This is a genomic window from Micromonospora sp. CNZ285, from assembly GCF_004637285.1.
The window spans coordinates 4,883,672-4,938,451 of sequence record NZ_SPQD01000001.1; the positions used below are offsets into that span (position 1 = coordinate 4,883,672).

Annotated in this window: 57 protein-coding genes (2 of these 57 only partly in view); 18 read left to right on the forward strand and 39 right to left on the reverse strand. The window is 73.7% G+C overall.

Going from position 1 to position 54,780, the window contains the following annotated elements; genetic code table 11:
• On the forward strand, positions 1 to 947 hold the 3' portion of the coding sequence (gene hisC / locus CLT75_RS22265) for a histidinol-phosphate transaminase (protein WP_135242305.1). It extends 157 nt beyond the left edge of the window; 947 of the gene's 1,104 nt are visible here — the last part of the coding sequence; its start codon lies beyond the left edge, outside the window; its stop codon occupies positions 945 to 947.
• 121 nt (positions 948 to 1,068) lie between these two features.
• Here hisC and CLT75_RS22270 read toward each other — a convergent pair whose 3' ends face one another.
• The 5 genes from CLT75_RS22270 to CLT75_RS22290 form a co-directional block, all read right to left on the reverse strand.
• Complete coding sequence (locus CLT75_RS22270; protein ID WP_135242306.1) at positions 1,069 to 2,322, reverse strand: outer membrane protein assembly factor BamB family protein; 1,254 nt, start codon at positions 2,320 to 2,322, stop codon at positions 1,069 to 1,071.
• A gap of 67 nt (positions 2,323 to 2,389) precedes the next feature.
• Positions 2,390 to 2,872, reverse strand: coding sequence for an SRPBCC family protein (locus tag CLT75_RS22275; protein WP_135242307.1), 483 nt, complete (start codon positions 2,870 to 2,872; stop codon positions 2,390 to 2,392).
• A gap of 111 nt (positions 2,873 to 2,983) precedes the next feature.
• Positions 2,984 to 3,193 (reverse strand): DUF397 domain-containing protein, encoded by a 210-nt coding sequence (locus CLT75_RS22280; protein WP_135242308.1) that lies wholly within the window; start codon positions 3,191 to 3,193, stop codon positions 2,984 to 2,986.
• Between the two features lie 175 nt (positions 3,194 to 3,368).
• Entirely contained in the window at positions 3,369 to 4,568 is a 1,200-nt protein-coding gene (fahA, locus tag CLT75_RS22285; protein ID WP_135244094.1) for a fumarylacetoacetase, read from the reverse strand.
• Positions 4,569 to 4,621: 53 nt separating this feature from the next.
• On the reverse strand, positions 4,622 to 5,488 hold the full coding sequence (locus CLT75_RS22290) for a hypothetical protein (RefSeq protein WP_167796942.1): 867 nt from the start codon (positions 5,486 to 5,488) through the stop codon (positions 4,622 to 4,624).
• 94 nt (positions 5,489 to 5,582) lie between these two features.
• Here CLT75_RS22290 and CLT75_RS22295 point away from each other — a divergent pair, with 94 nt between their 5' ends.
• Positions 5,583 to 6,749 (forward strand): homogentisate 1,2-dioxygenase domain-containing protein, encoded by a 1,167-nt coding sequence (locus tag CLT75_RS22295; protein WP_135242309.1) that lies wholly within the window; start codon positions 5,583 to 5,585, stop codon positions 6,747 to 6,749.
• Positions 6,750 to 6,803: 54 nt separating this feature from the next.
• Here the strand turns inward: CLT75_RS22295 and CLT75_RS22300 are convergent, their stop codons facing one another.
• Genes CLT75_RS22300 through CLT75_RS22310 form a run of 3 tightly spaced genes read right to left on the reverse strand, consistent with a single transcriptional unit; the run spans position 6,804 to position 10,384 of the window.
• A complete protein-coding gene (locus CLT75_RS22300; protein ID WP_135242310.1) occupies positions 6,804 to 7,844 on the reverse strand; it encodes an NAD(P)-dependent alcohol dehydrogenase in 1,041 nt (346 codons plus the stop codon).
• Positions 7,845 to 7,889: 45 nt separating this feature from the next.
• Positions 7,890 to 8,981 carry a tetratricopeptide repeat protein gene (locus CLT75_RS22305; protein ID WP_135242311.1) on the reverse strand — a complete coding sequence of 364 codons (1,092 nt, stop codon included), beginning with the start codon at positions 8,979 to 8,981 and terminating at the stop codon, positions 7,890 to 7,892.
• 50 nt (positions 8,982 to 9,031) lie between these two features.
• Positions 9,032 to 10,384 (reverse strand): BTAD domain-containing putative transcriptional regulator, encoded by a 1,353-nt coding sequence (locus tag CLT75_RS22310; protein WP_135242312.1) that lies wholly within the window; start codon positions 10,382 to 10,384, stop codon positions 9,032 to 9,034.
• 174 nt (positions 10,385 to 10,558) lie between these two features.
• Between CLT75_RS22310 and CLT75_RS22315 the strand changes: the two genes are divergently transcribed.
• Positions 10,559 to 11,089, forward strand: coding sequence for a hypothetical protein (locus CLT75_RS22315; RefSeq protein ID WP_135242313.1), 531 nt, complete (start codon positions 10,559 to 10,561; stop codon positions 11,087 to 11,089).
• Positions 11,090 to 11,126: 37 nt separating this feature from the next.
• On the opposite strand, the gene ispF is transcribed toward CLT75_RS22315, so the two are convergent.
• Positions 11,127 to 11,609 carry a 2-C-methyl-D-erythritol 2,4-cyclodiphosphate synthase gene (gene ispF / locus CLT75_RS22320; RefSeq protein WP_135242314.1) on the reverse strand — a complete coding sequence of 161 codons (483 nt, stop codon included), beginning with the start codon at positions 11,607 to 11,609 and terminating at the stop codon, positions 11,127 to 11,129.
• 165 nt (positions 11,610 to 11,774) lie between these two features.
• Here ispF and CLT75_RS22325 point away from each other — a divergent pair, with 165 nt between their 5' ends.
• Complete coding sequence (locus CLT75_RS22325; RefSeq protein ID WP_135242315.1) at positions 11,775 to 12,140, forward strand: hypothetical protein; 366 nt, start codon at positions 11,775 to 11,777, stop codon at positions 12,138 to 12,140.
• On the forward strand, positions 12,137 to 12,880 hold the full coding sequence (locus CLT75_RS22330; protein ID WP_135242316.1) for a hypothetical protein: 744 nt from the start codon (positions 12,137 to 12,139) through the stop codon (positions 12,878 to 12,880). Before CLT75_RS22325 ends, CLT75_RS22330 begins: the two co-directional genes overlap by 4 nt.
• 9 nt (positions 12,881 to 12,889) lie before the next feature.
• On the opposite strand, the gene ispD is transcribed toward CLT75_RS22330, so the two are convergent.
• Both ispD and CLT75_RS22340 read right to left on the reverse strand, forming a co-directional pair.
• Complete coding sequence (gene ispD, locus CLT75_RS22335; protein ID WP_135242317.1) at positions 12,890 to 13,585, reverse strand: 2-C-methyl-D-erythritol 4-phosphate cytidylyltransferase; 696 nt, start codon at positions 13,583 to 13,585, stop codon at positions 12,890 to 12,892.
• 53 nt (positions 13,586 to 13,638) lie between these two features.
• Positions 13,639 to 14,124 (reverse strand): CarD family transcriptional regulator, encoded by a 486-nt coding sequence (locus CLT75_RS22340; RefSeq protein WP_013288937.1) that lies wholly within the window; start codon positions 14,122 to 14,124, stop codon positions 13,639 to 13,641.
• A 328-nt stretch (positions 14,125 to 14,452) separates the two neighbouring features.
• On the opposite strand from CLT75_RS22340, the gene CLT75_RS22345 reads away from it, so the two are divergent.
• Complete coding sequence (locus CLT75_RS22345) at positions 14,453 to 15,148, forward strand: hypothetical protein (RefSeq protein ID WP_135242318.1); 696 nt, start codon at positions 14,453 to 14,455, stop codon at positions 15,146 to 15,148.
• 84 nt (positions 15,149 to 15,232) lie between these two features.
• Here the strand turns inward: CLT75_RS22345 and CLT75_RS22350 are convergent, their stop codons facing one another.
• From CLT75_RS22350 to CLT75_RS22365, 4 genes are read right to left on the reverse strand one after another with little or no spacing between them, the layout of a single operon-like run.
• Entirely contained in the window at positions 15,233 to 15,835 is a 603-nt protein-coding gene (locus tag CLT75_RS22350) for a hypothetical protein (protein WP_135242319.1), read from the reverse strand.
• 40 nt (positions 15,836 to 15,875) lie between these two features.
• A complete protein-coding gene (locus tag CLT75_RS22355) occupies positions 15,876 to 16,928 on the reverse strand; it encodes a type III polyketide synthase (protein WP_041799370.1) in 1,053 nt (350 codons plus the stop codon).
• Between the two features lie 45 nt (positions 16,929 to 16,973).
• Positions 16,974 to 18,140, reverse strand: coding sequence for an acyl-CoA dehydrogenase family protein (locus tag CLT75_RS22360; RefSeq protein ID WP_135242320.1), 1,167 nt, complete (start codon positions 18,138 to 18,140; stop codon positions 16,974 to 16,976).
• Between the two features lie 41 nt (positions 18,141 to 18,181).
• On the reverse strand, positions 18,182 to 18,940 hold the full coding sequence (locus CLT75_RS22365) for a methyltransferase domain-containing protein (RefSeq protein ID WP_135242321.1): 759 nt from the start codon (positions 18,938 to 18,940) through the stop codon (positions 18,182 to 18,184).
• A 45-nt stretch (positions 18,941 to 18,985) separates the two neighbouring features.
• Here CLT75_RS22365 and CLT75_RS22370 point away from each other — a divergent pair, with 45 nt between their 5' ends.
• The 4 genes from CLT75_RS22370 to disA all read left to right on the forward strand — a co-directional run bounded on the left by CLT75_RS22370 (position 18,986) and on the right by disA (position 23,579).
• Entirely contained in the window at positions 18,986 to 19,816 is an 831-nt protein-coding gene (locus tag CLT75_RS22370) for a UbiA family prenyltransferase (protein ID WP_135242322.1), read from the forward strand.
• Positions 19,817 to 19,957: 141 nt separating this feature from the next.
• Positions 19,958 to 20,707, forward strand: coding sequence for a hypothetical protein (locus CLT75_RS22375; protein WP_135242323.1), 750 nt, complete (start codon positions 19,958 to 19,960; stop codon positions 20,705 to 20,707).
• Positions 20,708 to 20,807: 100 nt separating this feature from the next.
• Entirely contained in the window at positions 20,808 to 22,259 is a 1,452-nt protein-coding gene (gene radA / locus CLT75_RS22380) for a DNA repair protein RadA (RefSeq protein WP_486485246.1), read from the forward strand.
• Positions 22,260 to 22,388: 129 nt separating this feature from the next.
• The gene (gene disA, locus CLT75_RS22385) at positions 22,389 to 23,579 is read left to right on the forward strand and encodes a DNA integrity scanning diadenylate cyclase DisA (protein WP_135242325.1); all 1,191 of its coding nucleotides are present in this window, start codon (positions 22,389 to 22,391) and stop codon (positions 23,577 to 23,579) included.
• Between the two features lie 8 nt (positions 23,580 to 23,587).
• Here disA and CLT75_RS22390 read toward each other — a convergent pair whose 3' ends face one another.
• From CLT75_RS22390 to CLT75_RS22400, 3 genes are all read right to left on the reverse strand, one after another.
• Positions 23,588 to 24,361 carry a hypothetical protein gene (locus CLT75_RS22390; RefSeq protein WP_135242326.1) on the reverse strand — a complete coding sequence of 258 codons (774 nt, stop codon included), beginning with the start codon at positions 24,359 to 24,361 and terminating at the stop codon, positions 23,588 to 23,590.
• A gap of 105 nt (positions 24,362 to 24,466) precedes the next feature.
• Complete coding sequence (locus CLT75_RS22395; RefSeq protein WP_091047297.1) at positions 24,467 to 25,030, reverse strand: peptide deformylase; 564 nt, start codon at positions 25,028 to 25,030, stop codon at positions 24,467 to 24,469.
• Positions 25,027 to 25,539 carry a glycine cleavage system transcriptional repressor gene (locus CLT75_RS22400; protein WP_135242327.1) on the reverse strand — a complete coding sequence of 171 codons (513 nt, stop codon included), beginning with the start codon at positions 25,537 to 25,539 and terminating at the stop codon, positions 25,027 to 25,029. The genes CLT75_RS22395 and CLT75_RS22400 overlap by 4 nt, the downstream gene beginning before the upstream one ends.
• Positions 25,540 to 25,635: 96 nt before the next feature.
• On the opposite strand from CLT75_RS22400, the gene CLT75_RS22405 reads away from it, so the two are divergent.
• Entirely contained in the window at positions 25,636 to 26,535 is a 900-nt protein-coding gene (locus CLT75_RS22405; RefSeq protein ID WP_135242328.1) for an HhH-GPD family protein, read from the forward strand.
• Between the two features lie 297 nt (positions 26,536 to 26,832).
• On the opposite strand, the gene CLT75_RS22410 is transcribed toward CLT75_RS22405, so the two are convergent.
• The 3 genes from CLT75_RS22410 to lysS all read right to left on the reverse strand — a co-directional run bounded on the left by CLT75_RS22410 (position 26,833) and on the right by lysS (position 31,867).
• On the reverse strand, positions 26,833 to 29,370 hold the full coding sequence (locus CLT75_RS22410) for an ATP-dependent Clp protease ATP-binding subunit (protein ID WP_013288951.1): 2,538 nt from the start codon (positions 29,368 to 29,370) through the stop codon (positions 26,833 to 26,835).
• A gap of 516 nt (positions 29,371 to 29,886) precedes the next feature.
• On the reverse strand, positions 29,887 to 30,237 hold the full coding sequence (locus CLT75_RS22415) for a histone-like nucleoid-structuring protein Lsr2 (protein ID WP_013288952.1): 351 nt from the start codon (positions 30,235 to 30,237) through the stop codon (positions 29,887 to 29,889).
• Positions 30,238 to 30,358: 121 nt separating this feature from the next.
• Positions 30,359 to 31,867 carry a lysine--tRNA ligase gene (lysS, locus tag CLT75_RS22420; RefSeq protein ID WP_135242329.1) on the reverse strand — a complete coding sequence of 503 codons (1,509 nt, stop codon included), beginning with the start codon at positions 31,865 to 31,867 and terminating at the stop codon, positions 30,359 to 30,361.
• Positions 31,868 to 31,960: 93 nt separating this feature from the next.
• Here lysS and CLT75_RS22425 point away from each other — a divergent pair, with 93 nt between their 5' ends.
• On the forward strand, positions 31,961 to 32,707 hold the full coding sequence (locus tag CLT75_RS22425) for a class I SAM-dependent methyltransferase (protein WP_135242330.1): 747 nt from the start codon (positions 31,961 to 31,963) through the stop codon (positions 32,705 to 32,707).
• A 2-nt stretch (positions 32,708 to 32,709) separates the two neighbouring features.
• Here the strand turns inward: CLT75_RS22425 and CLT75_RS22430 are convergent, their stop codons facing one another.
• From CLT75_RS22430 to CLT75_RS22460, 7 genes are all read right to left on the reverse strand, one after another.
• The gene (locus CLT75_RS22430; RefSeq protein ID WP_013288955.1) at positions 32,710 to 33,468 is read right to left on the reverse strand and encodes a type III pantothenate kinase; all 759 of its coding nucleotides are present in this window, start codon (positions 33,466 to 33,468) and stop codon (positions 32,710 to 32,712) included.
• 9 nt (positions 33,469 to 33,477) lie between these two features.
• Positions 33,478 to 34,374, reverse strand: coding sequence for a carboxylating nicotinate-nucleotide diphosphorylase (gene nadC, locus CLT75_RS22435; RefSeq protein ID WP_135242331.1), 897 nt, complete (start codon positions 34,372 to 34,374; stop codon positions 33,478 to 33,480).
• Positions 34,371 to 36,059, reverse strand: coding sequence for an L-aspartate oxidase (locus CLT75_RS22440; protein ID WP_135242332.1), 1,689 nt, complete (start codon positions 36,057 to 36,059; stop codon positions 34,371 to 34,373). The genes nadC and CLT75_RS22440 overlap by 4 nt, the downstream gene beginning before the upstream one ends.
• Positions 36,060 to 36,120: 61 nt before the next feature.
• Complete coding sequence (locus CLT75_RS22445; protein WP_135242333.1) at positions 36,121 to 37,014, reverse strand: septum formation family protein; 894 nt, start codon at positions 37,012 to 37,014, stop codon at positions 36,121 to 36,123.
• Positions 37,015 to 37,184: 170 nt separating this feature from the next.
• Positions 37,185 to 37,613 carry an aspartate 1-decarboxylase gene (panD, locus tag CLT75_RS22450; RefSeq protein WP_135242334.1) on the reverse strand — a complete coding sequence of 143 codons (429 nt, stop codon included), beginning with the start codon at positions 37,611 to 37,613 and terminating at the stop codon, positions 37,185 to 37,187.
• Between the two features lie 30 nt (positions 37,614 to 37,643).
• Positions 37,644 to 38,486, reverse strand: coding sequence for a pantoate--beta-alanine ligase (gene panC / locus CLT75_RS22455; protein ID WP_135242335.1), 843 nt, complete (start codon positions 38,484 to 38,486; stop codon positions 37,644 to 37,646).
• Positions 38,486 to 39,415, reverse strand: coding sequence for a Rossmann-like and DUF2520 domain-containing protein (locus CLT75_RS22460; RefSeq protein ID WP_135242336.1), 930 nt, complete (start codon positions 39,413 to 39,415; stop codon positions 38,486 to 38,488). Before CLT75_RS22460 ends, panC begins: the two co-directional genes overlap by 1 nt.
• A gap of 192 nt (positions 39,416 to 39,607) precedes the next feature.
• Between CLT75_RS22460 and CLT75_RS22465 the strand changes: the two genes are divergently transcribed.
• Both CLT75_RS22465 and CLT75_RS22470 read left to right on the forward strand, forming a co-directional pair.
• The gene (locus tag CLT75_RS22465; protein ID WP_209310478.1) at positions 39,608 to 40,687 is read left to right on the forward strand and encodes an SAM-dependent methyltransferase; all 1,080 of its coding nucleotides are present in this window, start codon (positions 39,608 to 39,610) and stop codon (positions 40,685 to 40,687) included.
• A complete protein-coding gene (locus tag CLT75_RS22470; protein ID WP_205775963.1) occupies positions 40,684 to 41,853 on the forward strand; it encodes an NADH-quinone oxidoreductase subunit D in 1,170 nt (389 codons plus the stop codon). The genes CLT75_RS22465 and CLT75_RS22470 overlap by 4 nt, the downstream gene beginning before the upstream one ends.
• 31 nt (positions 41,854 to 41,884) lie before the next feature.
• Here CLT75_RS22470 and CLT75_RS22475 read toward each other — a convergent pair whose 3' ends face one another.
• The 4 genes from CLT75_RS22475 to CLT75_RS22490 form a co-directional block, all read right to left on the reverse strand.
• Complete coding sequence (locus CLT75_RS22475) at positions 41,885 to 43,855, reverse strand: hypothetical protein (RefSeq protein WP_135242338.1); 1,971 nt, start codon at positions 43,853 to 43,855, stop codon at positions 41,885 to 41,887.
• A gap of 124 nt (positions 43,856 to 43,979) precedes the next feature.
• Positions 43,980 to 44,984: a glycine betaine ABC transporter substrate-binding protein gene (locus tag CLT75_RS22480; RefSeq protein WP_135242339.1), complete on the reverse strand. Its 1,005-nt coding sequence runs from the start codon at positions 44,982 to 44,984 to the stop codon at positions 43,980 to 43,982.
• A 153-nt stretch (positions 44,985 to 45,137) separates the two neighbouring features.
• On the reverse strand, positions 45,138 to 45,860 hold the full coding sequence (locus CLT75_RS22485; protein ID WP_135242340.1) for an ABC transporter permease: 723 nt from the start codon (positions 45,858 to 45,860) through the stop codon (positions 45,138 to 45,140).
• Positions 45,857 to 46,546, reverse strand: coding sequence for an ABC transporter permease (locus CLT75_RS22490; RefSeq protein ID WP_135242341.1), 690 nt, complete (start codon positions 46,544 to 46,546; stop codon positions 45,857 to 45,859). Before CLT75_RS22490 ends, CLT75_RS22485 begins: the two co-directional genes overlap by 4 nt.
• A gap of 2 nt (positions 46,547 to 46,548) precedes the next feature.
• On the opposite strand from CLT75_RS22490, the gene CLT75_RS22495 reads away from it, so the two are divergent.
• A complete protein-coding gene (locus CLT75_RS22495) occupies positions 46,549 to 47,541 on the forward strand; it encodes an ATP-binding cassette domain-containing protein (RefSeq protein ID WP_135242342.1) in 993 nt (330 codons plus the stop codon).
• Positions 47,542 to 47,543: 2 nt separating this feature from the next.
• Here CLT75_RS22495 and CLT75_RS22500 read toward each other — a convergent pair whose 3' ends face one another.
• The 7 genes from CLT75_RS22500 to folP all read right to left on the reverse strand — a co-directional run bounded on the left by CLT75_RS22500 (position 47,544) and on the right by folP (position 52,219).
• Positions 47,544 to 48,035 (reverse strand): hypothetical protein, encoded by a 492-nt coding sequence (locus CLT75_RS22500; RefSeq protein WP_135242343.1) that lies wholly within the window; start codon positions 48,033 to 48,035, stop codon positions 47,544 to 47,546.
• Between the two features lie 83 nt (positions 48,036 to 48,118).
• Complete coding sequence (locus tag CLT75_RS22505; protein WP_135242344.1) at positions 48,119 to 48,421, reverse strand: hypothetical protein; 303 nt, start codon at positions 48,419 to 48,421, stop codon at positions 48,119 to 48,121.
• Between the two features lie 61 nt (positions 48,422 to 48,482).
• Positions 48,483 to 49,709 (reverse strand): ABC transporter permease, encoded by a 1,227-nt coding sequence (locus CLT75_RS22510; protein WP_135242345.1) that lies wholly within the window; start codon positions 49,707 to 49,709, stop codon positions 48,483 to 48,485.
• Positions 49,710 to 49,823: 114 nt separating this feature from the next.
• Positions 49,824 to 50,312: a DUF3180 domain-containing protein gene (locus CLT75_RS22515; RefSeq protein WP_120574102.1), complete on the reverse strand. Its 489-nt coding sequence runs from the start codon at positions 50,310 to 50,312 to the stop codon at positions 49,824 to 49,826.
• An 85-nt stretch (positions 50,313 to 50,397) separates the two neighbouring features.
• Positions 50,398 to 50,925, reverse strand: a complete 528-nt coding sequence (gene folK / locus CLT75_RS22520) for a 2-amino-4-hydroxy-6-hydroxymethyldihydropteridine diphosphokinase (protein WP_135242346.1) — start codon at positions 50,923 to 50,925, stop codon at positions 50,398 to 50,400.
• The gene (gene folB, locus CLT75_RS22525; RefSeq protein ID WP_013288974.1) at positions 50,922 to 51,281 is read right to left on the reverse strand and encodes a dihydroneopterin aldolase; all 360 of its coding nucleotides are present in this window, start codon (positions 51,279 to 51,281) and stop codon (positions 50,922 to 50,924) included. Before folB ends, folK begins: the two co-directional genes overlap by 4 nt.
• A complete protein-coding gene (gene folP, locus CLT75_RS22530; protein WP_209310368.1) occupies positions 51,278 to 52,219 on the reverse strand; it encodes a dihydropteroate synthase in 942 nt (313 codons plus the stop codon). Before folP ends, folB begins: the two co-directional genes overlap by 4 nt.
• 358 nt (positions 52,220 to 52,577) lie before the next feature.
• Between folP and CLT75_RS22535 the strand changes: the two genes are divergently transcribed.
• The 3 genes in view from CLT75_RS22535 to CLT75_RS22545 are tightly spaced (at most 49 nt apart) and all read left to right on the forward strand, a layout consistent with a single transcriptional unit that may run on beyond the window.
• Positions 52,578 to 52,892 (forward strand): hypothetical protein, encoded by a 315-nt coding sequence (locus CLT75_RS22535; RefSeq protein WP_135242348.1) that lies wholly within the window; start codon positions 52,578 to 52,580, stop codon positions 52,890 to 52,892.
• 14 nt (positions 52,893 to 52,906) lie between these two features.
• On the forward strand, positions 52,907 to 53,269 hold the full coding sequence (locus tag CLT75_RS22540; protein WP_013288977.1) for a hypothetical protein: 363 nt from the start codon (positions 52,907 to 52,909) through the stop codon (positions 53,267 to 53,269).
• Between the two features lie 49 nt (positions 53,270 to 53,318).
• Positions 53,319 to 54,780, forward strand: partial view of an ATP-binding protein gene (locus CLT75_RS22545; RefSeq protein ID WP_135242349.1) — the 5' portion only. The gene runs 1,913 nt beyond the window's last position; 1,462 of the gene's 3,375 nt are visible here — the first part of the coding sequence; the start codon lies at positions 53,319 to 53,321; its stop codon lies off the right edge, out of view.

A 54,780-nucleotide genomic window follows, 5' to 3' on the forward strand; every position in this document is an offset into this window, starting at 1 on the left:
GCCCGCTGCCGGGCGTGGTGGAGGCGGTCGCGGAGGCGGTGGCCGGATCGCACCGCTACCCGGACATGGGCGTGGTGGCGCTGCGTCAGGCGCTCGCCGAGCGGTACGGCGTGGACGCCGACCGGATCGCCACCGGCTGCGGTTCGGTGGCGCTGGCCGAGCACCTGGTGCGCGCCACCTGCCTGCCCGGTGACGAGCTGCTCTACTCGTGGCGCTCCTTCGAGGCGTACCCGATCATCGCGGCGACCAGCGGCGCGACGAGCGTGCGGGTGCCGAACGACGCCGGCCACGGCCACGACCTTTCCGCGATGGCGGCGGCGGTGACCGACCGGACCCGGATGGTCCTGGTCTGCAACCCGAACAACCCCACCGGTACGGCGGTGCGCCGGGCCGAGCTGGACCGCTTCCTCGACGCGATGCCCGACGACGTGCTCGTGGTGATCGACGAGGCGTACCGGGAGTTCGTCACCGACCCCGAGGTGCCGGACGGCCTGACCTACCTGGACCGGCCAAACGTGGCGGTGCTGCGCACGCTGTCCAAGGCGTGGGGCCTGGCCGGTCTGCGGATCGGCTGGCTGGTCGCGGCGCCGGAGGTGGCCGCCGCCGTGCGCAAGGTGGTCACCCCGTTCTCCACCAGCATGGCCGCCCAGGCTGGCGCGCTGGCCGCGCTGGCGCAGGCCGACGAGGTGGAGCGGCGCTGCGCGCTGGTCGTGGCCGAGCGGGACCGGGTCACCGAGGCGCTGCGCAAGTTCGTCCCGGACGTGCCGGACAGCCAGGCCAACTTCGTCTGGCTGCCGCTGGGCGAGCGCGCGGTGGAGTTCGGCCGGGCGTGCGAGGCGCGCGGCGTGATCGTCCGCCCGTTCCCCGGCGACGGTGTCCGGGTCACCATCGGCACCCCGGCCGAGAACGACGCGTTCCTGGCCGCCGCAGAGGCCGCGCTGGCCTGACCGGGCGCGCCCGGCGCCGGTCCGTCAACCCCCTACGGACCGGCGCCGGGCGTCTTCGTCCGACCGATCAGACAAGAGGACTATAGGTGCTTTTGTCCGTTTTTAAGCTTGACCCGCCGGATCAGGTCACTGCCAGCAGCACCGGTTCGGCCATCAGGAAGTAGCCCTGGTCGTCGTCCTCCGGAGCGGCCTGCTCCCGCAGCCGCTCCACAGCGACGTAGCCGTCCACCGCGTACGCCCGCCCGGGCCGCCAGCCGATCCCGTCGCGGCCCAGGTCGAGCACGAAACTCGACCGGGTCGTCCCGGTGAGCGGGTCGACGGTCACCAACTCCCGCCGGTCGGTCAGCAGGTGCACCCGCCCCGGCTCGGTCGCGAGCACCCGGGCCGGATGGATGTCCGCCCGGCGCCACAGCTCCTCGCCGGTACGCGCCGAGCGCCCGACCACCACCGGGCCGGACGTGTCCACCGCCCGCTCGCCGTCCAGCACCGTGTCCGGATGGTCCAGACCCGGCGCGGCGGCCGGCTCACCCGGGTCGGTCACCAGCCAGCCCCGGCTGGCCGCGCCGTCCGGCCCGGCGGTACGCAGCCCGCGGCAACCGGAGTGCCCGTGCGGGCAGCCCACAGGCGTGACGACGAGTTGCTCCGGCGCGTCCGGCGGCCGCCAGCGGGTCCGCACCGTACCGGTCGCTGCGTCCCGCAGCTCGACCGCGGCCGGGCCGTCGCAGCTGTCCACCCCGACCAGCTCGCCGCTCGCGGTGGTGCCCACGTCGGACCGGCAACCCCTGCCCACGTCGGCGCGCCAGAGACGGCGGCCGTCGGTGAGGTCGTAGCCGCCGAGCCCGCCCGGACCGGCCGCGAGCAGCACGCTCCGCCCGTCCGCAGTTCGCGCCACGTGCAGTCCGGCCGGATCCCAGACCGTGGCGGCGAAGGTGCGTCGCGGCTCCGGCACCGGCCCCGGATGCGGGCCGTCGGCCTGCCAGGCCACCCGTCCGGTACGCGCGTCGAGCGCCACCAGCTTCCCGTCGGACCAGCGGCTGACCACAGTGGTCCCCTCGGCGAGCACGCCGACCAGCGTCGCCGGCCAGCGGCGGAAGGACCAGAACGGGGTGACCCGGTGCCGCCCGGTGACCGGCTGGTCCGCGTACACCTGACGGGCGCCCGCGTAGACGCGGAGGCGGCCGTCCACGACGAGCGGCGCCACCGGCAGCCGCGCGAGCACCCCGGCGATCGGCGCGGGCGCCTCCGGGTACGGCTTCCGGGCCGGGGTGTCGACCTCGGCGGGTGCCAGCACCCGGACGGCCACGGCGACCGACGCCGCGACGGCGAGCACCGCCACCAGCGCCACCACGGCCCGCCGCCTCGCGGCCTTCGCCATCCGTCACCTCCGCCCCGGCACCCTACCGGCCGTGTGCGGGCGGGATGCGGGGAGCGGCCGGGTCGGCTCAGGCCGCCTCGGTGGATCGGTCGGAACCGGCGGCCAGCGCCAGGTCGGCCAGGTCACGCCGGAGCGCGCCCTCGACCGCGCGGGCGGCCAGGCCGCCGAGGATCAGGGCCAGCACCCGCCCGTACGCCCGGGTCGGCACCGCCTCCTGTTCGACCGTGACCTCGGTGCAGCCGCGCCGCCGCCGCTCGACGGTGCGCAGCGTCCAGGTGATCCGGTAGTCGGCGCCGGCGCCGCGTGACCCGAGCACCAGGCGACCGGGCGCGACCGCCTCAATCACCTCGAACTCCTCCGGTTCGGTGCCGCCGTCCGGCCGGACGCGGGTCTCCCGCCACACCGTGCCCGGTCCGAACCCGCCGGTGCCGACGACCTCGACCGCGTCCACCGCCGAGAGCCAGTCGGCGCGGGCCGGGAGGTCGGTGAGCAGCCGCCACAGGTCGGCATCCTGCGCTTCGATGAATGCGGAAACCGTCACCGTCGACATGGCACCTCCCGTGTCGTACACGGTACGGGCCGTGACCGGAAACGGGGAGCCTCCCGGTGACATTTCCACCACCGGTGCCCCCGCCGGGGCACCGGTGTGGCGCGAGGGCGGTCAGCCGCGGAGCGTGCCGCCCCGCAGCGCGGTGACGAACGCGGCCCAGCCCGGCGGGCTCACCGCGAGCGCCGGACCGTCCGGGTCCTTCGAGTCGCGTACGCCCACCACGCCGTGCGCGGCGACCACGTTCGTCGCCACCTCGACGCAGAGACCCTGATCGTTCGAGCGGCTGCTGGTGCGCCAGACGGCACCGGTCAACTCGGTCATGCTCGGTCCTTCCTGTTTCGGCTTCCGCTGGTACGCCCGGCCCGGCACCGCGGGCGGCTCCCGGAAGACCGGGAGCCACCGGCCGGGGCGTAGGTGATCCGGAGCGATCAACGCCGAAGGAAACGGCCCCGGTCGCACCTGATGTGCGACCGGGGCCGGTTCGGAAGGTCGGATCTCAGCGGGCCGGGAGGATCGTCCCGGTGACCTCGCCCAACGCGACAGTGGTGCCGTCCGGGCCGGGCGCGGTGGCGGTGATCGTCACCGTGTCGCCGTCCTCCAGGAACGTCCGCTCGCTGCCGTCCGCGAACTTGACCGGCTCGGATCCGCCCCAGGTCAGCTCCAGGAACGACCCGACCTGGCCGCGCTCCGGACCGGAGACGGTGCCGGAGGCGTAGAGGTCGCCGGTACGCAGCGACGCGCCGTTGACGGTGAGGTGCGCGAGCTGCTGCGCCGGGGTCCAGTACATGCCGGCGAACGGCGGCTCGGCGACCCGCTCGCCGTTCCACTCGACCGACAGCGTCAGGTCCAGCCCGAGGCGCGGGGTGTCGCGCAGGTAGTCCTGCACCGGCGGGTCCTGGTCGGGCGCGGGCACGAACGCGTCGGCCAGCGCCTCCAGCGGCGTCACCCAGGCCGCGACGGAGGTGGCGAACGACTTGCCGAGGAACGGTCCGAGCGGCTGGTACTCCCACGCCTGGATGTCCCGGGCCGACCAGTCGTTGACGAGCACCACGCCGAAGACGTGGTCGGCGAAGTCGGCCACCGGCACCCGCTCGCCGAGCCGGCTCGGCACGCCCACCACGAAGCCCACCTCGGCCTCGATGTCCAGCCGGACCGAGGCACCGGTGGTCGGGCCCTGCGCGCTGGCCCGCTGACCGGTCGGGCGGATCACCGGGGTGCCGGAGACGACCACGGTGCCGGCCCGGCCGTGATAGCCGATCGGCACGTGCTTCCAGTTCGGCAGCAGCGGCGGCTGGCCGGGCCGGAAGATCTGCCCGACGTTCGAGGCGTGGTGCTCGGAGGAGTAGAAGTCGACGTAGTCGGCCACCTCGAACGGCAGCGCCATCTCGACCTCGCGCAGCGGCACCAGCAGCGGCTCGACCGCCGCCCGGTGCTCCGGCTCGGTGAGCAGCTCGACGATCCGCTGCCGGACCGCCGTCCACTGCGGGCGGCCGAGCGCCATGAAGGCGTTGAGCGTCGGCCGGCCGAGCGCGCCGCCGGCCAGCACCAGACCGGCGGCCTCCGCGCCGGCCAGGTCCAGCGCGAAGTCACCGATGCGGACGCCGACGCGCGGCTCGCCCTCGCCGTGCCGGAACACGCCGTACGGCAGGTTCGTCACCCCGTACGGCGACCCTGCCACACCCGGAACCCAGCTCATGCGGTGCCGACCGGGCATGCCCTCACGGCCCTCGCTCCGCTCGGTGCGTTCGCTCATGCCTCGTAGCCTCCGTTCACCAGCCCCAGCCGGATCAGATCGGTAAGTGGTTCGGCGATGCTGCACGAGCCGTACCCGACCCAGAGCGGGCGCTCGGCGTCGCGGTGCGCCCGGGCCGGCTCGACCACGCGTACCGGGTCGGTGGCCGCGAGCAGCTCGGCCACGCCGTCCACCTCGGTGCCCCCGACGGCGGCGAGCGTGGCGCCCAGCACGTTGACGAAACCGTGGTGGTTGAAGCCGGTCTCCGGGTCGCGGTGCCGGATCGCGTGGTGCAGCCCGGCGGTGAGCTTGAACGGCAGCTTACGGTCCCGGCACGCGCAGATCACCGCGGCCAGCTCGACCGGGGTGGGGAACAGTTCGGCGGCGAGCCCGCCGGTGCGGAACTTGGCGGCCACCGGCAGCCCGGCGGCGCGTGCCTCGGCGAGCGTATCGAGCGCGCCCATCAGGCCGAAGGTCAGCGGGATCTCCGCGTACACGGCGGTGCCGTCGAGCCGGCCGGCGAGCGTCATCAGCTCGGACAGCCCGGGTTGCGGGTCCTCGCCGCGCTTGGCGACCGGCGCTTCGATCTGCCGGGCGCTCACCCCGTCGGGCGCGAGCGCGTCCAGCGCCTGCGGGAGCTGGTCCAGGCCGGTGTCACCGATCAGCCCGATCACCAGGCCCTCGGCCGGGTCCACCAGGCCGCTCAGCGATCCGCGCTGGATCTCCGAGGCGGGCAGCAGCAGTGGGCCGACCATGTCGGCGTACCAGGCCGTGCGGTGGGTGCGGTGCGCGGTCACCGCGTCGGGCAGCGGGGCGTTGCCGGGCGGGAAGACCGCGGCGTCGTCCACCAGGCCGGAGAGGAGGCGGGGCACCTGCGTTGACACGAGACAAGAATGTACGGGACGCTACGAGGAACGGACAACAGCGTCCGATTATCGGACGCCACCGGCCGGAGAACGGGACATATCGGGAGGCGAGATGCCGTACTACCGCAGCGTCGGCGACGTGCCGCGCAAGCGCCACACCCAGTTCCGCCAGCCCGACGGCACGCTCTACGCGGAGGAACTGGTCGGCCAGGAGGGCTTCTCCTCCGACTCGTCGCTGCTCTACCACCGGCACGCGCCGACCGCGATCCTCGCCGCCGAGGAGTACGCCCCGCCCACCGTCACCCGCGTGCCGAACCTGCCGCTCAAGCCGCGCCACCTGCGCACCCACAAGCTCGACGGCACCGGCGCGGACCCGGTGCTCGGCCGGCAGTACCTGCTCGCCAACGACGACGTACGCATCGCGTACGTGCTCGCCGACCGGCCGTCGCCGCTGTTCCGCGACGCCACCGGCGACCACTGCCTCTACCTGGAGGCCGGGTCGATGCGGGTCGAGTCACCGTTCGGCGTGCTCGACGCGGTCGCCGGCGACTACGTCGTCATCCCCACCTCGACCATCCACCGCCTGGTGCCCACCGGCGACGAGCCGACCCGGCTGCTCGCCGTCGAGGCGTCCGGCCACATCGGGCCGCCCAAGCGCTACCTCTCCGTACGCGGGCAGTTCCTGGAGCACGCGCCCTACTGCGAGCGCGACGTCCGCGGACCGGACACCCCGCTGCTCGTCGACGGCGAAGAGGTCGAGGTCCTGGTGCGGCACCGGCGCGGTTGGACGAGGTACGTCTACGCGAACCACCCGTTCGACGTGGTGGGCTGGGACGGGCACATGTACCCGTGGGCGTTCTCCATCCACGACTTCGAGCCGATCACCGGGCGGATCCACCAGCCGCCGCCGGTCCACCAGACGTTCCAGGGCCCGAACTTCGTGATCTGCTCGTTCGTGCCGCGCAAGGTGGACTACCACCCGGCCGCCATCCCGGTGCCGTACAACCACCACAACGTCGACTCCGACGAGATGCTGTTCTACACCGGCGGCAACTACGAGGCCCGGCGCGGCTCCGGCATCGAGCAGGGCTCGATCTCGCTGCACCCGTCCGGCTTCACGCACGGCCCGCAGCCGGGCGCGGCCGAGCGGTCGATCGGTGCGGAGTTCTTCGACGAGCTGGCGGTCATGGTGGACACGTTCCGCCCGCTCGACCTCTGCGACGCCGCCGCCCACTGCGAGGACGACGGCTACGCCTGGACCTGGGCGCGCAAGTCCTGACGTACGCGAGAAGGGCCGCGCCCGGCACGGACGCGGCCCCTTCGCACGCGGTCGTCAGAACGTGGACGCGTCGATGACGAAGCGGTAGCGCACGTCGGAGGCGAGCACCCGCTCGTACGCCTCGTTGATCTTCTCGGCCGGGATCACCTCGATCTCGGCGCCCAGCCCGTGCTCGGCGCAGAAGTCGAGCATCTCCTGGGTCTCCGCGATGCCGCCGATGTTCGACCCGGCGAACGAGCGACGAGCCGGGATCAGCGAGAACGCGTGCACCGACAGCGGATCCTCCGGGGCGCCCACGTTGACGAGCGTCCCGTCCACCGCGAGCAGCCGCAGGTACGCGTCCATGTCGAGGGTCGCGCTCACCGTGTTGATGATCAGGTCGAACGAGCCGGCCAGCTCGCGGAACGTCTCCTCGTCGGAGGTCGCGTAGTAGTGGTCGGCGCCGAGCCGCAGCCCGTCCTCCCGCTTCTTCAGCGACTGGGACAGCACCGTCACCTCGGCGCCCATCGCGTGGGCCAGCTTCACGGCCATGTGGCCGAGACCGCCCATGCCGATCACCGCCACCCGGCGGCCCGGCCCGGCGTTCCAGTGCCGCAGCGGCGAGTACGTGGTGATTCCGGCGCAGAGCAGCGGCGCTGCGGCGTCCAGCTCGATGCCGTCCGGGATGCGCAGCACGAAGTCCTCGGTGACCACGATGGCCTGCGAGTAGCCGCCCTGGGTCGGCTTGCCGTCCCGCCCCACCCCGCCGTACGTGCCGGTGCTGCCCTTCAGGCAGTACTGCTCCAGGCCCTTGCGGCAGTTGTCGCACTCCCGGCAGGAGTCGACGAGGCAGCCGACGCCGACCCGGTCGCCGACGGCGAACTTCGTGACCGCGGAGCCGACCTCACGCACCATGCCCGCGATCTCGTGACCCACCACGATCGGGTAGCGGGTCGGACCCCACTCGCTGCGCGCGGTGTGGATGTCGGAGTGGCAGATGCCGGAGAACCTGATGTCGATGAGAACGTCGTCCGGTCCGAGATCGCGCCGCTCGATGGTGGTCGGGGCGAGCGGTTCGGTCGCGGACGTCGCCGCGTAGGCGTTGACGGTGAGCACTGATTCCCGCTTCCTTCAGCCGGTGTTTCCGGTCCTCCTACCCTCTCACCGGCGAGCGAACGCGGTGAATCCGGCCACCACCGACGCGGTGATCGCCCCGACCAGCGGCAACGGGCCGCCGACCAGCGCGTACACGAGCAGCAGCACCACCGCGGCGGCGGCCGCGTAGACCGGCACGACCAGGCCGCGTGACATCGCCTCCCGCAGGCCGGGCCGCCACGTAGCCGGGCGCCGCAGCAGCACCGCCGTCCCGGCCACCGCCAGCACCGCGAGCAGCCGGGAGGCGCCGGACGAGGCCGGGGCCAGCGCGGCGACCAGCACGCTCGCGAGCAGCGACCAGCCGGCCACCGACAGCAGGAGCCGCCGGATGCCGTCGTCCACGGTCCGCGCCGGGTCGGGACGCGCCACCGGCAGGTCCGCCAGCGCGGTCAGGTGTTCCAGCGTCTCGGCGTACCGGCGGCGTTCCAGCCGGGCCACGCCGACGTCCTGCCCCGCGTCGCCCAGCTCCGGGTCCAGCCGCAGCGCCTCCCGGTAGGCCCGCTCGGCCAGGTCGAACAGCTGCAACCGCACCGCGACCAGGCCGAGCACCAGGTGCGCCTCCGGCTCGTCCTGGGCCAGCTCCACCCCGCGCCACGCCGCGTCCAGCGCCGCCTGCCCGTTGCGCGACGCGGAGAGGATGGCGGCGGCACTGCGCTGCGCGTACGCGTCGCCCGGCGCACGCGCCACGATCTCGTCGGCGGTGGCGGCGGCGGGCTTCCAGCGTTCGAGGTCGAGGAGCGCGAACCCGCGCGCCACGAGTGCCGGCACGGCCTCCCCGGCGGCAGGCGGCACGGCGCCAGGCATGTCGCTGGTGGACATCTCCGCGACCGGCGTCCCGACGGCGGGCGGTTCAGGGACGGACGGGCCGCCTGCGGCGGCCACTGCGGCCTCGGCGACGGCGAGCGCCTCGGATGGCCGGTCGGCGGCCAGGTGCATCCGGGCCAGCATGGTCAACGCGGGCACGTGCGCCGGTTCGGTCGCGATCAGCGCGGTGAGTTCGCCGATCCCCTCGTCGTAGCGCCCCAGCTCGGCGAGCAGGTGGGCGCGTTGCAGGTAACCGTCGGCGGCGGACTGGTCGGGGGCGGCGTCACTCGGCATCCCGGCGAGCGTATCCGCCCGGACCCACCGCGCGCCGAGGGTGCCCGGCGTCAGGCACTCCGGCAGGACGCGCCCGCACGGCCGCCGCACGTGCCCAGGCTGCACCACCGGCGCAGCCCGCTCTCGTCCAGGAACAGCCACCCGCACCGCCGGTCCGGGCAGACCCGCACCGTGAACCGGGCCGGATCGGCGAGCAGCTGCGCGCCGCTGAACGCGGCGGCGTGCACCGGCAGCCGCAGCCCGGCCGCCAGGTCCGGCCACCACCTGCCGCGTCCGTCCGCCTCGCGCCGGAAGACGAGCGTACGGGCGGCGGCCTCGGCGGCCCGCGCGACGGTCTCGAAGGCCGGGCCGTCGTCCGGGTCGACCAGGCTGGCGTAGAGCGCGGCGCGGAGCGTACGGGCCTCGTCGAGCACCGCCTCCGCCGCGGCCGGGTCGCGGCGCGCGAGGTGCAGCAGGCGGTTCGTGGAGACCTCGTCCACCAGCCCGACGTGGCCGGCCCAGACGACGAGGGTGCGGTAGCCGCGCAGCCACTCGGCGCCGGGCAACGGCGGCTCGTGCCCCCACCCGGCGAGCGTGTTGCAGAAGTCCAGGGCCGGGTGGCCGCCCACGCTCCACGGCAGGCTCTCGTCGCCGACCCGGATCTCGTGCATCGGCCGGGCGACCCGGTCCAGCCGGTCGTCGCCCGCGAGCACCCGGCGCTGCACCTCCCGGAGGCGGGGCCCCGGCTCGACGCCGAAGTCGGCCGCGAGCAGGTCCCGGGTGGCGCGGTAGAGGCGCAGCGCGTCGGCCCGCCGGTCGCCCCGGTAGAGGGCGGTCATCAGGACCGCCACGAGGTGCTCCCGCGTCGGGTGCTGGGCGGCCAGTGGCATCAGGTCGGCGATCGCGCGGGTGTGCCGGCCCAGCGCGAGCTGTGCCTCGGCCCGTAGTTCCACGGCGACGAGGCGAAGTTCCTCGACCGTGCCGTGCAGCCGGTCCCGCAGCTCGTCGTCCGCCGCGTCGGCGAGCAACGGCCCGCGCCAGAGGGCGAGCGCCCGGTCGAGCGACCGCACCCGCTCGGCGGGATCGACGGTCCGCCCGGCCGCCCGGACCAGGTCGGCGAACTCGTCGACGTCGACCCGGTGCCCGTCCTCCTCCACCGCGTAGCCCTCGCCCCGGGTGCTGATCCGCACCCCGTACGGGTTGAGCGAGCCCCGCAGCCGCCCGATGTACGTCTGCACCGCACTGCGGGCCGTGGGCGGCGGCCGGCCGTTCCAGAGCAGGTCGATGAGGCGGTCGGTCGGCACCACCCGGCCCACGTCGAGCAGCAGCACCCCGAGCAGGCAACGCTCCTGGCGCCGGCTGCCGACCTCGACCGGCCGGCCGTCGTGGCGGGCCTCGAACGGCCCGAGCAGGCGGAACTCCATACCGAACAGGACGACCCGGTGCCGACCCGGGGTTGTCGCCCGACGGTGATCGCGTGGTGAGGAACCCGGCCGGCCGGATCCGCCCGCGCGACGCCTGCCACGCGACGCGGTGAGCCGGTGGTGAGCGGGCCCGGCGATGCTCGCCGCCCGGACCAGCGAGGGATGGAGTGGAACATGCGGTTCAGGATGAGTATCGCGGTGGCGAGCGTCGTGGCGGCGGTGGTCGCGGCCCTACCAGGGCCGGCGTCCGCCGCGCCGGAGCGGCATCCCGCCCCGGGTGCCTGGGAACCGGCGCCCCAGGCGCCGTTCGAGATGCCCGCCGGCGCGCGATGCGAGTTCGCGGTACGGGTCGAGCCGATCGTGGACGAGGTACGGAAGCTGACGATCGAGACCTACCCGGACGGCACGCCGAAGCGGGAGTTGTTCACCGGCGCTCTGATCAACCGGGTGACGAACCTGGAGACCGGCGCCACCTCGACGGCGGACGCGAGCGGCACCGCCCTCGTCGTCTACCGCACCGACGGCTCGATGACCTGGTACGTGACCGGGCCGGTGCTGCTCGGCTTCCGGGAGAACGCCGGCACGCTGCCGAAGGGGCTGTGGATCGTCGACGGCCAGTTCCGGGTGGAGTTCTCCCCCACCTTCGACAAGACGATCACGATGCTCCACGGCACTACTCACAACGTCTGCACCGACGTCGACTGATCGGGTGACGCGGTGACCGGCGTCCCCGGTCACCGCGTCAGCCGGCCGGGGCCGCGTAGATCAGGGCCACCGCGATCCCGGCCAGCCCCTCCCCGCGCCCGGTGAAGCCCAGCCCGTCGGTGGTGGCGGCGGAGACGGTCACCGGCGCACCCACCGCCTCGGAGAGCACCCGCTGTGCCTCCTCCCGGCGCGGCCCGATCTTGGGGCGGTTGCCGACGACCTGCACCGAGACGTTGCCGATCTGGAAGCCCGCCGCCCGCACCCGGCGTGCGCTCTCGGTCAGCAGCGCCACCCCGGAGGCGCCGGCCCACTCCGGCTGGTCCACGCCGAAGTTCGCGCCCAGGTCACCGAGACCGGCGGCGGAGAGCAGGGCGTTGCAGGCGGCGTGCGCCGCCACGTCGGCGTCGGAGTGACCGGCCAGGCCGTCCTGGTCCGGCCAGTGCAGGCCCGCGACCCAGCAGGGCCGCCCGGCCGCGAACGCGTGCACGTCGGTGCCGACAGCCACCCGAGGAACGATCATGACCAGAGGGTACGCGTCGCGCCTTGACGGCGGCCCCGGCTGTGGTTAGCTTTGGTTGTTGTACGCCCCAGTGTCGCCTCTGCCTCGTGCAAGCGCCTGGGGCTCTTTCTTTGCCGTCGGCGCGGCGGACGATCTCGCGCGCTCGTCACGCTTAGCATCCATCCCGTGACGCAGCACCCCCATGCTCGAACGGTGCACCACTGGATCTCGCCCGGCAGGTTCCACCCCTATCTGGCTGCCGCCGGTGGCGACGAAAGCAAAGCCTGCGAGTTGTACGAGTGGAGCGTCGCGCTGACAGGCGCGTCGTTCGAGGCGTTCCACTACGTCGAGGTCGTCACCCGCAACGCGATTGATCGGGAGATGAGAGCGCACCTCAACGAGCCGGACTGCGGCATCCCGTGGTTCCTCCTCGAGGTCAGCGGTAAGCGCCACGTGCAGGACGGGATCGACCGGAACGTCGCCGAGGTCCGCGCGCGCTTGCGTCGAGACCATTCCCGGAAAGAACCCGCGACCAAATCATCGCGGGCTTGAGTTTCGGCTTCTGGGTCTCGATGTTGGGCTCGGAGCACGAGCAACTGTGGCGGGACGCCCTGCACCTTGCCTTCCCATACTCGTCCGGCAAGCGCCACGACGTCGCCAGCGCGATGAACGCTCTCCGGGTGTTCCGCAACCGGCTTGCCCATCATGATTCGCTCCTCGCCACCGACGTGCCGTTCCGCCTCAGTCAGATGATCGACGTCGTCGAGTGGGCCGACCCGGATGCCGCCCGCTGGCTCAGGAAGATCGAGCGGGTGACCGGGGTACACCGACTGCGCCCAGCCGCCCGCAACGACACGGTCGTGGTCCCCGCCAAGAATGCATGGGGGCTCTACCAGTCGGCGCGCGCGTACGTCTGTCAGGCGGGCAGGTCATTTCAATCTGTGGATCATCTGGCCTTCTACTCGCAGCGCCAGATCCTTCCGGAGGTGCCCAAGATCCTCTTTCGGCTCGACAACGTCGATTGGACGGTCGGCGAGGTGAACCGGCTCCGAGCGACGGGCGAACGGCGCGACGCACTCCTCGCCGACATCATCGAGGTCAGCCGGAAGCACGGGTGGACCGAGGGGCGTTATCAGGTGTTCGGACTCACGGCGCCGGGATCGGCCGGCCACCTGACGCTGCCGACGCCGATCCCGCACCACGGCCGAGGCAGGGGTAGCGCCTTCACACAAGGCCAGCGGTATGTCGTCCGAGACCGCCTCCGCCGGGCCAGATCCACCGCCGACCTGTGAGGCGGCGCGTCAGGCGCCTGTGGTCAGGAGGTGTTCGGCGAGGGCCAGGTCGAACGGGCGGGTGATCTTCAGGGCCAGCTCGGAGCCGGGTACGCACGTCACCGGGATTCCCTGCTTCTCGACCAGGCCGGCGTCGTCGGTCAGCGCGTCACCCGCCGACCGGTGGGCCGCGATCAGCACCGACCGGCGGAAGCCCTGCGGCGTCTGCACCGCCCGCAACGCGGACCTGTCGACGGTGCCGAGCACCCGCTCGGTCGCGTCGACCTCCTTGATCGTGTCGACCACCGGCAGCACCGGGATCACCGCGTCGTGCCCGTCGCGGACCGCCGCGGCCACCGACTCGACCAGGTGGGGCGGCGTGAGCGCGCGGGCCGCGTCGTGCACCAGGACGATCTCCGGACCGGCGGGAACTGCGGCGAGGGCCGCCGCCACCGACTCCTGGCGTTCGGCGCCACCGGGGACCACAGTCACCGGGGCGACGGAGGCGAGCATCGCGCGTACCGCCTCGACCTCGGTCGCCGGCGCGGCCACCACGATCGTGTGCACGGAGGGCGCGGCGGCGATCCGGCGGACCGCGTGTACGAGCAGCGGCTCACCGGCGAGCAGCCGGAGTGCCTTCGGGGCGCCGGGTCCGAGGCGTACCCCGGCACCTGCCGCAGGAACGAGGACCGCGACGTCACCGCGCGGATTGAGCTGCGCGGTCACGTCGCGGTCCTCGGATTCGTTCGCTGCGGGGTGGGTAGAGGCAGAGGCGTGGATCAGGCCTCGGTCAGCACCTTGTCGAGCAGCGTCTCGGCCTCGTCCTTGGTGCTCTTCTCCGCCAGCGCGACCTCGCCGACGAGGATGTCACGGGCCTTGGCGAGCATCCGCTTCTCGCCCGCCGACAGGCCCCGCTCCCGCTCCCGGCGCCACAGGTCGCGGACGACCTCGGCCACCTTCAGCGGGTTACCGGAGGCCAGCTTCTCCAGATTCGCCTTGTAACGCCGCGACCAGTTGGTCGGCTCCTCGGTGTGCGGTGCACGGAGCACGTCGAAGACCTTGCCCAGGCCCTCTTCGCCAACCACTTCGCGCACACCCACGATCTCGGCGTTCTCGGCGGGCACCCGGACCGTCAGGTCACCCTGTGCGACCCTCAGGACGAGGTATTCCCTGGGCTCGCCCTTGATGACCCGAGTCTCGATTGCCTCGATGAGTGCGGCCCCGTGGTGGGGGTAAACAACGGTCTCGCCGACACTGAAAACCATAGGTTCGAAACCCCTTTCGCTGTGTCTAGGGTAACACGCTCGGGCACCGATGTCTCACCGCTGTCCTGATCGTTGGCGCAGCTCAGGGGCCCTGTGAGAGGTATTTCTTCAGCTTGACAGGCGGTCAAACCGATGCTTTCGACACGCTCCGTGAGGAACACGTGACAACCCGGTAAGGGGTGACGGGAGCGTCCAGATCTAGGGCAATGCGCTCCTTCCATGGTAGCTCCGCAACTCCGTCCGCGCCCAGGTGTGGCGTTACGGCGGCCGGTGCGGGACGCTGGTGAGGGACGTGACGTCCGCTCACCGAGACGTTCCTGGGGGTCCGATGGGCGTGCCTGACGCTGACGGCCAGGGGCCGCCGGACGGGCTGCCCGGCCTGCCTCCGGAGTGGGGCCGCGTGGTCGTCCCGGACGACGCCTCGGCGCTCGCCGACGAGGCCCGGCAGGTCCGCCGGGAGCTGCGCCGCGCGCGGCAGGGCTCCGGCCGGCGTGCCGTTCCGGCCCGCCTCGGGCTGCCGGTGCTGATCCTGCTCGTGTCGGTGCTGGTCACGCTCGCCGGGCTGGCCGCCGTCACCTGGCCGCGCACCACCACGCGGTCCGGCGCGCCGACGGTGCTCCCCCGCTCCACCACCGCGCCGCAACCGGTCGGCCCGCTGCCCGCGCTGGACCTGGTCGGCGCGAACGACACGCCGGTACCGGTGCGCAGCCTGCTGCCCGCCATGATCATCCTGGTCGACGCCTGCGCCTGCGCCGAGCAGGTCGGCACCGCGGCGCGCGCCGCGCCCCCCGGCGTCACGGTGGTCACCGTGACCGAGGGCCGCAGCGCCGGACCCGCGAGCGTCCCCGGGGTACGCCCGCTCGGCGACCCGGCTGGCGGCCTGCGCTCCTACCTGCACCTGTCCGCCCATCCCGGCACCGCCGCCGCGCTGCTCGTGGACCGGCAGGGCACGCTGGTCCGGGTGGTGCCGGAGCTGGGCCCGCTGTCGGACTACGGCGCCGACCTGGCCCGGCTGGGCAGCTGACCGGCGACCCGAGAGCGCCGCCTGGGCGGCTGAGCTGCCGGCCCGAGGAGGCGGGAGCCGCCGGCGCCCGGCGCGCGACGGCGGTCAGTAGAGCGCTTCGAGCCGGGCGTCCAGCTCGGCCCGGCCGCGTACGCCGGTGAACCGCACCAGCACCGGTGCGCCGGTGCCGCCCAGCAAGGGCAGCTCCAGTCGCCCGCCGCACCGGAGGAACCGACGCGCGTCGCCGGACCCCGCACCGGAGAGCTGCACGGCGACCGCCCCGTCCCCGGAGCAGCTCACCGTCAGCCGGTAGTCGTCGCCCCGCGAGGGATTCACCTGCCGTACGACGGGCGGCCCGTCCGGCGTCAGGTCGGACGTCTCCCGCCACACCACGTGCGACACCTGGAGCACACGCGAGGTGCCGTCCTCCTCGACCCGGATCACCACCGACCGGTCCGGTGCCGTGGCCGGCGCACGGAGTGCCCGGGGCGTCGGGTCGCGCCCCGGTCGTGCCGGCCAGGCGTCGCCTGTCGACGGGTCGACCCGCCAGGTGCGGGCGATGGGTTCGGCGCTCGTGGGCGGCGCCGGCACGGCAGTGGCCGCACCCGGCTCCGGTGCAGCCGCCCGCCACCAGGCCGCGCCAGCCGCCAGTGCCAGGACGGTCAGGACGGTCAGCGGTACCCGCCCGTCCCGCTCGTCGGAGGCCATGACGGCAGCGTATCCGCGCGGCCCGGGGCGGGGCGAGCCGTCAGCCCACCCGTTCCAGCAGCACCGCGTAGAGCGTCAGGCCCGGTCCGAACGCGAGCATCACCACCCAGCGCGGCGGCGACGGCTCCGTACGCCACAGCCGGTCCAGGATCAGCAGTACGGTCGGGGACGAGCAGTTGCCGTGCTCGGCGAGCGTGCCCCGGGAGGCGGCGAGGCCGTCCGGCGGCAGGGCCAGCTCACGCTCCACCACGTTGAGGATCCGCGGCCCGCCCGGGTGCACCGCCCAGCCGTCCACGTCGGAGCGCTCGCACCCGTGCCGCGCCAGCAGCTCGTCGATCAGCGTCCGCACGTGCCGGGACAGGACCTGCGGCACCTTCGGCGACAGCCCCATCCGGAAACCGGTGTCGGTGACGTCCCAGGTCATGTGGTCGGCGGTGGAGGTGTCGGTGACCGAGGTGACCTCGCGCAGCGCGTACCCCCGGCCGCCGGGGACGACCACGGCGGCGACCGCGGCGTCCGAGAACAGCGCGTGGGAGACGATCTGCTGGGTGTCCACCCGGGCACCCGGCGGCTGGATGTGCAGGCTGGTCAGCTCCGCGCAGAGCAGCAGCGCGGGCCGCCCGCGGGCGGTGACGAAGTCGCTCGCCGCGCCCAGCCCGGGCAGGGCCGCGTAGCAGCCCATGTGCCCGACGAACATGCGCTGGGTGCTCGGCGACATGCCCAGATCCCGGGCGAGCAGGATGTCCAGCCCGGGGGTGGCGTACCCGGTGCAGGAGCAGACGATGAAAAGCCCGATGTCGGAGGCGTCCAGACCGGCGGCGGTGAGTGCCCGGCTGACCGCCTCCTTGCCCAGCGGCAGCGCCTCGACCTGGTAGCGGCGCATCCGGCGCTCGGTCGGCCACTCCGAGACGTCCTCCAGCAGCGGGTTGACCGCCGCCTGCCGCCGGGTGACGCCCGAGTTCGCGAAGATCCGCTCGGCCAGCGCCCTGGTGTTCCCCTGGAAGTGCTTCGCGAAGAAGCCCGTCCACAGTTCGTCCTGCATCGCGGCCGGCGGTTGCGCCGTACCCAGACCCGCGATCACCGGTATGCCCACGTCCCCCACCCCTAGCCCTCCCTCACCTCTCGCACCGACTCCAGGTCACCAACGAGGGAGCGCGCTGTCCCGGTCCGGGTCGCCGCCGAGCGCGGCGATGCCGAGCCAGTCGGCGCACACATCGGACGTGGCCGGATGCAGCGAGCCGCAGCGGGCGTCCCGGTAGAGCCGCTCCAGCGGATGCCCGCGCCGGGTCGCCGACGTACCCGCCGCCTCCAGCATCGAGGCCGCGACCTCGGCGGCGGTGGTGCCGGCGAGCAGCTTGGCCCGCCACACCCAGCGGTTCGTCTCGGCGTCGCCGGGCGCCTCGTCGACCCGGCGGGCCGCCTCGGCGACCACCAGTTCGGCGGCGGCGGTGGCCGCGTCGGCCCGGCCCAGGCGGGCCCGCACCGCGGGCAGGCCGGCGAGGTTACGGGCGTTGAGGTGCTCGGCCGCGGCGTCGATGGCGGCCCGGGCCACGCCGACGTAGACCGCCGCGTAGCTCGCCACCAGCCAGTGCGGCATGAGCTGGGCGACGACCAGGGCCAGCCCTTCGACGCCGCCGAGCAGCCGGTCGGCCGGAACTGTCACGTCCAGGTGCACGTCGTGCGAGGATGTGGCCCGCATGCCGAGCGAGTCCCAGGTGGGCTCGACGGTGATCCCGTCCCCGGCCGGGACCAGGAACTGCGACACCACGGACTGGTCGGCGGCGCTGCGGGCGGCCACCAGGTAGCCGTCCGGGTGGCCGGCGCCGGAGCAGAACGTCTTGCTGCCCTTGATGTGCCAGCCGCCGTCGACTGGCTCGTAGACGGTGCTGAGCTGCGACAACCGGGCGCCGGCGCCGCGTTCGCTCATCGCGACCGCGTACCAGGCGCCGTCCGCCGCCGCGCGCAGCAGCCGGTCCCGTGCCGCCAGCGCCTCGTCCGGTACGCCGAGCGCCTCGGCCAGTTCCTCGGTGACCGCGCCCAGCGCGCCGGTGACCGAGGCGTGCATGTTGAACACCAGCGCGGTCGCGCCGTTGCCCCGGGCCAGTTCGGTGGCGACAGCGGCGTACTCGGCGAAGCTCGCGCCCGTGCCGCCCAGCTCGGGGGGCACCATCAGGCCGAACAGCCCTGCTTCCCGCAGGTCCGCGAAGTCGTCCACGGGGAACGAGCCGTCGCGGTCGTGCGCGGCCGCGCGGGCGGCCAGTCGCGGCGCCAACCGGCGGGCCGCCTCCAGCGCGTGCACAGTCATGTCGCCCCCTTCTCGGCGTCCTTTACCCCGGGCGGCCCCGGCTACCCGCCCCGGCGCCCCCAGCCCTGGTACAGCACCGCGGTCGACCGGGTCGGCACGATGCGCGGTTCGGTCCTGCCCGGACGGTCGGCGCCGCCGCGCATGCGGCGCAGCAGCCAGGCCAGCGTGCCGCCCAGCTGCGGCCGGACCCCGCGCACCGTCAGCGACACGCCGTGCCGGGCGCACTCGGCCACCAGCGCGCGGGCGTCGACGAACAGCCGCGGATCGTGGATGCCGCGCGGCACTGTGGGCAGCCGTTCGCCCAGTTCCACAGCGACCAGCCGGGCCAGCAGCGTGTCGTTGAGCGTGTCCAGCACGAGCAGGCCACCCGGGCGCAGCAGCCGGCACGCCTCGGCGACGGCCCGCCGCCAGTCGGGTACGTGTTCCAGCAGCTCCCCGGCGGACACCACCGCCGCGCAGCCGTCGGCCAGCGGCACCGCCGTGGCGTCGGCCTGGACCACCGTCACACCGTGCGCGGCGGCCTGGTCGAGCGCGGAGCGGGTCAGGTCGACCCCGACGTGGCGGTAGCCCTTCCCGGCCAGATGCGGCGCCAGCAGCCCGGCGCCGCAGCCCAGGTCGACGAGCAGGTCGTCCGGCGTGGACGCCGCTGGTACCAGCACCGCCCGGGCCCGGGCCAGCCAGTGCAGCATCGCGAACGCGCCGTCCGGCCGCCACCACTCGCCGGCCAGGTCGTCGTACTGCCGGGGGTCGTTCGGCGGCAGCACCCGGTACGGAGTGGACACCGGCGACGCGTCGGGCATGCGTCGAGCGTGGCACGACTGCCCGGTAACGACCAGACTTCCCTTATGTCGACACGGGTGTTAGGGCTGGTCAGGGCGAGCCATCCGGAGCCCGCGGCGGCGGTCACAGTGGTCGCCGCGCTGCTCGCCGCCGGTGTCGGGCACTCCGCGGCGGGCGTCGCCGCGGTGGCGTTGACGGTGCTGGCCAGCCAGCTCGCGGTCGGGTGGAGCAACGACCTGATCGACGCCGACCGGGACGCGGCGGTGGGGCGTACCGACAAACCGGTGACCACCGGCGAGGTCGCCCGGCCGGCGCTGGCCCGGGCCACCGCGGTGGCCGCCGTCGCCGTGCCGGTGCTCGCGCTGGCCGGCGGCCCGGCCGCGGCGGCCTGCGCCACGCTGGGCCTGGTCTCCGCGCTGCTCTACAACCGGCCGCTGAAGTCGACGCCGGTGTCGGTGCTGCCCTACGCGGTCTCGTTCGGCGCGCTGCCCGCGTTCGTCGTGCTGGCGCTGCCCGGCTCGCCGGTGCCCCCGGCCTGGCTGGTGGCCGCCGCCGCGCTGCTCGGCGCCGGCGCGCACTTCGCGAACGTGCTGCCGGACCTGGCCGACGACGCCCGGACCGGGGTGCGCGGCCTGCCGCACCGGCTCGGGCCGGTGGGCAGCCGGCTGGCCGCCGCCGGGCTGCTGCTCGCGGCCACCGTCGCGCTGGTCCTCGGCCCGCCCGGGCCGCCGTCGTGGGCCGGCCTGTCGGCGGTCGCCGCCGCCGTGGCCGTGCCGGCTGTCGGCTGGTACGCGGGACGCGCGACCGCCGGACGCTCGGCGACCGCCTTCCGGGCGGTGCTGGTGGTGGCGCTCATCGATGTGGTGCTGCTGGTGACGAGCGGCCGGGTCGTCTGAGCGTTCCCTCCCGAGGTGGTATTGCCGGGTCCGCGTGCGGGCCTCGATCAGCTCCAACTACCCTGGAGCGCGGTCTGCGCGGGTATGGCCACCCCGTGCCCGGTGGTCGACCGGGCGGGGATCGTGACGAGGAGGACCGACGTGACGCGCTCGATCAGGGGTTCCCGGGGGCCGGCCCTGCTGCTGGCCGGCACGGCGGCGGCGAGCCTGCTGCTGTCCGGGTGCGGCGCCGGGCAGATTTCCGAGACCGCCAACAAGATCCCGTCGGTACAGGGCGTCAACGTCCAGACCTCCGACAACCTCTTCAAGGTGCGCGGCCTCTACGTGCAGTTCCCGGGCCCGAAGGGCTACGAGGCCGGGTCGAACGCGCCGGTCAACGTGGTGATCTACAACGACAGCGAGAAGCCGGTGACCGTGACGGTCACGACCGACAGCGCGCGGGAGATCGTGCTCACCGGTTCCGGCGCGGGCGAGAGCGGCGCGGCCACCCCGACCGGTTCGCCCACCGAGCCGGTCACCACCTCGCCGACCGCGTCCGACCCGAGCGCGTCGCCGAGCCAGTCGCTGGAGGTGACCGGGTCGCCGTCGGCCAGCCCGTCGCCGAGCGAGAGCGAGTCCGCGCCCGCCGGTCAGCCGGCCCGGATCGAGATCCCGGCGCTCAGCTACGCCCAGCTCAACGCCGGCAACCCGCGGTTCCTCCAGCTCATCGGCCTGAACGAGAAGCTGCTCGTCGGCCAGCAGGTCAACCTGACCTTCGACTTCGGCGACGGCAAGGTCGTCAAGACCCCGGCGCCGATCGGCATCCCGCTGACCCCGGAGGCCACGCCGTCGAAGATCGTGAACCCGCGTGAGCACGCCGGTGAGGACGGCGGCGCCGAGGGCGGCCACTGACCTCTCCCTCCTTCCGTCGGCACCGCCGCCGTGGCCAGCGCCACGCCGGCGGTGTCGCCGTTTCGGGTGGGCTTTCGTCGTACGGGCCGGTTAGCGTCCGGTGGTGACCTCGCCCCGATCGACCCCCTCCCGTGCCGGCGCCGGCCGCGGTCGCGCCGCCACCCGCGAACCCCGCCCGGCCTACGAGTGCGACGCCTGCGGCCACCAGCCCCCGAAGTGGGTGGGCCGGTGCCCCGAGTGCGGCGAGTGGGGTTCGGTGGTCGAGTGCACCGTCACCGGCCCGCTGGTCTCCGGCCGGGTGGTCAGCTCGCGGATGCCGGCCGAGCCGGCCCGGCCGATCGCCACGATCAGCGCCGCGCCCGCCCGGGCCCGTCCCACAGGTGTCAGCGAGCTCGACCGGGTGCTCGGCGGCGGCCTGGTCCCCGGCGCTGTGGTGCTGCTCGCCGGTGAGCCCGGCGTGGGCAAGTCGACGCTGCTGCTCGACGTGGCCCAGCAGTGGGCGGCCGGGGCCGGGAGCCCGTCGCTCGTGGTCAGCGGCGAGGAGTCGGTCAGTCAGGTGCGGCTGCGCGCCGAGCGGATGGGCGCCCTGCACGACCAGCTCTACCTGGCCGCCGAGAGCGACCTGTCGGCGGTGCTCGGCCACCTCGACGCGGTCAAGCCGGGCTTGCTGGTGCTCGACTCGGTGCAGACCATCTCGACCACCGGCACCGAGGGCGTGCCGGGCGGCGTCACCCAGGTCCGCGCGGTCACCGCCGCCCTCGTCGCGGTCGCGAAGGAGCGCGGCATCGCCACCGTGCTGGTCGGGCACGTCACCAAGGACGGCCAGGTGGCCGGCCCCCGGGTGCTGGAGCACCTGGTCGACGTGGTGCTGCACTTCGAGGGCGACAAGCACTCCTCACTGCGCATGGTGCGCGGCGTGAAGAACCGCTTCGGCGCGGCCGACGAGGTGGGCTGCTTCGAGATGCACGAGGGCGGCATCAGCAGCCTGGCCGACCCGTCCGGCCTGTTCCTGACCCGCTACTCCGAGCCGGTGCCGGGCACCTGCGTGACGGTGGCGATGGAGGGGCGCCGGGCGCTGGTGACCGAGGTGCAGGCGCTGATCGGGGCCACCGTGGCCGGCTCGCCGCGACGTACCGTCTCCGGCCTCGACAGCGCCCGGCTCGCGATGGTCCTCGCGGTGCTCCAGCGCCGCACCGAGCGGCTCACGCTGCACGACCGGGAGGTCTTCGCCGCCACCGTCGGCGGCATCCGGGTGGTGGAGCCGGCGGCCGACCTGGCGGTGGCGCTCGCTGTCGCCTCCGGCGGGCTCAACCTGGCGCTCAACCCGCACCTGGTGGCGATCGGCGAGGTGGGCCTCACCGGCGAAGTCCGCCGCGTCGGCGCGGTACCCCGGCGGCTGGCCGAGGCCGCCCGGCTCGGCTTCCGGCTGGCCCTCGTGCCACCCGGGTGCGGGCCGGAGAGCAGCGGCGCCGGGCCGGAGCACATGCGCGTGATCGAGGTCACTGACGTACGTGCCGCCCTCCAGGCGGCCGCGCGCGCGTCGGCGGAGTGACACGGTGGGATCCGCCGGGCGTTTCCGGGCAGGCCACGCAGGCCGCACCGACCCGCCCGAGCCGGGCATCGTGACACATCACAGTAACCACGAGAGCACCCACCGCATGGCAGTCCGTAGACTGTGCCCGTGCCGATCGACCGCGATGCCACAAAGCCCGCAACGGCGACGCCGCACGCCCGTACCGGCGCCGTGACCGGCAACCCCGCTCGTGCCATCAGCGTGAGCGTCAACGGAAGCGTCGGCGGCGGGGCCGGCGCAGATCCGCTGCGCGCCAACCTCGCCCTGATGGCTCCGGGCACCGCCCTGCGGGACGGCCTGGAGCGGATCCTGCGCGGCCGCACCGGCGCGCTGATCGTGCTCGGCTACGACAAGGTGGTCGAGCAGATCTGCACCGGCGGCTTCCCGATGGACGTGGAGTTCTCCGCCACCCGGGTCCGGGAGCTGTGCAAGATGGACGGCGCGGTGGTGCTCTCCAGCGACGGCACCCGGATCGTGCAGGCCGGCGTGCACCTGATGCCCGACCCGTCCATCCCCACCGAGGAGTCCGGCACCCGGCACCGCACCGCCGAGCGGGTGGCCCGACAGACCGGCTACCCGGTCATCTCGGTCAGCCAGTCGATGCGGATCATCAGCCTCTACGTCAACGGGCAGCGGCACGTGCTGGACGACTCGGCGGCCATCCTGTCCCGTGCCAACCAGGCGCTCGCCACGCTGGAGCGCTACAAGCTGCGGCTGGACGAGGTCTCCGGCACGCTCTCCGCGCTGGAGATCGAGGATCTGGTCACCGTCCGCGACGCGGTGGCGGTGGTGCAGCGGCTGGAGATGGTCCGCCGGATCGCCGACGAGATCGCCGGCTACGTGGTGGAGCTGGGCACCGACGGCCGCCTGCTGGCCCTTCAGCTCGACGAGCTGATGGCCGGCGTGGACGCCGACCGCACCCTGGTCATCCGCGACTACCTGCCGACCGGCCGCAAGTCGCGCACACTCGACGAGGCGCTCGTCGAACTCGACCTGCTCAGCGCCACCGAACTCATCGACCTCGTGGCGGTGGCGAAGGCGATCGGCTACCCGTCCGCCTCCGACGCGCTCGACGCGGCGGTCAGCCCGCGCGGGTTCCGCCTGCTGGCCAAGGTGCCCCGGCTGCCTGTCGCCGTGGTCGACCGGCTGGTGGTGCACTTCGGCAGCCTCCAGCGGCTGCTCGGCGCGACTGTGGAAGACCTCCAGGCGGTCGAGGGCGTGGGCGACGCCCGCGCCCGCGGCGTCCGCGAGGGCCTGTCCCGGCTCGCCGAGGCGAGCATCCTCGAACGCTACGTCTGACCGACCGCTCAGCCGGTGACGGTCAGCTTCACCGGCTCGCTGATCTTGGTGCCGACGCGGGCGAACACCTGGTACGCGCCGATCGCGGCGAAGTCACCGTTCGCCAGCCCGTTCGCGCACTTGTTGTCCAGCCGGCCGTTCCAGCCCAGCTCGTAGGAGCGCTCGAAGTTCGGCGTGAACGACTGCACGTCCGAGCCCGTCCCGGTGCCGCAGGTGTCCGACGACCAGATCTTCTCCGCGCCCGACTTGACGTACAGCTCCTGGAGGTCGGCGCCGACGTTGCGGCTGCACGTACGGTTCGACACGTTCTTGACCTTCAGGCGCAGCGTGACCACAGTGCCCCGCTGGGCGGTGGCGGGGACCGCCACCGGGGTCACCAGCAACTCGGAGTCGGTGCAGGTGCCGTCGTCGGAGACCGGCTGACCGGTCGCGCCGCCGTTGCCGGTGCCGCCCCCGTCGTTCGCACCCCCGCCGGTGTTCCCGCCGCCGTCGCCGGTACCGCCCGGTCCGGTGCCGCCGCCGTTGTTCGCGCCACCGCCGCCGGCGTCACCCGCCGTCGGTGACGGGCTGCCCGACTGCGGGGTCAGCACCGAGCCGGACGGGTCGGGCTGCGCCCCGGCGGAACCGGTCGGCGACGGGTCAGTGCCCGGCGCGCCGGTGTTGCGGTCCGTACCGGTGCACGAATACAACAGGACAATCAGGAAGAGCAGCCCCGCTCCGAGCACGACGGCACGACGCCGCCAGTACACGGCAGGGGGCAGGGGGCCGACCGTCAGACGCATGATGCGCCTACCGTAGCCGCGCGGCGCACGGCTCGCCGGTCCGACGCGCCGAGGACCCGTCGCCGTACGACCACGGCCATCCACACTGGATTCCGGCCGCCACCGTCAGAGGTAGACCTTGCGCTGGTAGATCGCGTGCGCGCCGGCCACCCGGTCGAGGAAGAGCAGCCCGGCGCAGTGGTCGATCTCGTGCTGGAGCGCCCGCGCCTCGAAGCCGTCGGTCACCAGCCGGACCGGCTCGCCGCTGCCGGGAAGCGCGCCCTCGACCACCAGGCGGCTGGCCCGCTTCACGTCGCCGGTCAGATCCGGCACCGACATGCAGCCCTCCCGCCCGGCCTTCCACCGGGACGCCTCCACCACGCGCGCGTTGCACAGCACGAACGTGCCGTGCACGGTGACCGCCTTCGGATGCCCCGTCACGTCCACCGCGAACACCTGCGCGCTCACCCCGACCTGCGGCGCGGCCAGTCCCACGCATCCGGGCGAGACGCGCATCGTGGCCACCAGGTCGGCGGCCAGCCGCACCACCTCGGCAGACGTCGGGTCGACCTCCGGGCCCGGTCGGCTCAGCACCGGCTCCGGGGCGGTGACCACCGGACGTACCGCGCCGGGGACGCCGAGCTTCTCCGGGGTCCAGCCGCCCAGGCCCGCGTACTCCGGCCCGGTCACAGCAGATCCGTGTCCGCCGGGCGGAGGCTGACCCCCACGCCCAGCTCCGCGGCGACCCGGGTGAGCCGGCCGGCCACCTCGTCCGACACGCCCGGCGGCAGTTCGACCTCGGCGACCACCACATACAGCGAACCGGTGAGCCGGGTGCTCAGGTCGGTCACGTTCCCGCCCGCGTCGGTCAGCACCCGGGTCATCGCCGCGACGATGCCCATCCGGTCGGCACCGTGCACCGCGAGCACGTACGGCTCGCCAGTGGGCTCGCTGCCGCCGTCGGGCGTCACCTCGCGTACGGTCGCCAGCAGGTGCCCGTCGGCGGCGAGCGGGGCCAGCGCGGCCTCGACGTCGGCGGCGGCCGGGCCCACGCAGATCAGGGTCATCGCGAAGTGTCCCCGCAGCCGGGTCATCGTCGAGTCGGTGAGGTTCGCGCCGAGCCGGGCGAGGACCTCCGCGACGTCGGCCACGATGCCCGGCCGGTCCCGGCCGATGACGGTGATCGCGAGCTCGTTCATTCGGACATTCTGCCCCGTCGTCCATGATCGATCGCGACCGGCCACCCGGCCCGCCCAACCTGCGGGAAAGGCAGCCGTGACATGATCGGCGACGCGATGTCCGATCCCACATTCGCCACCCAGGTCAGCCGGTGGTACGAGCGCAACGCCCGCGACCTGCCCTGGCGCAAGCCGGGCATCGGCGCCTGGGCGATCCTGGTCAGCGAGGTCATGCTCCAGCAGACCCCCGTGGTCCGCGTGGTGCCCGCCTGGGAGGCGTGGCTGACCCGCTGGCCCGAGCCGCGCGCGCTCGCCGAGGACACCCCGGCCGAGGCGATCCGGATGTGGGGACGGCTCGGCTACCCCCGCCGGGCGGTACGCCTGCGCGAGTGCGCGGTGGCGATCGTGGAACGCCACGGCGGCGTGGTGCCCGACCGGCTCGACCAGTTGCTGGCACTACCCGGCGTCGGCACGTACACGGCCCGCGCGGTCGCCGCGTTCGCGTACGGGCAGCGGCACCCGGTGGTCGACACCAACGTCCGGCGCGTGGTGTGCCGGGCGATCGCCGGCGAACCCGACGCCGGCCCCACCACCCGCCCCGCCGACCTGGTCGCCACCGAGGAACTGCTGCCGACCGAGCCGGCCGCCGCCGCGCTCGCCAGCGCCGCGTTCATGGAACTCGGCGCCGTCGTCTGCACCGCCCGCGCGCCCCGGTGCGCGATCTGCCCGGTCGAGTCGAGCTGCGCCTGGCGGGCCTCCGGCCAGGCCGCCCCGGTGGGGCCGACCCGCCGGCCGCAGCGCTACGCCGGCACCGACCGGCAGGTACGCGGACTGCTGCTCGCGGTGCTGCGGGAGTCCACCGGCCCGGTGCCGCACCAGCGGCTGGACCAGGTCTGGCACGACGACGTGCAGCGGGCGCGAGCGCTGGCCGGCCTGGTGACCGACGGCCTGGTGGAACCGGTGGGCGATGAGTCCTTCCGCCTGGCCGGCGACGGCCCCGCCGTCCCCCTCCCCTGACCTCTCGGCACCCTCCGCGCTCCGACGCCGCCTCCGCCCCGCCCTCGGCTCGCCCTCGCCCTCGCCTCGCCTCGCCTCGTTGATCATGAAGTTAGCGGCGACAAATAGGGCGCCAAGTACGGTCACCCTCATGATCGACCAGGGCAACGGCGGGCGGGGCGGGAAGGACCGTCGGGGGCGGCGCGGGCAGGGCTGGGGCGTGAGGGCGGCGGCGGCAAGGCCAGCGATGGGCATGGGAAAGGCGACGGCCCCGGTGGCTTTCGCCTACCGGGGCCGTCGCCCTCGAACTGTGCGGACTTACGCGGCGTCGTCAGCGCCGGTGGCGGCGGTGCCGCCGAGGTCCGCCGGGACCGCGTCCGGCACGGCGTCCGGCCGGTCCGCGCCCCGGAAGACGAGCTTGGACTTGTCGATGTCCTCCGGGTCGCCCTCGCAGTCCACGACCACGATCTGACCCGGGGTCAGCTCGTTGAACAGGATCCGCTCGGACAGGTTGTCCTCGATGTCGCGCTGGATCGTGCGACGCAGCGGCCGCGCGCCCAGCACCGGGTCGAAGCCCTTCTTCGCGAGGTACTTCTTCGCGTTGTCGGTCAGCTCCAGACCCATGTCCTTGTTCCGCAGCTGGGTCTCGATCCGGGCGATCATGATGTCGACGATCGACAGGATCTCCAGCTGACGCAGCTGGTGGAAGACGATGGTGTCGTCGATCCGGTTCAGGAACTCGGGCCGGAAGTGCTGCTTGAGCTCGTCGTTGACCTTCTGCTTCATCCGGTCGTAGTTCGACTCGGAGTCCTCAGAGGCCTGGAAGCCCAGCGAGACCGCCTTGGCGACGTCGCGCGTACCGAGGTTGGTGGTCAGGATGATGACCGTGTTCTTGAAGTCCACGATCCGGCCCTGGCCGTCGGTGAGGCGCCCGTCCTCCAGGATCTGGAGGAGCGTGTTGAACACGTCCGGGTGGGCCTTCTCGATCTCGTCGAAGAGGACCACCGAGAACGGCCGGCGACGCACCTTCTCGGTCAGCTGCCCGCCCTCGTCGTAGCCGACGTAGCCGGGAGGGGCACCGACGAGCCGGGACACCGTGTACCGGTCGTGGAACTCCGACATGTCGAGCTGGATGAGGGCGTCCTCGCTGCCGAACAGGAACTCGGCGAGCGCCTTGGACAGCTCGGTCTTACCGACGCCGGACGGGCCGGCGAAGATGAACGAGCCGGACGGGCGCTTCGGGTCCTTCAGGCCGGCCCGGGTACGCCGGATCGCCTTCGAGACCGCCTTGACCGCGTCCTCCTGGCCGATGACGCGCTTGTGCAGCTCGTCCTCCATGCGCAGCAGGCGCGAGGTCTCCTCCTCGGTCAGCTTGTAGACCGGGATGCCGGTCCAGTTGCCGAGCACCTCGGCGATCTGCTCGTCGTCGACCTCGCTGACGACGTCCAGGTCACCGGCCTTCCACTCCTTCTCCCGCTGCGCCTTCTGGCCCAGCAGCTGCTTCTCGGTGTCACGCAGCTGCGCGGCCCGCTCGAAGTCCTGCGCGTCGATCGCGGACTCCTTGTCGCGGCGCACCTGGGCGATGCGCTCGTCGAAGTCGCGCAGGTCCGGCGGCGCGGTCATCCGGCGGATCCGCATCCGGGCGCCCGCCTCGTCGATCAGGTCGATCGCCTTGTCCGGCAGGAACCGGTCGGAGATGTACCGGTCGGCGAGCGTCGCGGCGGCGACCAGGGCGGCGTCGGTGATGGAGACGCGGTGGTGCGCCTCGTAGCGGTCCCGCAGGCCCTTGAGGATCTCGATGGTGTGGGCCAGCGACGGCTCACCCACCTGGATCGGCTGGAAACGACGCTCCAGAGCGGCGTCCTTCTCCAGGTGCTTGCGGTACTCGTCGAGCGTGGTGGCGCCGATGGTCTGCAGCTCACCACGGGCCAGCATCGGCTTGAGGATGCTGGCGGCGTCGATCGCACCCTCGGCCGCGCCCGCACCGACGAGCGTGTGGATCTCGTCGATGAACAGGATGATGTCGCCGCGGGTGCGGATCTCCTTGAGCACCTTCTTCAGGCGCTCCTCGAAGTCACCGCGGTAGCGGGAACCGGCGACCAGGGCACCGAGGTCGAGCGTGTAGAGCTGCTTGTCCTTCAGCGTCTCGGGCACCTCGCCCTTGATGATCTTCTGGGACAGGCCCTCCACCACGGCGGTCTTGCCGACGCCGGGCTCGCCGATCAGCACCGGGTTGTTCTTGGTGCGGCGGGACAGCACCTGCATGACCCGCTCGATCTCCTTCTCGCGCCCGATGACCGGGTCGAGCTTGCCCTCGCGGGCGGCCTGGGTCAGGTTGCGGCCGAACTGGTCCAGCACGAGGCTGGTCGACGGCGCGGCCTCACCCGGCGCGGCACCGGCGGCGGCCGGCTCCTTGCCCTGGTAGCCGGAGAGCAGCTGGATGACCTGCTGGCGGACCCGGTTCAGGTCGGCGCCCAGCTTCACCAGGACCTGGGCGGCGACGCCCTCGCCCTCGCGGATCAGGCCGAGCAGGATGTGCTCGGTGCCGATGTAGTTGTGGCCGAGCTGCAGCGCCTCGCGCAGCGACAGCTCCAGCACCTTCTTGGCCCGCGGCGTGAACGGGATGTGCCCGCTCGGCGCCTGCTGGCCCTGGCCGATGATCTCCTCGACCTGCTGACGCACGCCCTCCAGGGAGATGCCGAGGCTCTCCAGGGCCTTTGCCGCGACACCCTCACCCTCGTGGATCAGGCCCAGCAGGATGTGTTCCGTACCGATGTAGTTGTGGTTGAGCATCCGGGCCTCTTCTTGGGCCAGGACGACAACCCGTCGCGCTCGGTCGGTGAACCGCTCGAACATGCCCTCGTGCTCCTCACGTGCCGTGCGCCTTGATGGTCAGATCTCGGCGGGGCCGGTGCGCGGACGTCCGGGACGGGCGTCCGTGCCTCCTTACTCTATCGCCGCGGACCGTCTCCGCTGAGGTCGTGTGCCCCCGCGGATGACCGTTCCGACGTCGTTTCTGACAACCGTCCACGCTCAGGAGGTGTTCCGGGGCCCCTGCCTGTACGCGCAGAGCGAAATTCGACCGGCACCGGAACGGCCGGTCGAGTGGACCGGAGGCGGCAACCGATGCGTCCGCCGGGTCGTCCACAGCCTGTGGATGAAGTCTCCACCGCCTGTGGACAACCGTCCCCGGCGGGGTTTTCTTCCCGGCCGCCGCGACCGAGGGCGGCACTGTGGGCCGGACCGGACATCGGGCACAGGGCGACAGGATCGGGATGCAGTGGCGCAACCGTGACAGCGGACCGGAAACGGCGACGCCGGCCCGGAGTCGCACTCCGGTCCGGCGTCGCGTCGCCCGTGACGAGGGTGGGGTCAGTGCCCCGCCTTCGCGTGGTACTCGTCCACGATCTCCTGCGGGATCCGGCCCCGGTCGGAGATGTCCTTGCCGGCCTTCTTGGCCCATTCGCGGATGGCCCGGTTCTGCTCGCGGTCGGCGGTCGCGCCGCCCCGGCCACGAGCGGCCCGGCCACCCACGACCACACCCCCGCGACCGACCTTCGTTCCGTTCGCGATGTACGGCGCGAATACGTCACGCAATTTGCCGGCGTTGGATGCGGAGAGGTCGATCTCGTACTGCACACCGTCGAGCGCGAACTTGACGGTCTCGTCAGCGTCCCCGCCGTCCAGGTCATCGACCAGCTTGTGAATGATCTGCTTGGCCACGTCCCACATTCCTTTCGAGCAGGGTTGTACTCCTGCAATACTCCGAGCACAATAACCCGTCCGGCGCTTGTTCCGTCAATAGGATCGGGTAACGAGCCGGAGAAGGCTCGCGGGCGAGCGCCTACTCGGGCCGGACCAACGGGAACAGGATCGTTTCCCGAATTCCGAGCCCCGTCAGTGCCATCAGCAGCCGGTCGATTCCCATTCCCATGCCACCGGACGGCGGCATTCCATACTCCATCGCTCGGAGAAAATCCTCGTCCAGCCGCATCGCCTCGTCGTCGCCGCGCGCCGCGAGCTGCGCCTGGGCCATCAGCCGATCCCGCTGCACGACCGGGTCGACCAGCTCCGAGTACGCGGTGCCCAGCTCGAATCCGAGCACGTAGAGGTCCCACTTCTCGGCCAGGCCCGGCTCGCTGCGGTGAGCCCGGGTCAGCGGGCTGGTCTCCTCCGGGTAGTCCATGACGAACGTCGGCGCCTGAAGCGACGGCACGACCAGTTCCTCGAACAACTCCTCGGCCAGCTTGCCCGGTCCCCACTTCGGGTCGACGGAGAGACCGACCTTGTCCGCGTACTCGACCAGGCGTGCCCTTTCGGTGCGGACGGTGACCTCCTCACCGAGCGCTTCGGAAAGAACACCGAACAGCGACACCGACCGCCACTCGCCGCCCAGATCGAACTCACGCCCGTCGGCGTGCGTCACCACCGTCGAGCCGGCGACCGCCACTGCGGCCTGCTGTACGAGATTTCGGGTCAGCTCCGCCATCGTGTGGTAGTCGCCGTACGCCTGGTACGCCTCCAGCATCGCGAACTCGGGCGAGTGCGAAGAGTCGATGCCCTCATTACGGAAGTTGCGGTTGATCTCGAAGACGCGGTCGACGCCACCGACCACCGCGCGCTTGAGAAACAGTTCCGGCGCGATTCGCAGATACAGATCCGTGTCGAGCGCATTGCTGTGGGTCACGAATGGGCGTGCCGCCGCGCCGCCGTGCAGCAGTTGCAGCATCGGCGTCTCGACCTCGATGAAGTCCTGCCCGTGCAGGGTGTCGCGCAGACTGCGGACGGCGGTGGCCCGGGTACGGACCATCTGCCGGGCCTGCGGCCGAACCACCAGGTCCACGTAGCGCTGGCGGACCCGGGACTCCTCGCTGAGCGGCTTGTGCGCCACCGGCAGCGGGCGCAGCGCCTTGGCGGTCACCGCCCACTCCTCGGCGAGAACGGACAACTCGCCGCGCCGGCTGGTGATCACCTCGCCGGTCACGCCGACGTGGTCGCCCAGGTCGACCAGGCGCTTCCAGTCCCCCAGCCGCTCGGCACCGACCCGGTCCAGCGACAGCATCGCCTGGACCTCGGTGCCGTCACCGTCCCGCAGCGTCGCGAAGCAGAGCTTGCCGGTGTTGCGGATGAAGATCACCCGGCCGGTGACCGAGACCCGGTCGCCGGTGGCGGTGTCGATGGGCAGGTCGCCGTAGCGCTCGCGCAGCCGCGCGAGCGTGGTGGTGCGCGGGAAACCCACCGGGTACGGCTCGACGCCTTCGGCGAGCATCCGGTCCCGCTTCTCCCGGCGGACCTTCATCTGCTCCGGAAGGTCGTCGGCGGGGTCTGTTGGCAGGGCGTTCTGCTCGGTCACGGCACGCTTCCTCAAGCCTTGGGAACATCGGCGGGGTCAGCACATGAGCGTACTCAAGCGCCGTGGCGGCCGTTACGGGATAACCTGCCCGCCATGACCGACCCCACTGCGGCCCTCTCGTTCGGCGCGGCCGCGGCCGACTACGACCGGTTCCGTCCCCGCTATCCGGAGGCGGCGCTGCGCTGGGCGCTGGACGGCTTGGACGCCGCCCGGGTGGTCGATCTCGGCGCGGGCACCGGCATCCTCACCCGCGGGCTCCTGGCGCTGACCGGGCCGGTGGCTCAGGTCGTACCCGTGGAACCTGATCCGGGGATGCGGGCGCAACTGGCCGCCGCGACGCCGGGTGCGACGGCGCTGGCCGGCAGCGCCGAGGCGGTGCCGCTGCCGGACGGGTCGGCGGACGCGGTGCTGGTCGGGCAGGCCTACCACTGGTTCGACAGGGAGCCGGCGCACGCCGAGGTGGCCCGCGTGCTGCGCCCGGGCGGCACGTTCGCGCCGGTCTGGAACATCCGCGACGAGCGGGTCGGCTGGGTGACGGAGCTGACCCGGATCGCCCACCTCGGCGACAACGCGGGCGACGTGACCCAGCGGTACGCGGACTTCGGCCCCGCCTTCACCGACGTCGAGGTCGGCGAGTTCGCGCACGCCACCACGCTGACGCCGGACGAGGTGGTGGGCATGCTGCACACCCGCTCGTTCTGGCTGACCGCCGACGCGGACGAGCGGCGACGGGTCGACGCGGAGCTGGCGGAGCTGTTCGCCTCCCACCCCGACCTGGCCGGGCGGGAGACCGTCGAGCTGCCCTACCGCACGTTCGTGCTCCGCGCCCGCCGCCGCTGACCTCAGACGTTGCGGTCGTAGACCATCCGCAGGCCGATCAGCGTGATCATCGGCTCGTGGTGGGTGATGGTGTGGCACTCGCCGAGCACCAGCGAGGCCAGGCCGCCGGTGGCGATGACCGCCTTCACGCCGCCCAGCTCCTCGGACATCCGCTCGACGATCCGGTCCACCTGCCCGGCGAAGCCGAAGTACAGCCCGGCCTGGAGGCACTCGACGGTGTTCTTGCCGATCACCGAGCGCGGGCGGGTCGCCTCCACCTTGCGCAGCTGGGCGGCGCGGGCGGCCAGCGCGTCGAAGGAGATCTCGATCCCGGGCGCGAACGCGCCGCCGAGGAACTCCCCCCGGCTGCTGACCAGGTCGAAGTTGGTGGTGGTGCCGAAGTCCACGACGATCGACGGCCCGCCGTAGAGCGTGTACGCGGCCAGCGTGTTCACCACCCGGTCCGCGCCCACCTCCTTCGGGTTGTCGATGGCGAGCTGCACACCCGTCCGGACGCCCGGCTCGACGATCACGCTGGGCAGGTCGGCGTAGTACCTGTCGAGCATGGTGCGCAGCGAGCGCAGCGCGGCCGGCACTGTCGAGCAGGCGGCCACACCGGTGATCTCCACGGCGTCCCCGGCGAGCAGTCCGCGGAACATCAGACCCAGCTCGTCCGCTGTGGAACGGGCGTCGGTCTTGATCCGCCACGAATGCACCAGCTTGTCGCCGTCGAAGGTCGCCAGCACGGTGTTCGTGTTTCCGATGTCGATGCAGAGCAGCACAGCGGCAGCCTAGACGTCACGCAGGTCGAGGGCGATGTCCAGGATCGGCGAGGAGTGGGTGAGCGCGCCGACGGAGAGGAAGTCGACGCCCGTCGCGCCGTACTCGGCGGCCATCGGCAGCGTCAGCCCGCCGGTGGCCTCCAGCTCCGCCCGGTCGCCCACCGACGCCACCACCTCGCGCAACTGCGCCGGGGTCATGTTGTCCAGCAGCAGGAACCGGGCGCCCGCCTCGACCGCCTCCACCGCCTCGGCCGGCGTGTCCACCTCGACCTGCACCGCGACGTCGGGGAACGCCTCCCGGACCCGCCGGAACGCGGCAGCGATCCCGCCCGCCGCGACCTTGTGGTTGTCCTTGATCATGGCGACGTCGTACAGGCCCATCCGCTTGTTGGTGCCGCCACCGGCCCGGACCGCGTACTTCTCCAGCGCCCGCAGGCCCGGCGTGGTCTTGCGGGTGTCCAGCACCATCGCCTTCGTGCCGGCCAGCGCGTCGGCCCAGGCCCGGGTGTGCGTCGCCACCCCGGACATGCGGGACAGCAGGTTCAGCGCCGTCCGCTCGGCGGTCAGCAGCAGCCGGGTCGGCCCGGTCACGGTGGCCAGCACGTCGCCGCGCGCCACCCGCTGCCCGTCGCGAGCCACGAGCGAGACCTCGACCGTACGCCCCGCGCCGGTCACCTCGCCGACCAGCTCGAACACGGCGGCGGCGACGGGCAGCCCGGCCACCACGCCGTCGGCGCGCGCCACCAGGTCGGCCGTGTCGTGCTGGTCGTCCGGGATGGTGGCCACGCTCGTCACGTCGAGGAAGTCGGGTCCCAGATCCTCGTGCAGCGTGTCGACGATGACGTGCCGGACCCGCTCCGGGTCCAGGCCGCCGTCCCGCAGCGCCCGCTCCGTCGGCTCCCTCATGAGTTCTCCTCCCAGCGCTCGGCCACCCGGCCGTCCGTGCCCACCTCGGCCACCAGGTGGCCCAGCCACCGCTCGTCGGCCGTCGGGAAGTCCTCCCGCCAGTGGCAGCCCCGCGTCTCCTGGCGTGCGTACGCGGCCGCGACCAGCGTCGACGCCACAGTCAGCAGGTTCGTCGCCTCCCAGTCGGCGGTACGCGGCACGCCCCGGCCCGCGCCCAGCCCGGTGAGCGTGGCAGCGGTGGCTGCCAGCGTGTCCGCCGAGCGGAGCACACCGGCGCCCCGCGTCATCGCCCGTTGCAGCTCCGCCGTGCCGGACGCCGGCACCAGCGCGCCAGCACCGCCCACCCAGGCGCCGGTCTCCGCCGGGCGGGCCTGCTCGGGCAGCCCGGCGGCGATGTCCTCGGCGATCCGGCGGGAGAAGACCAGCCCTTCCAGCAGCGAGTTGCTGGCGAGCCGGTTCGCGCCGTGCACGCCGGTGCAGGCGACCTCGCCGCACGCGTACAGGCCGGGGATGGAGGTACGGCCACGCAGGTCCGTCCGGACGCCGCCGGAGGCGTAGTGCGCGGCCGGCGCGACCGGGATCAGGTCGGTCGCCGGGTCCACGCCGATGGCCAGGCAGGACGCCACGATGGTGGGGAACCGCCGGGCAAGGAAGTCGCCGCCCAGGTGCCGGGCGTCCAGGAACACGTGGTCCGCGCCGGACGCGAGCAGCACCCGGTGGATGCCCTTCGCGACCACGTCCCGCGGCGCCAGCTCGGCCAGTTCGTGCTGGCCGACCATGAACCGCTTGCCGTCGCCGTCGACCAGGTGGGCGCCCTCGCCGCGCAGCGCCTCGGAGACCAGCGGCTGCTGGGCCAGCCCCGCGCCCGGGCCGCCCGAGGGCACGATCAGCGCGGTCGGGTGGAACTGGACGAACTCCACGTCGGTGACTGCGGCGCCCGCGCGCAACGCCAGCGCCACGCCGTCCCCGGTGGAGACCGCCGGGTTCGTGGTGGCGGCGAAGACCTGGCCCATGCCGCCGGTGGCCAGCACCACCGCGCGGCCGAGGATCGCGCCGACGCCGTCCTCGCTGCCCTCGCCGAGCACGTGCAGCGTGATGCCGCAGGCCGGGCCGAGCCCGCCCGGCCCGTCGCCGGGAGCGCGCAGCAGGTCCAGCACCAGCGCGTGCTCGACCAGCCGGATCCACGGGTCGCGGCGGACCGCGTCGTGCAGCGCCCGCTGCACCTCCGCGCCGGTGGCGTCGCCGCCCGCGTGCACGATCCGGTCGGCCCGGTGGCCGCCCTCCCGGGTCAGCATCAGCGAGCCGTCCGGGTTGCGGTCGAACTCCGCCCCGATCCGCATCAGCTCGCGCAGGCGGGTCGGGCCCTCGGCCACCAGTGCGCGGACCGCCGCCGGGTCGCACAGGCCGACGCCGGCGACCTCCGTGTCGTACGCGTGCGCGTCCGGCGTGTCCGCCGGGTCCAGGACGGCGGCGATCCCGCCCTGTGCCCAGCGGGTCGAGCCCTCGTCCATGTCGACCTTGGTGACCACCGTGACGTGCAGGCCGGCCTCGCGCAGGTGCAGCGCGGCGGTCAGCCCGGCCACGCCGGAGCCGACCACGATCACGTCTGTCGTCTCCACCCAGCCGGGGGCGGGCGCGGCGAGCAGCCGGGGCAGCGCCGGCAGGTCGACGGTCGGTAGGTACATGAGCACAGTCAACCCGAAGCGCACTCGGCTCGGGCGCGGGGGGCGTGACGAGTGCGGTCCGCTACCTCGTCCGGCGTGGGAGGCCGGCCGGTCCGGCGCCCTTCAGTGAGGTGGTCACCGTCCGGTCGCTGAGCCACAGGTAGCAGCGCACACCCCGGTCGCCGACCGCCCAGCGACCGGCGGCGGGCGGACGGACCACCACGTCGCTGCGGTAGCGCAGCAGCCCGTCGGCGGGCACCCCGGCGTACCGGGCGATCACGCCGAAGCAGCCGTCGTAGAGCGGCACCCAGTCCTCCGGCTTCTTCGGGTACGGGCGGTCCGGCGCGGCCCACACGCCCACGAACTCGGCGTCGTGCGCGACGGCGCAGTCGACCGGGTTGAGCCGCTCCACGCGGTTCGTGTCCCGCACCGAGCGCTGGCAGCCCAGCCGCAGCGGGGAGGGCGCCTTGAGCGCGTCGCGCAGGCTGCCCGTCCGGGTGACCACGGTGGCCGCCGCCTCGACCGTGGTCAGCTCGGTCAGGTCGCACCGGTACCAGCGGGAGCCCGCCGTCCAGCCGGTGCCCGTCGGCACCGCCACCGCCAGCCGGAGCCGCCCGGCGCGCCAGTCGTCACCCACGTACCCGGCGGCCCGCTTGTCGCAGTCGGCGAATGCGGTACGCAGCTCGGGCGAGGCGAGCGGCGGCGGGGTGGGCCGGTCGGCGGTGAACGCCCCGACGTGCACGGTCTCCACCCGGTGCGGCAGCTCGCAACCGACCGGCGCGTACGCGGCCAGGCCGACGCTCGGGGTGAAGTCGGCGACCTGGCAGACCCCGGCCGCCGGAGTGAACGGCCCGGGTGCGGCCATCGCAGCCCAGTCGTCGGTGAGGTCGCCGTCCAGCCCGCCGGTGCCGGCGCAGCCGGTCAGGGCGGCGCTCGCGACCATCGCGGCGACCAGGAAGCTCATCGCACGGCGCATCGCGGCCTCCCCCAGCCGACGACCGTCGATCCCCGACGGTCCGCCCAGGGTAGCCGAAAATGACCTTCCGGTGACAGACCGCGTTCCCCGCCCGTCCGCCCCGTCGATCGTGCACTAACCGCCCCGGCAAAGCACCCGAACAGGGCGGCGGAAGGGCCGCAACTGCAAGATCAACGAGGAGAGGCGGCGAGGGGGTTGGGGACGGGGGCGCCTGCGGTGCCGGGGGCCGCCGTCGTCGGGTCGGCCGAGAGGTCGACGACCTTGTTGTCGGCGTCGACGTGCACCACGCGGGGGCGGTACGCGCGAGCCTCGGCGTCGTCCATCTGCCCGTACGAGATCAGGATGACCAGGTCGCCGGGGTGCACCAGGTGCGCGGCGGCGCCGTTGATGCCGATCACCCCGCTGCCCCGCTGCCCCGGGATCACGTACGTCTCCAGCCGGGCGCCGTTGGTGATGTCCACGATCGCGACCTGCTCGCCGGGGATCAGGTCTGCCGCGTCGAGCAGGTCCTCGTCCACAGTCACCGAGCCGACGTAGTGCAGGTCGGCCTGGGTCACGGTGGCCCGATGGATCTTCGACTTGAGCATTGTCCGCAGCATCGGGGTGCCTTTCCGCATTCGTGGTGGGGTTCAGGGACGCGGCGCGAGGTGGATCGCCGTGTTGTCGATCAGGCGGGTGGCGCCGACCCAGGCCGCGATCAGCAGCCGGGCCGGGCCGGCCACCGGGCCGGGTTCCAGCTCGGTGTCGGTGAGCACCAGATAGTCCAGGCGGGCGTCCGGCGCGTCGAAGGCCCGGTGCGCGGCGGCCAGCACCGCGCCCGCGTCCTCACCCCGCTCGGCCGCCGTCGCGCCGGCCCGCAACGCGGCGGACAGGCTCAGCGCGGTCTCCCGCTCGGCCGCCGACAGGTACCGGTTGCGGCTGGACATGGCCAGCCCGTCCGGTTCCCGTACGGTCGGCACGCCGACGATCTCGGTCGGCACGTCGAGGTCGCGGACCATCCGGCGGACCAGGGTGAGCTGCTGGTAGTCCTTCTCGCCGAAGAAGGCCAGGTCGGGGCGGGTGAGCTGGAGCAGCTTCATCACCACGGTGAGCACGCCGTGGAAGAAGCCGGGACGGCTCAGGCCCTCCAGGTCCTCGCCGAGCGGACCCGGGTCGAGCCGCACCGTCGGGCGGCCCTCCGGGTACATCTCGGTCACCGAGGGCGCGAACACCACGTCCACCCCGGCCCGGCGGCAGATCTCCAGGTCGGAGTCGAGCGTGCGCGGGTAGCGGTCGAAGTCCTCGTTCGGGCCGAACTGCAGCGGGTTCACGAAGATCGTGACGATGACGTGGCCGGCGCGCTCGCGGGCGGCCCGCAGCAGCGCCTCGTGCCCGGCGTGCAGCGCGCCCATGGTCATCACCACGCCGACCGGGCCGGCCATCGCCTCGCGGGCCGCCGCCAGTTCCTTGCGCGTGTGCAGCACCTCGGCCATCAGGCCGCCACCTCGATTCCGTCGAGCACGTTGCGCAGCGCGGCCGCGTCCGCCGGGCGAAGGCGGCCGACCGCGACGGCACGGTCCGCCGTCCGTCGTGCCAACGCCAGATACGCGGGTACGGATTCCGGCGCGGTCCGCGCCAGCCGGTCCAGATGCCGGCTTACGGTGCCCGCGTCGCCGCGCGACACCGGGCCGGTGAGCGCGTCGTCGCCCAGCCGCAGCGCGTTCTCCAGGGCGGCCCGCAGCAGCGGGGCGAGCACCTTCTCCGGCCGCTCCACCCCGGCGTCGCGCAGCCGGTCGGCCGCCTCGTTGACGAGCGTCACCAGGTGGTTCGCGCCGTGTGCGAGCGCCGCGTGGTAGAGCGGCCGGTCGTTCTCACCGACCCACTCCGGTACGCCGCCCAGGTCGGCCACCAGCCGGGCCGCGAACGGGCGCAGCTCGGCCGGGGCGGTCACCCCGTAGGAGATGCCGGGCAGGCGGGACAGGTCGTCCGGCGTACCGGTGAAGGTCATCGCCGGGTGCAGCGCGAGCGGCCGGGCGCCCGCCTCGACGGCCGGGGCCAGCGCGGCGAGCCCGTGCGCGCCGGACGTGTGCGCCACCACCTGGCCGGGGCGCAGCCCGCCGCTCGCGGCCAGGTCCGCGACCACGCCGGCCAGCGCGTCGTCCGGGACCGCGACGATCAGCAGGTCGGCGGCGGCGCGCGCCACGGCGGACGCGGAGCGGTGCGGGGTCTGCGGCAGCAGCAGCGCCATCCGGGCCCGTGTCGCGCCCGAGGCGCCGGATGCGGCGACGACCCGGTGACCGGCGGCGGCGAGGGCCGCGCCCAGCACGGCGCCGACCCGGCCGGCGCCGAGGACGCCGACGGCGAGGGTACGCGGGAAGACGAGCGGGGCAGCGGTGGCCCGGGGGCGCAGCGGTGCGCTCATGGCAGCGATCCAGTCCTCGAAGGGGGTACCGGTCGATGGCAAGTATGCGCCCGGGTGACAGACCCGAAACAAGAAGGTGTGAAAACCTTCACCGACCGCCGGAAGCGGCTGCTGCGGTGGCGGGCAAACCGCCCGTTCGGGTACGTCCCGTAGGGTCGGCCGGTGACCTCCCCGCTGCGCTGGCGCGACGCGATGGAGCGGGCGCTGTACGGGCCGGACGGCTTCTTCGTCTCCGGTGCCGGGCCCGCCGCGCACTTCCGCACGAGCGTGCACGCCTCGCCCGTCTTCACCGCCTGCGTGCTGCGGCAGCTCGAGACGGTGGACGCGGCGCTGGGGCACCCGGACCGGCTGGACGTGGTGGACGTGGGCGCGGGCCGGGGCGAACTGCTCCGGGCGCTGCTGGCGCAGGCCGCACCCGAGCTGGCCGCCCGGATCAGGCCGGTGGCCGTGGAACGAGCCGCCCGCCCGCCGGGCCTGCCCCCGGAGATCGACTGGCAGGCCGACATCCCCGACGGAATAACCGGCCTGCTCCTGGCCACCGAGTGGCTGGACAACGTCCCCCTGGACGTGGCGGTGCACACCCCGGCAGGCTGGCGCCTCCTCCTGGTGAACCCCACCACCGGCGAGGAGACCCCGGGCCCGGCCCCGGCCCCCACCGACACCACCTGGCTGACCGCCTGGTGGCCCCCGCCCCTCACCCCCACCCCCACTCCCTCCCCGGTGATCAAGGAGTTTGCGGCGGCGGAGGGCCCGGATCCGGACACGAACTCCTTGATCAACGCCGTCGGCGAGGGCGGGGGTGAGGTCGGAGGGCGGGCGGAGATCGGGGTGGGACGGGATCTGGCCTGGGCGGAGGCGGTGGGGAAGGTCGCGCGGGGGCTGGCGCTTGCGGTGGACTACGGGCATCTGCGGGACTCGCGTCCCCTGGACGGGACGTTGACCGGGTATCGGGGTGGGCGGCAGGTGCCGCCGGTCCCGGACGGCTCCTGCGACGTGACGGCGCACGTCGCCATGGACTCGGTCGCCTCCGCCGGTGAGCGGGTCGCGCGGTGCGCGTACTCCCTGGTCTCTCAGCGGGAGGCGCTGCGGGCGCTCGGGGCCGACGGCGGGCGACCGCCGCTGAGCCTGGCCGGTCGCGACCCGGCCGGCTACCTGCGGGCGCTGGCCGCGGCGTCGGCGGCGGCCGAGCTGACCGACCCGGCCGGGCTCGGCGGGCACCTGTGGCTGCGGCAGCCGGTCGGCGTCGCGCTCGACGTGGTCGTGGCACGATGACGGGCATGACCACGGACGCCGCCGACCTCCGCGAGCTGACAGTCGGTACCGGCGCCGGGGGTGAGCAGCTCGGCACCGACATGGTGCTCAACATCGGGCCGCAACACCCCTCGACGCACGGGGTGCTGCGGCTGAAGCTGGTGCTCGACGGGGAGCGGGTGGTCGCGGCCGAGCCGATCGTCGGGTACATGCACCGGGGGGCGGAGAAGCTCTTCGAGGTACGCGACTACCGGCAGATCATCGTGCTGGCGAACCGGCACGACTGGCTGTCGGCGTTCTCCAACGAGCTGGGCGTGGTGCTCGCCGTCGAGCGGCTGATGGGCATGGAGGTGCCGGAACGCGCCACCTGGCTGCGGATGGCGCTGGCCGAGCTGAACCGGGTGCTCAACCACCTGATGTTCCTCGGCTCGTACCCGCTGGAGATCGGCGCGATCACGCCGATGTTCTACGCGTTCCGGGAACGGGAGACCATCCAGGCGGTGATGGAGGAGGTCTCCGGCGGCCGGATCCACTACATGTTCAACCGGGTCGGCGGCCTGAAGGAGGAGGTGCCGGCGGGCTGGACCGGGCGCGCCCGCGCCGCCATCGCCGAGGTACGCCGCCGCATGCCCGACCTGGACAACCTGATCCGGCGCAACGAGATCTTCCTGGCCCGTACCGTCGGGGTCGGTGTGCTGTCCGCCGCCGACGCCGCCGCGTTCGGCGCGTCCGGGCCGGTCGCCCGGGCGTCCGGGCTCGACCTCGACCTGCGCCGCGACGAGCCGTACCTGGCCTACGACCAGCTCGACGTGCCCGTGGTGACGAAGACCGCCGGTGACTGCCACGCCCGCTTCGAGGTGCTGCTCGACCAGGTGTACGTCTCACTCGACCTCGCCGAGCAGTGCCTGGACCGGGTGGACCGGATCAGCGGGCCGGTGAACACGCGGCTGCCCAAGGTGCTGAAGGCACCCGAGGGGCACACGTACGCCTGGACCGAGAACCCGCTCGGCATCAACGGCTACTACCTGGTGTCCCGGGGCGAGAAGACGCCGTGGCGGATGAAGTTGCGCACCGCCTCGTACGCGAACGTGCAGGCGCTGTCGTCGCTGCTTCCCGGCTGCCTGGTGCCGGACCTGATCGCCATCCTCGGCTCGATGTTCTTCGTGGTGGGCGACATCGACAAGTAGTCGGCGGGATCAGCGCCGACGGTCGGCGGGATCAGCGCCAGCGGTCGGCGGTGTCCCGGTACGGCTGGCCGTGTGCACCGTGCTCCGGGCTGCGCCACTCCGGTTCCGCCGGCCGCCATTCCGGCTCGGGCCGCCGCCACTGCGACTCGGGCTGCCGCGCTTCCGGCTGACGCCATTCCGGCTCGACCTGGTGCGTTCGCCACTCCGGCTCGGCCTGGTGCCGGTCCGGTTCCGGCTGATTCCACTCCGGTTCGGGTCGGCGCCACTCCGGCGGCGGCTGACGCCACTCCGGCTGGCCGCTGCGCTGCGTCGGCGGCCGCCACTCGTCCGGCACCGGCACCCCGCCGGCCGGCAGCGCCGGGTGGCTCTCCCCGGACCAGCGGTCGCCGGTTCCGTCCGGCCCGCTCGCGTCCGGCCCGCTGCCGCGCACCGACGCCCACCGGTCCTCGACCCGGTACTCGGTGCCGCCGCCGTCGGCGTGCATTGCGGCCCGCCGTTCCCCGAGCCGGATCTCCCGGCCCGCGCCGTCGTCGCGGACCGCCGCCCACCGATTGCCGGTACGCATCTCGGACCACTGGTCGCCGTCGGCGCCTGCCCGGTCGGCCGGTTCGCCCGCCGTCGGCACCGGCCAGGTGCTCGCCGCCCGGCCGGCCCGATCGTCACTCCCGCCGGGCCACTGCCGCTGCTCCTCCGCCGCCGCGCGGCCCTTGTCGCTCGACCATCCGCCCCCGGCGGTACGTCCCGACCGGCTCGGTTCCCCGGCTGACGGCCCGGACCAGGCCGATTCCCCGGCGGTACGCCCGGCCCAGCCCTGCTCCCCACCGGCGGCCCGGCCGACACCCGCCCACGGATGCTCGGCGCCCGGACGTCCGGGGTCGCTCCACGAGTGCCCGTCGTCGCCGGCACCGGCGCCCCAGCCACCGTCGTCCGGTCCGGCCCGACGGACTGCCCGGTCGTCCCGGCCCGGTTCGCGATGGCCCGCGCGCCACTGGTCGGCCGGGTCCGTGCCCCGGGACCGGTCCTCGTCCGACCAGCCGCCGGGGAATCCGCCGTACCGGCTTCCGGCCGGCTCACCACCGCCGACGATGGTGTGCCGGGTGGTGACGTGCACCGTCTCGGTGTGGTGGACCACGCCGACCGGGCGGCTCTCCGGCCTAGGCGCCGGCTCGGACATCCGCGCCGCGCCGTACACCCCGCTCGCCTGCCGCTCCGGCCGTGCGGTGGCCCGTGCCGGCTCGGCGTCGTGCCGACCGGCACGCGCCGGTTCGGCGTCGTAGTGGCCGGTCCGGGGTGCGTCGGGTTCGTAGTGGCCCGCCCGGGGCGAGTCGGCGTCGTAGTGGCCGGTCCGGGACGGCTCGGCCCCGTATCGGCCCGTCCGGGACGGTTCGGCGTCGTGGTGGCCGGTCCGAGGCGGGACCGCGTCGTAGGACGAATCGGCGTCGTGGTCGGTTCCGTAGCGGCCGCCGGAGTACGCCGGCCGGGCTGGTTCGTCGTCGTCCCGGCCGGCCGGGTGTGCCCGGCCGACGTCGGGCGTGCCGGTGACCGGCACCCTCGCCGCACCGCTCGGGCGCTCCGGCGCCGGCGCGGAGGGGGACGCCGAGGCGGACACGGGCGCGGAGGCCAGCCCGGCGGCGGCCGCGTCGAGCCGGTGCCGTACCGCGCCGGCCACCTCCTCGGCCCGCCGTGCCTGGTCGAGCGCCTGGTTGCCGCGCTGGGCGGCGGCCACGATCTCGGCCCGCAACTCCCGCCGGAGCTGCGCCAACTCCTCGCGCATCTCCTCGGACGCCGCGCCCCCGGAACCGCTGTCCGGCCGCAGCGCGATGGACAGACCGATGAGCACGACCGCGAGGATCGCCAGGACCGCGCCGAACCGGAGCGAGCCGTTGCCGTCGGCGATCAGCAGGATGAGCGCGGCCAGGGGCGCCAGCCCCACACCGACCCAGAACAGGACGGTGAGCAGGGTGGGCGTGCTCTTGTCGGCGGGCGCGACCGAGGCTGGCATGGCTGAGCAGAGTACCGAGAGTTCCACCGGAGGGGAACGGGTCGGCACCACTCGATGAGCGGCCCGCCGAACGGGCTACCCGTGCCGCCGGCCGGCACGCGTGGCGCCGGCCGGCGGTGCCGCGTCAGCTCGTGGCCAGCGCCGCGTCGGAGGAGAAGACCAGGCCGACGCTCGCCGAGCCGGTCTTCAGCGCGTTCTTGGTCTGCGGGCCGCCCGCGTCCAGCGAGCTGAACGAGCCGGCCTTGAAGTCGTACACCTCGACCAGACCGGCCTGGCACTTCGGCCGCTGCGGGCACTCCGGCGGCCCGGCCAGCACGGTGGCCTGGCCGGAGCACTTGGCGGCCAGCTCGGAGAGCGTGGACACGCCGTACTTGTCGGCGAACGCCTTGGTGACGGCGAACGCGTTCTGGTCCTGCGCCTGGGACGGCTGGCCGAAGACCAGGCCGGCCTTGTCACCCTCGGTCTTCAGCGCCGCGACGGTCTTGTCCAGCTCTGGGGAGGAGACGGGCTGGGCGTCCTTGCCGTTGGCCTTGGTGTTGAGGAACTCCGCCATGGTGGCGGCGTACTCCGGGACGACCTGGATCTGGCCCTTCTCCAGGGCCGGCGCGTAGAGCTCCCGGTTGCCGATGGTCTGCACCTTGACCTGGTAGCCGGCCGCGGTGAGCGCGATCTTGTAGAGCTCGGCGATGGTCTGGCTCTCGCTGAAGTTGCCGGCGCCGACCGTGATCTGACCGCCCGGGCCCTTCTCGATCCCGTCGGTCACGCCGTTTGCGGAGGCGAACTCCTGCGCCGCGACCTGGGGCGTCTTGCGGTCGACGTCGACCGCCCGGTTGAGCTGGATCAGCTTCGGGGTGTCGAGCTTCGCGGAGACCTTGTCCAGCGCGGCGACGAGCTGCGGCGTGGCCGCGTTCGCGTTGATCGCCGGGATGACGTTGTCGGTGTTCTGGAGCTTCTTGTCGTCGGTCAGGACGACGAGCTGGTCACCGGCCACCGGAGCACAGCCCGCCCCCGAGGCGCCCTGCTCGGGCGCGTCGGTGCCGGACGAGCCGGCGTCGCCGCAGCCGGTGAGGAGAACAGCCGCGGTGAGTGCGCCGAGCGCCCCCGCGGCCAGTGTCGTACGCGCGCGCATCAGTGCCCGCCTTCCGTGTCCCGGCGCGACCCCCTCGGGCCGGCCGCGTGTCCGACGGGCGATCCGGACGGCCACCCGCGACTCCAGCCAATATCCTCCGGACCCGACCGACAAACTCGGAGCGGTTTTCGTCATCCGATCGTCACCGACGGCTCAGTTGCCGGTCGTCGCCGCCGTCGCGCGGCGGTTCGCCCGCGTGCGTTCCCGGCGCAGCGGGCGGGGCGTGAGCACCCGCTCCACCAGCGCTAGCACCCCCTCGACGAGCAGCGCCAACCCGGCCACCAGGACCCCGCCGGCGATGATCTGGCCGCCGCCGGCGGCGATGTCGAGCCCGAACCCGGCCCGGATGATCTGGCCCAGCCCACCGCCGTTGACGAACGAGGCGAGCGCGGCGGTGGCCACCACCTGCACCGCCGCGGTGCGGAAGCCGGCCGCCAGGTACGGCACCGCGAGCGGCAGCTCCACCCGGCGCAGCACCTGCCCGCCGGACAGACCCATGCCCCGGGCCGCGTCCCGGGCCTCCGGGTCGGCCTGCCGCACCCCGGTGAACGCGTTCGCCAGCAGCGGCGGAATCGCGAAGACCGCGAGCGCCACCACCACGGCCGGCCGGCCGAAGCCGAGGAACGTCAGCGGGAGGATGGTCAGCAGCGCCAGCGTCGGGATCGCCAGTGTGACGTTGGAGACCAGCAGGACCAGCCCACCGCCCCGGCCACTGTGCCCGAGCCAGAGCCCGATCGGCCAGGCCACCAGGCAGCCCAGCAGCACCGCCAGCGCGGACATGCTCAGGTGCTCGCCGAGGCGGTCCAGCACGCCGCCGGGGTTGGTCCAGTTCAGCGGGTCGTTCAGCCAGACCACTGCCTGCTCGACGGGGTTCACCGGGCGGACCTCCCGCGCAGCCAGGGGGTGAGCAGGCGGCCCACACCCGCCAGCACCAGGTCGAGCACCAGCGCCAGCAGCACGCACAGCACCGTGCCGGCCATGATCTGCGCCTTGTAGAAGTTGTTCTGGAAGCCCGCGAAGATGAGCTGCCCGAGCCCGCCCCGACCGACCACCACTCCGACGGTGACGAGCGCGACAGTGGACACGGTCGCCAGCCGTACGCCGGTGAGGATGCCGGGCAGCGCCAGCGGCAGCTCGATCCGGAACAGCCGGCCCCACCTGCCGTACCCCATGCCCTCGGCTGCCTCGCGGACCTCGGGCGGCACCTGGTTCAGCCCGGCCAGCGCGTTGCGCACGATCACCAGCAGCGCGTACAGGGCGACGACGGTGAGCACGGTGATCGCGCCGATGCCCAGGTACGGCGCGAGGAACGCGAACAACGCCAGCGACGGGACGGTGTAGAGCACCCCGGTCACCGCCAGGATCGGCGCCGACAGCGACCGGAACCAGTACGCGAGCACCGCGAGCGGCAGCGCCACCAGCGCGGCGATCACCACGGCGCGGGCGGTCAGCCAGGTGTGCTCCCGCAGCGCGGCGAGGATCGTGTCAGAGTTGTCCCGCACGTACTGCCAGGAGAACCACGGATTACCCAGGTCGGCCCGGTAGCTCAGGTGGAGGGACACACGTGGACGGTACCCCGGGAAGCACCGCCGGAGGCGGCGCGGCGTCGATCACGCTGGAGCGCATCCGCAAGCGCTACCCGGACGGCACCGAGGCGGTACGCGAGCTGAGCCTGGAGGTCGCGGCCGGCGAACTGGTGGTGCTGATCGGCCCGTCCGGCTGCGGCAAGTCGACGGTGCTGCGCATGATCAACCGGCTGATCGAGCCGACCGACGGGCGGATCCTGCTCGGCGACGACGACGTCACCCGGGTCGACCCGGTGGCGCTGCGCCGCCGCATCGGATACGTCATCCAGAACGTCGGCCTGTTCCCGCACCAGACCGTCGCCGCGAACGTGGCGACCGTGCCGGGGCTGCTGGGCTGGCCGAAGCAGCGGACCCGGGACCGCGTCGGCGAGCTGCTGGAACTCGTCGGTCTGGACCCGGCCCAGTTCGGCAGGCGGTACCCGCACGAGCTGTCCGGCGGGCAGCGGCAGCGGGTCGGCGTGGCCCGGGCGCTCGCCGCCGACCCGGTGGTGCTGCTGATGGACGAGCCGTTCTCGGCGGTGGACCCGATCGTCCGGACCCGTCTGCAGGAGGAGTTCCTGCGCCTGCAGGCGGAGGTACGCAAGACGATCGTGCTGGTCACCCACGACCTCGACGAGGCGGTCCGGCTGGGCGACCGGATCGCCGTGCTGTCCGAGGGCGGCCGGCTCGAGCAGTACGACACACCCGCAGCGCTGCTCGGCTCGCCCGCCTCGGACTTCGTCCGCGAGTTCGTCGGCGCCGACCGGGGCATCCGGCGGCTCGCGGTGACGCCGGTGACCCGCGCGGTGCTCGACCCGCTCCCGGCCGACGGCGGCACCGGCCTGCCCACTGTGGCGCTCGGCGACTCGGCGTACGACGCGCTCGGCGCGCTGCTCACCTCCGGCGCCGAGCACGCGGTGGTGACCGAGGAGGGCCGGGCGGTGGGGCTGCTCACCCGCACCCGGGTGCTGGCGCTGGGTGCTGTGGACTGAGGTCAGGCCCGGCCGCCGAGGCTGGCCAGTCCGACGATCCAGCCGGCGAAGAAGCCGTACGTGACGCCGGTGCTGGCGGCCTGGAACGCGGCGAACAGCGAGCCGTGCGGGCCGAGGAGCGTCGCGAGCAGGGCACTGAGCCCGCCCGCGAGCGCGTACGCGCCCCAGCCGGAGAGGAACTGGCTGCCCGAGGACGTCACCCGGTCGACCTGCGGGCCGGGCAGCAGGTACAGGAGTGCCGCCGCCAGCACGAGCAGCAGGATCGCCCGCAGGTTGGTGGCGAACACGCCCTCGTCGGCCTGCCACCGCCAGGACGGCCAGGCGAGCAGCCGCAGGAACCAGCCACCCGCGCCGGTCGGGTCGGTGCCGCGTTGCGCCCAGTCCACGTACATCGGACTGCCGCCGACGGCGACGAGCAGGAACGCGGCGAGCGTGCCGGTGCCGGCGGCCGTGCCGTACCGGGGGGCGGTGCGGGGGCGGTTGCTCAGAGCCATGCGGCGGTCAGTTCCCGGCCGGTCCCGCCGGGCAAACCTGCGCAACCGCTCGGCCGCCGTCGGCCGACGGGCAGTCATCGACCTCAGTGCTTCATCAGGTAGTCGATGAAGGCGGCGCGCAGCAGCGGCGCGGACTCGTCGTAGCCGTGCCCGGTCAGCTCACGCCAGAGCGCGTTCGCCTCGTCGATGGTCGGGCCGATCGAGTTCGGCGCGCCGTCCAGCGCGGCGGCCTCGTCGGCGTTGGGCAGGTGCCGCAGGACCGACCAGAAGAAGCCCACGTCGCGGCGGTCGCGCGCCAGGTTGAACGCCTGCTCGCGCAGCTCCTCGGTGGAGAGCTTGTCGAGCTCGTCGAAGGTGCGGCCGCCGGGGGCAGGAGTATCGGTCATGCCGCCGAGCCTAACCGGAGAGATCAGTCCGGGCGCGCGGGACGCACGGCCACCGCCGGGGTCAGCGGTCGTCGGCGTCCCAGCGCCGGGGTTCGTTGTCCCAGCGCGGGGCCTCCCATGCCTCCACCGGGGTGTCGTGCTGGCGTACCGGGAGCACCGAGGGCCAGGCGTCGGCCGGTTCGGGCGGCGGGGTCATCGTCCAGCCGCCGCTCAGCGCGCCGTCCCGGGCCGGGCGGACCGGGCCGAGCGGACCCGGCGGTGCCGGGCGGGGACGACCGAACGTCTCGACCAGCCGGGTGACGAGCAGGCCGACGCCGAGCACGGCGCCGCCGAGCGCCCACCGGCTGACCGTCCAGCCGTGCGGCACGGTCCAGGCCAGGAACACCACCACCAGGCAGACCGCGAACAGGGTGCCGAAGATGCCGCCGCGCCGCCCGTACGCGCTGGTGCCGGCGAGCATCACCGTGCCGACCGCCAGCACGGTCCAGTCCAGTCCGGTGCCGGGCGCGACCTGACCGTCCCCGTTCGCCGCGATCAGCACGCCGCCCAGCATCGCCAGCACGGTGGACCCGACGAGCGCCAGCGCGGTCACCGTGGCGGCCGCCACGCCGCGCCGCCGGGCCGGGTCGGCGACCGGACGGAACCGGCCGATCAGCCGGCGTACCGGTTTCATCGCGGCGAACAGGCCACCGAGGACGGCGACCGCGGCGAAGCCGACGAAGAAGTACAGCGCGCTGCCGCGCGGGTCGTAGTCGCCCTGCACCGTCACCGGCGCGGTCCGCCGTTCCAGGTAGACGATCACGCCGGCCGCCCCGGCCAGGCTCGCCGCCCATCCGGGCACGTGCAGCACCACCACGGCCAGGGCGAGCGCCAGCCCGGCCGCGGCCGCGATCGCCAGCGCCGGCAGCAGCGCCTCCCGCGTGCCCCGGTCGCCCTGCTCGGCGAAGTGCAGCGCGGCGGCCAGCGCGACCGGCCCGATCGCCAGGTTCACCGCGCCGGCCCGCAGGCTCAGACCGGCGGCGAGGGTGAGCAGGCCGAGCGCCGCCACGTCGACGAGCAGCGTCTTCAGGGAGCCGCCGCGCAGCGCGTCCGAGTCCTCCCGCCAGAGCAGCCAGGCCATCGCGACCAGACCGGCGAGCAGCACGAACTCCCAGAACACGTGCACCGCGATCCGGTCCCGGCCGGGTTCGCCGTGGGCCGGGTCGTCGAAGACGTGCTCCAGTACGGCAGCGGGCACCCCGGACGACGTCTCCGGCGGCGCTGTCCGGCCCGCATCGTCGTACGCCATTGGCTCGCGCCTCCCCCAGGTGGCCGCGTCCGGCCCACGGGCGGGCGGACCGGTGGCGGCCGTCGCTCTCCGGTCGCCAGGGACGGTACCGCCGGGCCGGGGTGGGGGGAACCCTCAGAGACGCCCGCGGGGCGTCTCCCGGTCACCCGGCTCGCGGTCCTCGTCGTCCTCCTGCTCCGGCACCCGGCAGGAGCGTTCCAGCCAGAGCGCGGCCGCGACCAGCGCCAGCGCGGCGATGAGACCGCCGAGCGCGGCCGGCCGATCGCCCACCGCCGCGTTCGTGCGTTCCACGAACAGCCAGCCGGTCAGCCCGGCGTAGAAGCCGGCGAAGATGGCCCCGGCCAGCGCCGACGCCTTGGCCAGTACGACGAACCGGGCGACCAGCAGCGGGTTGACCGGCTCCCGGCCGGGCCGCCGCTCGATCCGGCCCCGGGTGTTCACCGCCGCGTAGCCCTCCAGCACGGCCAGCCCGGCCAGCGTGATCACCGGCAGCCAGGGCAGGTCGGGCGCGAAGTCGTAGTAGAAGCCGCTGATCAGCAACCAGGCCACCGCGGCGGCGGCCAGGCCGGCCACGACGAGCGTGGAGGCCCGGGTCGGCCCCATCCGGAAGCGGTCGGGCCCCTGCGGGGAGCGGTCGGTGCTCACCGCACCTCCTCAGCTCGCCACTGCCGGGCCACGATCCACCGGGTCATGTGTCCGACTCTAGCGCCAGATCGGGTCGCGGGCTCAGTTCCAGGGCGTCCCCGGCGAGCGGTTCGGCGTTGAGCAGATCGGTCAGCCAGCCGTGCCCGGGCAGCCGGCCGTGCGGCTCGATGTCGATCCACGGGCGCAGCACGAAGGCGCGCAGGTGGGCCCGGGGGTGCGGCAGGATCAGCTCGGGGTCGTCGCGGAGCACCGGCTCGCCGGCGTCGTCCCAGACCGCGATCACGTCCACGTCGAGCGTGCGCGGCCCGTACCGTCGTCGCGGGTCGCGGTCGCGCCCGGCCGCCGCCTCCGCGGCCCGGGCGCGGGCCAGCCAGTCCTCCGGCGCCGCCGCCGGGTCCGCGACCATCACCGCGGCGTTCAGGTACGCGGGCTGGTCGGCGTCCCCCCACGGTGGAGTCTCGTAGACGCCGGAGACCACGAGCACCCGGTCGCCGAGCGCGGCCACCGCGCCGCGCAGGTGGCCGAGGCGGTCGCCCAGGTTGCTGCCGATCGACAGCACGGCCCGGGTCATCGGGTACGCCGCATCGTGACTGCCACGTCCCGGAAGGCGTGCGGGATCGGGGCCTCCGGCTTGTGCACGGTCACCGTCGCGGCGGCCACCAGCGGCTCGGCCAGGCAGACCGCGAGCAGCCGGTCGGCGAGTGTCTCGATGAGGTTCACCGGTTCGCCGGTGATCACCGCGACCAGACGTTCGGCGAGTTCGCCGTAGTGCACGGTGTCGGTCACCTCGTCCGAGCGCGCGGCCGGGCCCAGGTCGAGTTCGAGCACCGCGTCGACCACGAACTCCTGCCCCTGGGCGCGCTCGAAGTCGTAGACGCCGTGGCGGCCGTGCGCGCGCAGGCCGGTCAGCTCGATCCGGTCGCTCATCTGTCGCCTCCGCTCGTGCCGGTGGCCGCTTCCGCCGGCCGGGTGCCGCCGGTGGCCGCCGCGGTCCGCGGCGCGGTCGCCGGTCGTACGCCGGTCGCGGTGGCGAGCCGAGGGCTGCCGGTGGCACGCCAGACGGCGAGCGCGTCGGCGGTACCGCGGACGTCGTGCACGCGTACCCCCCAGGCGCCGGCCGCGACGGCGAGCACGCTCGTCGCGACGGTCGCGGCCTCCCGCCCTGCGGTGGGGCGGGGTTCGCCGGCCGGGTCGGCGAGCAGCCGGCCCAGGTAGGACTTGCGGCTTGCGCCGAACAGCACCGGGAAGCCCAGGTCGACCAGCTCGGGCAGGCGGGCGCTCAGCGCCCAGTTGTGCGCGGCGGTCTTCGCGAAGCCCAGGCCCGGGTCCACGATGATCCGGTCGGCGGCCACCCCGGCGGCGAGCGCGGCGTCGACGCGCCGGCTCAGCTCGTCCCGGACCTCGGCCACCACGTCGGTGTACGTGGCCAGCTCCCGCATCCCCCGCGAGTGACCCCGCCAGTGCATGAGCACCCAGGGGCAGCCGGCGTCGCGGACCACCCGGGCCATGTCCGGGTCGGCGAGGCCGCCGGAGACGTCGTTGACCACGTACGCGCCGGCGGCGAGGACCGCCTCGGCGACCCGGGCGCGGCTGGTGTCGATGCTGACGAGGATGCCGGCGGCGCTCAGCTCGCGGACCACGGGCAGCACCCGGGCGGTCTCCGTCTCCGCGTCGACCCGCTCGGCACCGGGCCGGGTGGACTCGCCACCCACGTCGATCAGGTCGGCGCCGTCGGAGCGCAGTCGCACCCCGTGTGCGACTGCCGCGTCCAGATCGGCGTATCTGCCGCCGTCGGAGAAGGAGTCGGGCGTGACGTTGAGGACGCCCATCACCACCGGGGTCTCCGCCCGTACCAGATCGGTCACGGACCCGACAGTACCGTTCGCCGGCAGGGCTTCCGGCCACCGGGCGAGCGCGCGACGCGGCACCCCTGACGTGGGCATTGGAACAGGTGTACGATCGGCCATCCGGGCCGTCGGAGGTCGACTCTTCACGGCTTGTCGCAAAGGTGGCCGGGCCGTACGCTTTGGAATTGCCCAGCATCGAGATGGCGAAGCCTGGAGGGAGGGCCGAAGCGGGAAGAATCCCCCCAAAACTCACCACTCTGCGTGGTGGGTGACGGACTCAGCGTTGACGGCGCTGTCTCTGACGAGCACCATCCCGCCAGGCTTGCCTACTTGCACCAACGCGGCGCCGCCGGCCGCGACCTTGGGGAGGTTTCCAGTGATCGCCATCGAGCTCATGGCAACGGCGTCCAGTGCCGTGGACCACGCGCTCCACGCCCTGGCGTCGACTCCACTCGCCGAGCCGGCACCGAAGGGCATCGACACCGACAACGTCGTCACCTTCTTCGCCAGCAAGATCGCGCCGATCCTGCTCGCGGTCCTCGGGGTGATCTTCATCGGCCGGGCCAGCCGGGGTGAGATCTCGAAGGTGCTGACCAGCTCGGCCATCGCCATCATCGGCCTGGCCTTCATCGCCGGAGCGGCCACACTCTTCTTCGTCGGCGACTACCTGATCAACCTGATCTTCGAGTAGGGCGCTGGGCGACGATGCGGCTGCGCACCGACGACGACATCTACCGGGCACGCCTCGTCTACCTGGGGCCGCCCGGGTACACCCTTCCCGTCCACCTGCCGTACGCCCAGTACGGCCTGTTCATGCTGCTCGTACCCCTCTACATGTTCATCCACTGGTTGTTCACGCTCCAGGTCGAGCTGTTCCCCGCCTGGGAGATCTCGCTGGCGATCGTGACGACCTCGTTCATCTTCCGGTACGTCGACCCGGACCGGCCGGCGCGCATGGTCATCCGGACCGCGCTGACCGACTGGCGACGCACCCGGGAACCGGCCACCGAGCAGCGGGATCCGCGGCTCGTCGCGAGCCGGATCAGGATCCGGGAGGAACTGGCATGACCGGGCGTACGACAACCGTGCAGACGAACGACGCGGGTGAGGCGGTCGCATGAGTCGCTCTTCCACGCCGGGTTCCCCGGCCGGGCGCCCGGGCGGGCCCAACGGTAACCGTGCGCGATCGTTCGACTACCCACCGGACGAGGATCTGGACGAGGTCGTCCTCGACAGCGCGCTCGTCACCAGCCCCGGGCACAGCCGCGTCGGCGTGTTCCAGCCGCCGCGACCGATCACCCCGCGCGAGCCGGTACGCCCCGACGGCGACATCGACTCGCCCTTCCTCGACCTGTTCGGCGGCGCGCAGCCCCGGCGGCGGCCCGCCGCGTCCACGCCGCCCCCGCCGGTCGAGCCGGTGGTGGCGCCGCCGCGTCGTGGCGTCGGCCGGGAGCCCCTGCCGATCCCGCACCAGCCCGCCGTGCCGGTCGAGCCGGCACCCCGGGCCGAACCGGAACCGCCGGTCCGCGAGCAGACCCCTGGGGTACGCGCGGTCGGGCGCCCCCGGCCCGAGCCCGCGCCGCTGCCGGTCGAGCCCTCCCTGCCCGACCCGCCCGCCGCGCTCGCCCCGCCGCCGCCGTCCCGGAGCCGGGTGCCGCAGCAGGCCGGTGACCGGCTGCCGGCGCTCCGCCCCCCGGCCGAGCCCGAGCCGGCGCTCCCGCCTCCCCCGCAGATCCACGCCCCCGCGCCCGCGCCCGTCCCCGCCGACTACCGGGAGCCCGATCTCGCTCCCGCCGACCCGCTCACGGCCGCTGCGGCACCGTCGCGTGAGGTCGGCCGTCCGGCGCACCGCGAGGTGGCGCCGCCCCGGCAGCGCACGCCGGAACGTCGCAACCGGCCGACCAAGCCGGTCCGGGTCCGCGCTCCGAAGATCAAGTTCGGCGACCGGGATCCCTCCGTCGAGCTGGCCATCACCGAGATCGCCGGCCACCTCACCTTCACCCCCAACACGGTCACCGCCTGGTACTGGCTGCCCGAGGTGCGGTGGGCGTTCCGGCCGGACGCCGAACGCGAGGCCCTGCTCTCCGCGATCTCCGAGCAGTACGCCGGACTCGCCGGGTTCCGGCTGCACCTGCGCCGCACCACCCGGCCCTTCCCGGCCGACGAGTGGGCCCGCACCATCGACGCGCACACCGCCGCGCCGCTGCCCGACGTACCGGGCACCACCGGCTGGGCCGACCACCTGGTCGCCGCCCAGCGGCACCTGATGGCGGTCAACCACGCCGAGGGCCAGACCTACCTCGGTGTCACGTTCGCCCGCCGGTCACTCGGCGACTCGCTCACCGAACGCCTGCTGCGCACGTTCGGCCGGGGCACCGCCGACGGCGAGCGGCGCCGGCTGAGCCGCACCGTCGAGCAGTTCGACGAGGTCCTCGGCGCGTTCGGCATGCGCGGGCGCCGGGTCACCGCGCCCGAACTGGAGTGGCTGCTCTACCGCTCGGTGGCGCTGTGCATGGCGCCGCCCGGCGTCCTGTCCCCGATCACCAACGGCCGGTGGGAACGCGGCGACCTGCTGGCCC

Excerpts from the sequence above, each read along its gene's own strand:
- CLT75_RS22360 (WP_135242320.1), bottom strand. The coding sequence starts at position 18,140 with ATGACTGTGCACGCGCTGGAGGCGGCCCGCCGGTTGGCGCCGCGACTG.
- panD (WP_135242334.1), bottom strand. The coding sequence starts at position 37,613 with ATGCTGCGGACAATGCTCAAGTCGAAGATCCATCGGGCCACCGTGACC.
- CLT75_RS22410 (WP_013288951.1), bottom strand. The coding sequence starts at position 29,370 with ATGTTCGAGCGGTTCACCGACCGAGCGCGACGGGTTGTCGTCCTGGCC.
- CLT75_RS22475 (WP_135242338.1), bottom strand. The coding sequence starts at position 43,855 with ATGCCAGCCTCGGTCGCGCCCGCCGACAAGAGCACGCCCACCCTGCTC.
- CLT75_RS22480 (WP_135242339.1), bottom strand. The coding sequence starts at position 44,984 with ATGCGCGCGCGTACGACACTGGCCGCGGGGGCGCTCGGCGCACTCACC.
- CLT75_RS22280 (WP_135242308.1), bottom strand. The coding sequence starts at position 3,193 with ATGACCGAGTTGACCGGTGCCGTCTGGCGCACCAGCAGCCGCTCGAAC.
- nadC (WP_135242331.1), bottom strand. The coding sequence starts at position 34,374 with ATGAGGGAGCCGACGGAGCGGGCGCTGCGGGACGGCGGCCTGGACCCG.
- CLT75_RS22465 (WP_209310478.1), top strand. The coding sequence starts at position 39,608 with ATGGAGCGGGCGCTGTACGGGCCGGACGGCTTCTTCGTCTCCGGTGCC.
- CLT75_RS22405 (WP_135242328.1), top strand. The coding sequence starts at position 25,636 with ATGTCCGATCCCACATTCGCCACCCAGGTCAGCCGGTGGTACGAGCGC.
- CLT75_RS22315 (WP_135242313.1), top strand. The coding sequence starts at position 10,559 with ATGCGGTTCAGGATGAGTATCGCGGTGGCGAGCGTCGTGGCGGCGGTG.
- folK (WP_135242346.1), bottom strand. The coding sequence starts at position 50,925 with ATGACCCGGGCCGTGCTGTCGATCGGCAGCAACCTGGGCGACCGCCTC.
- CLT75_RS22505 (WP_135242344.1), bottom strand. The coding sequence starts at position 48,421 with ATGACCGATACTCCTGCCCCCGGCGGCCGCACCTTCGACGAGCTCGAC.
- CLT75_RS22500 (WP_135242343.1), bottom strand. The coding sequence starts at position 48,035 with ATGGCTCTGAGCAACCGCCCCCGCACCGCCCCCCGGTACGGCACGGCC.
- panC (WP_135242335.1), bottom strand. The coding sequence starts at position 38,486 with ATGGCCGAGGTGCTGCACACGCGCAAGGAACTGGCGGCGGCCCGCGAG.
- CLT75_RS22445 (WP_135242333.1), bottom strand. The coding sequence starts at position 37,014 with ATGCGCCGTGCGATGAGCTTCCTGGTCGCCGCGATGGTCGCGAGCGCC.
- CLT75_RS22270 (WP_135242306.1), bottom strand. The coding sequence starts at position 2,322 with ATGGCGAAGGCCGCGAGGCGGCGGGCCGTGGTGGCGCTGGTGGCGGTG.
- CLT75_RS22370 (WP_135242322.1), top strand. The coding sequence starts at position 18,986 with ATGTCGACACGGGTGTTAGGGCTGGTCAGGGCGAGCCATCCGGAGCCC.
- ispF (WP_135242314.1), bottom strand. The coding sequence starts at position 11,609 with ATGATCGTTCCTCGGGTGGCTGTCGGCACCGACGTGCACGCGTTCGCG.
- CLT75_RS22310 (WP_135242312.1), bottom strand. The coding sequence starts at position 10,384 with ATGGAGTTCCGCCTGCTCGGGCCGTTCGAGGCCCGCCACGACGGCCGG.
- CLT75_RS22390 (WP_135242326.1), bottom strand. The coding sequence starts at position 24,361 with ATGCGTCTGACGGTCGGCCCCCTGCCCCCTGCCGTGTACTGGCGGCGT.
- CLT75_RS22470 (WP_205775963.1), top strand. The coding sequence starts at position 40,684 with ATGACGGGCATGACCACGGACGCCGCCGACCTCCGCGAGCTGACAGTC.
- fahA (WP_135244094.1), bottom strand. The coding sequence starts at position 4,568 with ATGAGCTGGGTTCCGGGTGTGGCAGGGTCGCCGTACGGGGTGACGAAC.
- folB (WP_013288974.1), bottom strand. The coding sequence starts at position 51,281 with ATGAGCGACCGGATCGAGCTGACCGGCCTGCGCGCGCACGGCCGCCAC.
- CLT75_RS22440 (WP_135242332.1), bottom strand. The coding sequence starts at position 36,059 with ATGTACCTACCGACCGTCGACCTGCCGGCGCTGCCCCGGCTGCTCGCC.
- CLT75_RS22540 (WP_013288977.1), top strand. The coding sequence starts at position 52,907 with ATGCGGCTGCGCACCGACGACGACATCTACCGGGCACGCCTCGTCTAC.
- CLT75_RS22400 (WP_135242327.1), bottom strand. The coding sequence starts at position 25,539 with ATGAACGAGCTCGCGATCACCGTCATCGGCCGGGACCGGCCGGGCATC.
- CLT75_RS22510 (WP_135242345.1), bottom strand. The coding sequence starts at position 49,709 with ATGGCGTACGACGATGCGGGCCGGACAGCGCCGCCGGAGACGTCGTCC.
- CLT75_RS22515 (WP_120574102.1), bottom strand. The coding sequence starts at position 50,312 with ATGGGGCCGACCCGGGCCTCCACGCTCGTCGTGGCCGGCCTGGCCGCC.
- CLT75_RS22365 (WP_135242321.1), bottom strand. The coding sequence starts at position 18,940 with ATGCCCGACGCGTCGCCGGTGTCCACTCCGTACCGGGTGCTGCCGCCG.
- CLT75_RS22305 (WP_135242311.1), bottom strand. The coding sequence starts at position 8,981 with ATGCCGAGTGACGCCGCCCCCGACCAGTCCGCCGCCGACGGTTACCTG.
- CLT75_RS22350 (WP_135242319.1), bottom strand. The coding sequence starts at position 15,835 with ATGGCCTCCGACGAGCGGGACGGGCGGGTACCGCTGACCGTCCTGACC.
- CLT75_RS22295 (WP_135242309.1), top strand. The coding sequence starts at position 5,583 with ATGCCGTACTACCGCAGCGTCGGCGACGTGCCGCGCAAGCGCCACACC.
- CLT75_RS22425 (WP_135242330.1), top strand. The coding sequence starts at position 31,961 with ATGACCGACCCCACTGCGGCCCTCTCGTTCGGCGCGGCCGCGGCCGAC.
- CLT75_RS22340 (WP_013288937.1), bottom strand. The coding sequence starts at position 14,124 with ATGGTTTTCAGTGTCGGCGAGACCGTTGTTTACCCCCACCACGGGGCC.
- CLT75_RS22460 (WP_135242336.1), bottom strand. The coding sequence starts at position 39,415 with ATGAGCGCACCGCTGCGCCCCCGGGCCACCGCTGCCCCGCTCGTCTTC.
- CLT75_RS22275 (WP_135242307.1), bottom strand. The coding sequence starts at position 2,872 with ATGTCGACGGTGACGGTTTCCGCATTCATCGAAGCGCAGGATGCCGAC.
- CLT75_RS22345 (WP_135242318.1), top strand. The coding sequence starts at position 14,453 with ATGGGCGTGCCTGACGCTGACGGCCAGGGGCCGCCGGACGGGCTGCCC.